The organism is Spongiactinospora sp. TRM90649 (assembly GCF_029382225.1).
In the GTDB taxonomy this organism is placed as follows: Bacteria; Actinomycetota; Actinomycetes; order Streptosporangiales; family Streptosporangiaceae; genus Spongiactinospora.
Genome location: NZ_JARLTC010000039.1, coordinates 1 through 55,627, shown reverse-complemented (window position 1 = coordinate 55,627; position 55,627 = coordinate 1). Strand labels below are relative to the sequence as shown.

Genomic DNA, 55,627 nt, shown 5'->3' with positions numbered 1-55,627 from the left:
CGCCCACGACCTGCCCGTCACCGGGCGGATCCCGGACGCGCTCAACGGCCGCTACCTGCGCAACGGTCCCAACACGATGGGGGTGGAGGATCCGGTCGTGCACGTCTGGGGCATGGGGCAGGGCATGGTCCACGGCGTGCGCCTGCGCGACGGCCACGCCGAGTGGTACCGCAACCGCTTCGTGCGCGTCCCGGGCTTCGCCCCCATGGTGCACGTGATCCGGCACGCGCGGCGCACGATCGCCATGGCCGAGGGCGGCCTGCCGCCCGCCGAGCTGGACGAGGAGCTGAACACGTGGGCGTGTGCCCGCTGGGCGCGACCCCCGAGGGTTTCACGGCGGGGGCGCACGCCAAGCACGACCCGCGCACCGGCGAGCTGCACTCGCTGGCGTACATGCCCGGCCGGAGCTTCGTCCAGCACATCGTGACCGCTCCCGACGGGACCGTGGCGCGGGCGACCGCCGTCCCGATGACGCGGACGCCGTTCATGCACGACTTCGCCCTCACCGAGCGGCACGTGGTGCTGTGGGACACCCCGCTGGGCTTCGACGGCATGGCCTGCCGGTGGCTGCCCGGGCATCCGCCCCGCATCGGGGTCCTGCCGCGCGACGGCGGCGGCGAGGCCCTCTGCGACGCGGTCCCCACCACCCGGGCGATCGTGCGCGAATGGGGCGTGGCGATGGCGACGGCGACCAAGGCGCTGTCGGCGCTGCGGCAGGCCGGGGTGATCGAGACGACGCCGCGTTCCGGCGCGGTGGTGGCGGCCCGCCCGGCGCCCGCGTCCGCGTCGGGCGCGGGCCCGGAGCGGGAGCGGATCCGTGCGGACCGCCACCGAGATCGCCGACGAGGGCGGCCTGGCCGTGCTGTCCATGCGGGCGGTCGCCTCCCGGCTCGGCGTGGCCACCATGACCCTCTACCGGCGCCTGGACGCCAAGGCCGAGCTGTCCCATCTGATGGCCGACGCCGCGTTCGCGCGGATCGTCTACCCGGCGCCGCCGCCCGGGTGGCGCTCGCACCTGCGGGTGGCGGCGGAGCTGCAGTGGGCGCTGTACCACCGGCATCCCTGGCTGCCCCGGGTGGTCTCGGTGGTACGGCCGGCGCTGCTGCCGGGGCTGGTCGCCTACGGCCGGTGGTCGCTGAGCGCGCTGGACGGCCTGGGCCTGGACCTAAACACCCGGCTGCACGTCTACGGCACGATGGTCAACTACGTGCGGGGCACCGCGTTCGGCATCGAGGCCGAGGACGGCGCGGCGCGCGACACCGGGATGACCAGCAAGCAGTGGCTGCGCGCCCAGATGCCGGGCGGGCGGATGCTGGGCCATGCCCCCGAGCCCGGCGTGGAACTCGACCTGGAGTCGCTGTTCGCGTTCGGCCTGGAACGCCTGCTGGACGGCCTGGCCGTCATGATCGCCCCAAGGGGCGAGCGGCCCCGGCGGGCAACCGGGCCCGCCTGACCGTCAGTGGGTCAGCAGGGCAGTGTCGTCAGGGGGCCAGTGCGTCAAGGGAGTCAGCGCGCGGCGGGGATCCGCGCCTCCGGCACGGCGGGCAGCGCGGGAGCGGCGGGCAGCGCCGCCGTGGTGCGACCCGCCCTGGAGCCGAGGGCCAGCGCGGCGGCCTCGTGACGCAGCACCATGATGAGCAGGGTGGCGACCAGCGTCGCGATCAGCAGCCAGCTCACCGCGATGATGACCGTCGACCGCCGTGGCCTGCGCCCCCGGCCGCGCCCGCTCCGGGCGCCGCGCCGGCGTCCGCCGCCGCCCTCCCTGCGGCGGACGCGCTCGTTGAACGAGTCGAGACGAGCGGCCAGCCGAGGATCATCGTCGACGAGGTGCCGCTCGATCTGGGCCAGCATCCGCTCCTCGTCCTGCGACCAGGCCATGCCGCACCTCCCGCACGCAAGGTATGTGCCGACTTTCTGCCCGCCATGAAGATCATTAGCCATTTCAAGAGCGAGTAATTACCGCGTCTTCGCATTTGCGATCTTGCTCGAACTGCTGTTCTAATCATTCGCATGCGCTGGGACAATCTGCGACCGACCGGCGACGGCGGGTCCGGGGCCGCCGCCCCGCTGTTCGCCCGGGGCGCCGTCGCCCGCACCTTCGATACGCCGGGCTTCCGGGGAACGACCTTCTACGAGATCCGCGCCCGGTCGATCATCAACCGCGTCCCCGCCGCGAGCCACGTCCCCTTCGAATGGACCCTCAACCCCTACCGCGGCTGCACCCACGCCTGCGGCTACTGCTTCGCCCGCAACACCCACACCTACCTCGACCTCGACGCCGGACACGACTTCGACTCCAAGATCGTGGTGAAGGTCAACGCGGCCGAGCTGCTGCGCGCCGAGCTGGCCGCGCCCCGCTGGGGCGGCCATCCCATCGCGATGGGCACCAACGTCGACTGCTACCAGCGCGCCGAAGGGCGTTATGAGCTGATGCGCGGCATCCTGGCCGCGCTGCGCGACGCCGCCAACCCCTTCTCGGTGCTCACCAAGGGCTCGCTGATCCTGCGCGACCTCGACCTGCTGACCCAGGCCGCCGAGGTGACCGACGTCTCCACCGCCGTCTCGGTGGGGTTCGTCGGCGACGGCGACGGCGAGGCCGCGGCGCTGTGGCGCTCGATCGAGCCGGGCACGCCCGCCCCGGCCAGGCGGCTGGAGGTCTGCGCCGCGCTCACCGGCGCCGGGCTGCCGTGCGCGGTGCTGATGGCGCCGATCCTGCCGTACCTCACCGACTCCCCGGCGGCGCTGGAGCGCACCGTGCGCCTGATCGCCGAGTCGGGCGCGACCGGCGTGACCCCGATCGTGCTGCACCTGCGCACCGGCGCCCGCGAGTGGTTCCTGTCCTGGCTGGCCCGCGAGCACCCGCGCCTGATCCCCCGCTACCGGGAGATGTACGGCAGGGGCGCCTACGCCCCGAAGTCCTACCAGCGGCGCGTCACCGCCCAGGTCGCCGAGCTGGCCCGCCGGTACGGCGTGGGCCGCTCGGCCCCCGCCCGCCCGCACCGGCAGGCCCGGCGGCCCTCCCCCGCGACCGGCGAACAGCTCTCCCTTATGTAGCACTATGTAGTGAATCGCCTACAGAAGGGTAGTAATCGGCGTGATATCCCATGCCGGGATGTCACGCCGACAAGAGGGGGAATCATGGGAGACACCGCCCAGAAGAAGTCCATCAAGTCATCCGCGAAGGCGAAGAAGGCGGCGATCAAGGCCACCCGCAGCGCCAAGCAGGCCAAGAAGCAGCCCAAACGCCCCGCGGTGGACGAAGCCCCCGAGTAGCCCGGCGCCCTGCGGCGGCCACCGCCGACCTCCGGCCGCAGGGTCCACCGGTGACGTCCCGCCGTGAGCGGCCCTCGCGGGGCGTGACCGGCGTCGGCGCCGCCCCGCGAAGACCGGCGAATGACCCGGAGAAGACCGCGCTGGGCGAGCTCAGCGGTTCCAGACCCAGCCGGGAAGCCCCGGGACCGGCCCCGACGGCGGGCGGGGCGGCGCGGAACGACCCGCGAGTCCCTGGCCCGGCGGCACGGCCGGGCAGCGCGCCCCCTTGGCGGGCACCGTCAGGGAGATCAGGTAGTCCTCCACGGCCCGGTCGGCGCAGGCGCCGCGCCCGTAGACGACGTGCCCCCAGCCCTCATAGGTGAGCAGCCTGGCCTCGCGGCCGATCTGCCGGGCCGTGCTCTGCGCCCACGGATACCCGGTGGCCGGGTCGTGCAGGCCGTTGACCAGCAGCAGCGGGGGCGTCCCGGACACCCGCAGCCGATGCTGCGGGTTGGGGACGGGCACGGGCTGCCCGAGGCAGGCGGCCGTCCCCGAGATCGAGATGGGGCTGAACCGCATGTCCGGGGCGATCGCCGCCAGCCTGCGCAGATGCCGCTGGAACGCCCGCTGGTCGCGCACCGGAAGCCAGTAGTCCTGGCAGATCACCTGGGTGGCGTCGTTGAACGTCTCCTCCCCCGCCGGGCGGGTGACCAGCGGACGCGCGGTGTCCGTCCCGGCGTCCAGGGCGCGCAGGAACGCGGCCAGGGCGGCCCAGTCGGGACCGTAGGTGGCGCTGAAGGTCTGCAGCACCAGCAGGAACGGGGTGAGCCTGCCGTCCGGGGCCTGCGGCAGGCTCAGCTCGCCGCGTTCGGCCCGTGCCATCAGGTCCGCGAACAGCGCCCGCACGTCTCGCCCGTGCAGCTCGCACTCCCGCGCGGCCGCGCACCACTTGACGAACTCGTCGAAGGAGTCCTGGGTGGTCCAGGTGTCGGTGTCGAGCATCCGGGTGGTGTCCAGGTCGTGGTCCATGTTGCCGTCCATGGCCAGCGCGCGCACCCGCCCGGGGTAGCGCTCGGCGTACTGCTGGCCGATCAGCGTGCCGTAGGACGCGCCGTAGTAGGTGAGCCGGTCCTCGCCGAGCGCGGCGCGCAGCGCGTCCACGTCGCGGACCACGCTCAGCGTGTCCACGTGGTCGTACAGCGGGCCGGTGCGGGCGCGGCAGTCGCGGGAGTAGCGGGCGTTGAAGGCCAGCCGGGCCTGGAAGTCGGCCTGCGTGCGCATGATCGGGTCGGGGGTCCGCAGCGCGAGGTCGCGCGAGCACAGCACCGGGTTGCTGCGGCCGACCCCGCGGGGGTCGAAGCCGACCAGGTCGAAGCGGGCCAGCAGGCGCGGGCTGAGCCGCAGGTCGTTGCGCAGGACGGCGTCCACGCCCGATCCGCCGGGGCCGCCGGGGTTGATCACCAGGGTGCCGATCCTGGCGGCGGGGTCGGTGGCGGGCCGCCGGGCCACGGCCATCTGGAACGCCGGGCCGCGCGGGTCGTCCCAGTCGACGGGCAGTGTCAGGCGGGCGCACGCCGCGCCCGGATCCTCGGGGCAGGGCGCCCAGGCCGGGGCCGGCGTCCAGTGCGGGACCGCCGCCCCGGCGGGGGCGAGCGAGGGAAGGAGCGTGGCCGCCAGGACGGCCAGCGAGACGGTCAACGCCGCGACGATTCTTCGCACCGTGGTGTCGTCCAATCGGTAGGGGGGTGACCCCGATCATGACCGGTCCCGCCCGGCCGAACAAATCCCCCCAAACCCACCCCCGCCGCCGGTGGGCGGGCGGCTACCTGGCCAGCGAGAACGGCGCCGCGATCCCCGGGGCCACCGACGTCGCACGGACGACCGCGATCTGCGTGGGCCCCTCCGGCGCGGACGCCGACGACCGGAACCGCCGCCGGTAGTCGCCGGGCGAGATCCGCCAGTGCCGCCGGAACACCCGGTACAGCGTCTCCCCCACGCCCAGCCCGGACCGCCTGGCCACCGTGTCCAGCGGATCGTCCGTCGTCTCCAGCAGCCGCCGGGCCGCCTCCGCCCGGCACCGCTCGACGTACCTGCCGGGCGACAGCCCCGTCTGCGCGGTGAACACCCGCGAGAAGTGCCGCTGGCTCATGCCCGCCCGCCGGGCCAGCGCCGGCACGCTCAGATCCTCCGCCGGATGGGCGTCGATGAACATCTGCAGCTCGCGCAGGTCGCCCCGGCGCGGCGTGGTGGCGATCACCGGCGTGCTGAACTGGCTCTGCCCGCCGGGACGGTGCAGGTACACCACCAGCATGCGGGCGATCTCCCTGGCCAGCTCCGGGCCGTGGTCCTCGGCGACCAGCGCCAGGGCCAGGTCGATGCCGGAGCTGACGCCCGCCGAGGTCCACACCTCGCCGTCCCTGACGTAGATCGCCTCCGGATCGACCCGCACCCCCGGGTAACGCCTGGCCAGCTCCCCCGTGGCCAGCCAGTGCGTCGCGGCCCGCCGCCCCTCCAGCAGGCCCGCCTCGGCCAGGAACATCGCGCCGTTGCAGACCGAGGCCACCCGGCGCGACACCCGCGCCAGCCGTCCGATCTGAGCGATCAGCCCCGGGTCGGACAGCCGTTCGGGCACCGAGAACCCGCCGACCACGAACAGCGTGTCGATCGGGCCGCGCAGGTCCTCAAGGGCCGCGCCCGCGACCATGGTGATGCCCCCGTGCGCCACCACGTGCCCGGCGCGCGCGCCCGCGACCTCCACGACGTAACCGTGTCCCCCGGCCCACAGGTTCGCCGTCGCGAACACCTCCGCCGGCCCGGACATGTCCAGGAGCTGGAAGTCGTCGAACACCACGAACACGATGCGCCGCTGCACTCCATCCATGCTGGTCAACGACCCACCGTGGCGTCAATGACACAAGGTTTGCAATTTATGCCATCGACGCCGCCGCGGGGTCGCCGGCCGGGGGCGTCGAGCCGTCGTGGCTCACGCCCCCGGCCGGCGGGCGCTCACACCACCGCCCCGCTGCCCTCCCGCCGCCGGCGCTCGCGCGGCGCGGCCGGCTCGGGCGGCGGCTTGCCGCCGAGCCGTTCCAGCTCCACCGCCACCGGCCCGGCCACGAACGCCGAGGACGCCGTGCCCGCCACGATCCCGATGATCAGCGCGATGGCGAAGTCGCGCAAGGTGTCGCCGCCGAACACGGCCAGCGCCGCGAGGATGAGCAACGCCCCCAGCCCGGTGTTCACCGTGCGCGGGAGGGTCTGCACGATCGCCGTGTCCACCACGCGCGGGAACGGCGTCCGCCGCCGCTCGCGCCACAGCTCCCGCACCCGGTCGAACACCACCACCTTGTCGTTGATCGAATAGCCGATGATGGTGAGCATCGCGGCCACGAACACCCCGTCCACCGGCTTGCCCAGCCAGGCGAACACGCCCGCGACCGCGGCCACGTCCACGACCAGCGCCGAGACGGCGGCGGCGCCGAACGTCCAGCGGAACCTGACCGCCAGATAGACCATCTGCGCGGCCAGCGCCACGCCCAGCGCGATGAGCGCGTTACGCCGCAGCTCCGCGCCCATGCTGGGCCCGATCAGCTCGTCGCGCTGCTTGCTCACCTGCCCGACGTGCTCGCCCAGCGCCCGCTCGATGCCCGCCACCTCCTCGGCGCCGATCTGCCCCGCGCGCACCGAGACCGTCTGCCCGCCGGCGTGCACCTGCGCCGAGGCGTGCCCGGCCTCGGCGACGGCCCGCCGCGCGGCCTCGGCGTCCACCGGCCGGGTGGCGGCGAACTCCACCAGCCGCCCGCCGGTGAACTCCACGCCGACGTTCAGGCCGTGCAGGACCAGCCCCGCCACCACGACGGCCACCACGACGGCGGCCGCGGCCAGCCAGCGCCTGCCGTACGCCATCGGACGCAGGTCGCGCCCGGCCAGCCAGGTCCGCACCCGGCCCTGCGAGGCCAGCCCGGTGGCCTTCGGCCCCACCAGCCCGAGCAGCACGTGGCTCAGCACCCGGGTGATGAGCATCGCCGACACCAGCGAGGCCAGCACGCCGATCGCCAGGGTCACCCCGAACCCGCGCACCGGCCCCGAGGCCAGCCAGAACAGCAGCGCGGCGGCCAGCAGCGTGGTGATCGCCGAGTCGGCGATGGCGCCCCACGCGTACCGGAACCCCCGCACCAGCGCCGGGCCGACGCCGCGCCGCGCCGCCCGGCCGTACTCCTCGCGGGCCCGTTCGAACACCAGCACGTTGGCGTCGACCGCCATGCCGATGGCCAGCACGAAACCCGCCAGGCCCGGCAGGGTGAGCGTCGCCCCCAGCGCCAGCAGCGCGGCGTAGGAGATCAGCCCGTACGCGGCCAGCGCCACCGTCGCCAGCAGCCCCGACAGCCGGTAGACGGCGATGATGAACGTGCCCGTCAGCGCCACCCCGGCGATCGCCGCCATGGCGCTGGCCTCGATCGCCTGAGCCCCGAGGGTCGGGCCGACGGTGCGCTGCTCGACCATCGTCAGCGGCACCGGCAGCGCGCCGCCCTTGATCAGCACCGCCAGGTCGTTGGCCTCCTGCACGCCGAACGACCCGCTGATCTGCGTGGACCCGCCGGGCATCCCGGCCCGGCAGGCCACGCTCGGATCCACCTGCGGCGAGGAGATCACCTTCTCGTCGAGCACGATCGCCACCCGCCGCCGCGGATCACCCGGCTCGTGACAGGCCGCCTGGCCGGTCAGCCGCTGCCACGCCTCGGCGTCGCGGAAGTCGACGGTGACGAACCAGGCCGGTCCCTGCTGGGGGTCGTTGCGCGCGCCGGCGTCGCCGACGCCGTCACCGCTGATCGCCACGGGCCCGACCCGCAGCCGCCCACCGGCCTCGTCGGCCAGTTCCCGCCCTTCGGCGTCGGTGTCGGCGAGCACCGGATGGAAGGCGAGCTGGGCGGTCCTGCCGATGACCCGGGCGGCCTGGGCCGGGTCGAGCACGCCGGGCAGTTCCACGATGATCCGCCGCTCGCCGGAGCGGACCAGGACGGGATCGACCACACCGAGCGCGTCCGCGCGGCGGCGCAGCACGTCCAGGGCGCGGTCGGTGGCCTCGGAATCGGCCTTGGCGACCGGTGAGTCGCGGCTTTCGAAGACGAGCTGGGTACCGCCGCGCAGGTCCAGGCCGAGGCGCGGCGACATGGTCAGGGTGAGCAATGCCGCGATGGCGACGAGGGCGCACGCCACCACCGCGCGCCACACGGGCGCACGTGACATGAGAAGCCTCCACGAGAGCTGAATGAGGAGAAAAAGGGGGGACTTCAGCTCGTCGTGAAAGGCGGCGCCCTGGCCGGGCCGGTGGCCGCCCGCCATCCGCCCGCCACCGAGGACGCGGCCCGGACCCGCGCGGGCGGCACGGCGGCACCGGGCCGCCACGCACCGGGTAGCACAGCCGCCCACCCCGTCGCGGCCGGGACCCCGCGATCCTGGTAGAGCGCGGGCGGCACCTCGGCGGGCGGCGTCAGCGCGGCGCCGTCACCGGCGGGCCCCGCGATCGGCACGCCCTGCACGGCCTGCGCGAACTGGACGCCCTGCACGATCTGTACGGCGTGCGCGGCCTGCTCATGGAACCGCGGGGACTGCGCCGGCGAGATCGCCAGCACCGACAGCAGCAGGAGCAGGACGGCGGGCAGTCTGCTGCGCACGTCTCCTCCTGACCGGTGCCGCGATTCCAGGGAAACCGGGAAACCCCGGATGGCGGGCTCAGGGCGCCCGCGGCCACCGTACCCCGGCGCGGGCGAGCCGCGCATCAGCCCGCCCACCCGCCCCGGCAAAAGGGACGAGCATACCTTTTTCCCTTTTTCATCTTCTCGGCTATGGTCGGCCCCATGAGGGGACCACTGCGGGCGGCACGCGGGTCCATCGCGCCGGTGAGCGTGGTGGGCCTGACTCTGCTGTGCCTGCTGCTGTCCGCCCTCACCCAGTCCGCCTGGAACGGCGGCGGCGCGGCGGGCCGTACCTGGCCGCCCGTCACCGCGCTGTGGGGCCTGGACGCCACCGACGCCGACCTGGCGTCGCTCCCGCCGCAACCGGCGGGCGTCCGCGAGCACCACGCGCCGCCGATGTGGCCGCTGCCGCGCGCCGCCCGGGCCGGCGCCGCCGACCGCCCGGCCCCGCCGGCGAGGGCGGTCCCCGCCGAGCCGATCCGCGATCCCCAGCAACTCGCCCATCGCGCCGCCGGATCGCGCAGCCCTCCGGCGTCCTAGCCGCCGCGCCCCGCCCACCGGGCCGGGGCCCGTGACCGTGCCCTCACACCGAAGGCCGCCGCCGACGCGCGCGGCCGTTCCGCCGTGCGGCGACGCCCGCACGGCCCCGCCGCACGCGCCCGCCTGAAGGCCCCTCCATGGGCCCGCGCGTACGCGGGCGGCCACCTTCACCTGCGGCGATACGCCATACCCGCGTGCCCGGCCGCCACCGAACGAGAAAAGGGATCACAGACCATGACCGAGACACCCACCGCCTCGCACCTCAGCACCGTGCAGCTCCAGTCGCTGCGCCAGGACCTGGAGGAGCAGCTCGAACGGCGCAGCCGCCACCTGCTCGGCCTGCGCGCCGAGGCCGAGGACAGCGGCGGCGCGGACGGCACCTGGCAGGAGCTGCTGGCCTCCCTGTCCGCGGCCGACCGCGCGATCGCCGAGCTGAACCAGGCCCTCGGCCGCATGGACGAGGGCTCCTTCGGACGGTGCGCGCACTGCCGGACCGGCATCCCGTTCGAACGCCTCAAGATCCGCCCGCTGGCCCGCTACTGCATCGGCTGCCAGCGCCGCGCCGAGGCCGCCTGACCCGCCGCCCCAACCCCGCCCCGGCGTCCCCGCCGGGGCGGAACGCTAGTACGGCAGGCCCGTCCTCAGGTGGGCGAAGGCGCGTTCGGCGGCGGAGACGGCGGCGGGGTGGACGGATTCGGCGGATTCGCCGGCCGACAGGCGGCGCCAGTTGTCACGGGCGAGCACCCGCTGGACGGCGAGTATCTGGGCCGCCGCCAGGCGGGCGCCCAGATCGCCGCCCAGTTCCGCCGCCAGGGCCTCCTCGTCGTCGGCCGTGTACCGCATCACCCGCACCGCCAGGGACGGGGTGCCGAACACCATCGCGTGGTAGGCCAGCACCTCGGGCACGTCGTTGAGCCCGGTGATCGGGTCACGGGCGTCGAGCCCGGCCAGGAAACGCCGCCGCCAGCCGCATCCTCACCACCGAGATCGAACGGCCCCGCGTCGGCCCGATGCGCGACATCGTCGCCACCATCCAGCCCGAACAGGACGAACTCGTCCGTGCCCCGCTCGACGGATCCATCTGCGTCCAAGGCGCCCCCGGCACCGGCCCTGCGCGACACCGCCGAGCAGGTCACGGCGCGGTGAACGCCAGGCAGGCGTTGTGCCCGCCGAACCCGAACGCGTTGGCCACCGCCACCCCCCACCGGCCCGCGCGGGGCCGCCCGGTCACGACGTCCAGCCCCACCTCGGCGTCCTGCTCCGTCAGGTTCCGCGTGGCCGGGACCGTCCCCTCCCGCAACGACAGCACCGCCGCGATCGCGCCCATCGCCCCGGCCGCCCCGCACATGTGCCCCGTCATCGACTTGATCGCGGTCACCACCGGCCCCGGCCCCAGCGCCTGCGAGATCGACCGGTTCTCCGTCAGGTCGCCCGCCGGGGTCGAGGTGGCGTGCGCGCTCACCACCCCCACGTCACCCGGCGCCAGCCCCGCCGCCGACAACGCCAGCCGCATCGCCCGCGCCTGCCCGTCCGCGTCGGCCGCCGTGATGTGCCAGGCGTCGCACGTCATACCGGCCCCGGCCAGGACGGCGTGCGCCCGCGCCCCGCGCGCCGCCGCGAACCCCTCCCGCTCCAGCACCAGCACCGCCGCCCCCTCGCCCATCACGAACCCGTCCCGCCCGGCGTCGAAGGGCCGCGAGGCCCGCAGCGGATCGCCGTTGTTCGTGGAAAGCGCCCTGGCCTGCGCGAAACCGGCCAGCGTCAGCGGATGCACGCACGCCTCCGCGCCCCCGGCGATCACCACGTCGGCCCGCCCTAGCCGGATCAGGTCCAGCCCCATCGCGACCGCCTCCGCCCCCGAGGCGCACGCGCTGACCGGCGTGTGCACGCCGCCGCGCGCCCCCAACTCGATGCCCACCACCGCCGCCGGCCCGTTCGGCATCAGCATCGGCACCGTGTACGGCGAGACCCGCCGCGCCCCCGCCTCCCGCCGCAGCCGGTCCTGGTCCAGCGTGGTCAGCACCCCGCCGACCCCCGTGCCGATCACCACCGCCAGCCGCTCCGGCTCCACCTGCGGGCTCCCCGCGCCCTGCCACGCCTCGCGGGCCGCGACCAGCGCGGCCTGCTGGCAGCGGTCCAGCCTGCGCGCCGTCACCCGGCCCAGCACCCCGGCCGGATCCACCGCCATCCGCGCCGCGATCCGCGACGGCAGCCCCTCGGCCCAGTCCTCCTCGATCAGAGAGACCCCCGACTCGCCCCGCAGCATCGCCGCCCACGTGGACGTCACGTCACCGCCCAGCGGCGTGATCGCGCCCAGCCCGGTGACCGCGACGCCCTCATGCCCCGGCTTCTCCATCGCCGATCCCCTCATCCCACTCGTCCCGTTCGTCCCACGGCCCCGGCGATGCGGGCCGGGGCCGTTCCCCGATCACGCTGCCAGCACGCGGCGGGGCGGGCGGATGGGCACGGCGACGAAAAACCGGCGGGAGATTTGTCGGCCCATCTGCTGAAAGCGGCGCGCCGAGTCGCTACCCCCCGTACCGCAGCACCACCGCGCCCTGCGGCGGCCGCCACTCATAGCCCGCGGCGAGCACCCCGCCGGTCACCCCGCCCGGCAACGCGGCCAGGCCCGACCACTCGAACCCCGGCCGCACCGGCAGCGCACCGCGCGTCACCCCCGCGCCCGTGTACCGCAGCACGTCCGTCGACAGCGTGGTGTAGGCGTAGGGGTCCTGCCCGTCCGGCGTCGCCTTGATCGTCTCCTGACGCGACGCCGCCCACACACCGCCCCGGCCGTCCGGCGACAACGCGCCGACCACGTCCTTCGGCAGCCTCGCCTGCCGCCACCCACCGGCGGTACGGCGCAGCAGCGCCGCCCCCGGCTGCGGCCAGTCGCCCTGCTGGAACCCCACCGCGACCCACACCCCCGAGGCGTCCGCCGCCACCGCGTCCGGCCGGGGCCGCACCCGCCCGTACGCCGGCTCCGGCGCCACGGGCACCGCCAGCGCGGGCAGCGCCACCGCCCGCCAGGAACGCCCGTCGAACCGCAGCACCGACGTCCGCGTCAGCCCCCACACCTCGCGCGCCGAACGCACCGCGATCCGCCGCAGCCCGGCGGGCGCGGGCAGGCCACTCCACCGCCCGGCGTGGAAACGCTTGAAGAACGGCCGGCCCGTACGCGCGTCGGCGCCCACGATCCAGGCGTCACGGCCCACCACCTCAAGGTCGGTGACCGTGGTGCGGCCCGACCCCATCAGCCGCCAGCGCCGACCGTCCCACCGCGACACCGCCGACCGGGTGGAGGAGGCCACATCGCCGCGGCCGGCCGCCACCGCCGTGCCCGCCGTCCACACCTCCGCCCGCGAGGACGCCGCCACCAGCGTCAGCTCACGCAACGGGAACCCGGGCGGGCCCTTCGGGCTCGGCAGCGCCCGCCACCGCCCGCCGTCCCACTGCTTGATCAGCGGGGCCGTGAAGTCGTCGCCCGACCGCGGATCGAACTCCTTGGTCACCCGCGAGCCCGCCGCCCAGGCGTCGCGCCCGCCCGCCGCGGCCAGCGCGGCGAACGCCGACCCGGCCCGCTCCCTGAGCACCACCCGCCAGCCCGGGGCCTGCCCGGCCGCCGCCCTCACCGTGGCTCCCTCGGAAGGGGCCGCCGCCACGACGGCGGCGGATCCGATCCCGGTGCCCCCGGCCAGCACCAACGCCGGCACCAGCGCCAGTGCGATGCGATGTCGGTTCACACCGTCATGATGTCCTTCGCCCCCGCGCCGATCGGCGGTCCGAAGATGAACGCTCGGCGAACTCGGGGCCTCCCGCCATCACCACATTCAGTAGTTCGCGGGAATGCGAGGATAAGTGGGGCGATCACGCGAGCGGAGAGGGATGTATGCCAGCGTACTTGCGGTTTCCGACCATTTATCGTGACGCGGTGGTCTTCGCCGCGGAGGACGACCTGTGGATGGTCCCGGCCACCGGAGGACGGGCCTTCCGCCTGACCGCCGGCGTCGCCGAGGCCGGCTACCCCAGGTTCTCCCCCGACGGCGAACGCCTCGCCTTCGCCGGGCGAGAGGAAGGCCCGGAAGAGGTCTACGTCATGCCCGCCGAAGGCGGCGACGCCACCCGCGTCACCTTTCACGGCAGCCAGTCGACGGTGACCGGCTGGCAGGACGACGCCATCGTCTACGCCAGCAACGCCGGGCAGCCGTTCGGACGCCTGCGCTGGCTGCACGCCGTCACCCCCGGGGCCGAAGGCCCACCCGTACGCCTGCCGTACGGCCCGGCCGGCACCATCACCCGGGGCCCCGGCGGCCAGACCGTACTCGGCCGCAACACCGCCGACCCCGCCCGCTGGAAGCGCTACCGCGGCGGCACCGTCGGCGACCTGTGGATCGACCGCACCGGCGACGGCGAGTTCACCCGGCTCATCACCCTGGCCGGCAACCTCGCCTCCCCCTGCTGGACGGGCGAACGCGTCTACTTCCTGTCCGACCACGAAGGCATCGGCAACGTCTACTCCTGCACTCCCGGCGGCGACGACCTGCGCCGCCACACCGACCACGCCGACTACTACGCGCGCAACCTGTCCGGCGACGGGCGGCGCCTGGTCTACCACGCGGGCGGCGAGCTCTACCTGCTCGACCCGGCGCAAGGGGAGTCACAGCGGGTGGACGTGCGCCTGGGCAGCTCCCGCACCCAGCGCAACCGCAAGTTCGTCGCCGCCGAGAGCTACCTGGACAGCGCCACCCTCAGCCCCGACGGCAGCGCCCTGGCCCTCACCACCCGGGGCAAGGCCTTCTCCATGGCCGACTGGGAGGGCCCGGTACGCCAGCACGGCGAACCCGACGGCGTCCGCTACCGCCTGCTGACCTGGCTCAACGACGACACCCGCCTGATCGCCGCCGCCAGCGACGACGGCGACCGCGAGACGCTCGTGCTGCTCACCGCGGACGGCAGCGCCGAACCGGTCCGCCTCGACGCCCTGGACACCGGCCGCGCCATCGAGCTGGAGGTCTCTCCCAAGCACGACCGGATCGCCGTCACCAACCACCGCAACGAACTGCTGCTGGTCGACCTCACCGGCGACGAACCCGCGCTGACCCTCGTCGAGCGCAGCCGCTTCGACCGGATCGAGGACCCCGCCTGGTCGGCCGACGGCCGCTGGCTGGCCTACTCCTGCCCGGCCACCGCTCAGACCAGCGCGATCAGGCTCTACGACACCGAGCGGGCGCAGGCGTTCACCGCCACCCGGCCGGTGCTGCACGACACCAGCCCGTCCTTCGACCCCGAGGGCCGCTACCTCTACTTCATCGGCTACCGCGTGTTCAACCCGGTGCGCGACTCACTGCACTTCGACATGGGGTTCCCGCTGGGGCGCCGGCCGTACGCGATCGCGCTGCGCGAGGACGTGGGATCGCCGTTCGTACCGGAGCCGCGCCCGCTTGGCAAGAACAGCGACGGCAAGAGCGATAAATCCGATAAGTCGGATAAGGCGGACGAGGCCGGGGACACCACAGAAGGCACCGACGCCGCGGACACGACGGAGACCGCCGAGACCCCCGGCGGCGCCCCCGAGGAGACCTCCGGCGACACGAACGGCGACCCCCCGGGCGACACCTCCGGCGACGCCGAACCGACCCTCACCATCGACACCGACGGCCTGGAACGCCGCATCATCGCCTTCCCCGTGCCCGAAGCCCGCTACGCCCAGATCGCCGGCCTCAAAGGCAAGGCCATCTTCACCTCCTTCCCCGTCGAAGGCCGCAGAGGCGACGAATTCGCCGAATCCACCTCCGGCACCCTCCACGTCTACGACTTCGACAAACAGACCACCGAAACCCTCACCAAGGACATCACCACCTTCCAGCTCGGCCGCGACACCACCACCCTGCTCTACCGCACCGGCCGCCGCCTGCGCGTAGTCAAGGCGGGCGAAGAACCCTCCGGCAGCGACGCCACCACCCGCGCCGCCGGCTGGATCGACCTGTCCCGCGTCAAGGTCTCCATCCGCCCCGCCGCCGAATGGCGGCAGATGTTCCGCGAAGCCTGGCGCCTGCAACGCGAGCACTTCTGGGCCGAGGACATGGCCGGCGTCGACTGGAACGGCGTCTACGACCGCTACCTCCCCCTCGTCGACCGCATCGGCACCCGAGGCGAGTTCTCCGACCTGCTGTGGGAACTCCTCGGCGAACTCGGCACCTCACACGCCTACGAGATGGGCGGCGAATACCGCACCCGCCCCCACTACTGGCAGGGCAAGCTCGGCGTCGACTGGAACTACGCCGACGGCCGCTACACCATCGGCGCCATCGTCGACGGCGACCCCTGGGACGCCGACGCCACCTCACCCCTCAACCGGCCAGGCGTCAACCTGCGCCCCGGCGACACCGTCCTGGCCCTCAACGGCCAGCCCATCGGCCCCACCGCCACCCCCGGCGAACGCCTCGTCAACCAGGCCGGGGAAGAGGTCCAGCTCACCGTCCGGCGCGACGACCAGCCCGTCCGCACCATAACCGTCAAGGCCCTGTCCTACGAACAACCCGGCCGCTACCGCGACTGGGTAGCCGCCAACCGCGCCCGCACCCACGAACTCACCGGCGGACGCATCGGGTACCTGCACATCCCCGACATGGGCCCCGACGGCTACGCCGAGTTCCACCGCGGATTCCTCACCGAATACGACCGCGAAGGACTCATCGTCGACGTCCGCTTCAACGGCGGCGGCAACGTCTCGGCCCTGCTGCTCGAAAAGCTCTCCCGCCGCCGCCTCGGCTACGACTTCCCCCGCTGGGGCGTCCCCGACCCCTACCCCCGCGAATCACCCCGGGGCGTCCTGGTCGCCATCACCAACGAATGGGCCGGATCCGACGGCGACATCTTCAGCCACACCTTCAAACTCCTCGGCCTCGGCCCCCTCATCGGCAAACGCACCTGGGGCGGCGTCATCGGCATCTGGCCCCGCCACCTGCTCGCCGACGGCACCGTCACCACCCAGCCCGAGTTCTCCTTCGCCTTCGACGACGTCGGCTGGCGCGTGGAGAACTACGGCACCGACCCCGACATCGACATCGACATCACCCCCCAGGACTACGCCAGGGGCATCGACACCCAGCTCGACAAGGCCATCGAGACCGCCCTGGAACGCCTGGCCACCAACCCCCCGCACACTCCCGACCCCGCCGACCGCCCCCGCCTCACCGTCCCTCCCCTGCCTCCCAGGAACTAGCCGCCTCCCCGGAACCGGCGGGGCCCGACCCGGCGGCTCCCCCGCATCCGCGACGAGCCGCGCGGCCAGCGCGCGGACCTCCGCCCGCAGCGCCGCCGGCTCCACCACGCGGAACGACCAACCCAGCCCGGCCAGCATCTGCGCCGCACCGGCCAGATGCTCGGCCCGGGCCCGCACCAGCACGCCGTCCTCGACCTCCGACAACGTCGCCACCGACGCCGGGATCCGGCGCCGCGCCAGCTCCAGCGTCGTGTGCAGCACCACCTCCACCCGATGCGCGTACGGCACCCGCGCCAGCCCCGACACCACCCGCTCCACCGGATCGAACCCCTCGGGCTCCTCGAACCGTTCCTCTGTCACCTCCACCGACTCCACCCGGTCCATCCGGAACGTCCGCACCTCACCCCGTGAATGATCGTGCCCGGTGACGTACCAGCGGCCCGAGTGGAACACCAGCCCGTAGGGATCCAGCAACCGCTCCCCCGCCGCCCCGCGAAACGACCGGTAGCCCATCCGCACCCGCCGATGACCGCGCGACGCCTCCGCCAAGGCCAGCAGCGTCCGGGCCCTCGGCGCCGCCGTCCCGCGCCGTGCCCCCGCCCCCAGTTCCAGCGTGCCCGCCACCGCGTCCACCCGCTCGCGCAACGCGGGGGGCAGCACCCGCCGGATCTTCGCCAGCGCGCTCTCCGTCGCCGCGGCCTCCACCGCCAGCCCCGTCCGCCGTCCCGCCAGCAGGCCGAGCACCACCGCCGTCGCCTCGTCGTCGCTGAACATCAGCGGCGGCAGCTTGTACCCGGGCAGCAGCCGATAACCGCCGTACCGGCCGCGCTCGGCCTCCACCGGCACCCCGAGGTCGGCCAGCCGTACGGCGTAGCGGCGCACCGTCCGCTCGTCCACCCCCAGACGCCGGGCCAGCTCGGGACCGGTCAGCCCGGGAGCCGCCTGCAGCAGCTCAAGGAGCGCCAATACCCGGGTGAGCGGGTGGGAATGTGACACGGGTCACCGCCTGGGGGGCCGGAAAACCGGACGGACGTTGTCCGGATAAAGCCATACATTACTCACATGAGCACCTACGTACTGATCCCCGGATACTGGCTCGGCGCATGGGCCTGGGAGCAGGTCACCGGACCGCTCCGCGCCGCAGGACACGACGTCCACCCCGTCACCCTCACCGGCCTGGGCGACCGCGTCCACCTCGCCACCCCGGACACCGACCTGGACACCCACATCCAGGACGTGATCAACGTCGTCACCTACGCCGACCTGCACGACGTGATCCTCGTCGGCCACAGCGGAGGCGCCATGGCCGCCTCCGGCGCCGCCGACCGCATCCCCGGCCGCATCGCCAGGCTCGTCTTCCTCGACGCCGTCCCCCTCCCCGACGGCACCGCCCTCATCGACGCCTACGACCCCGACTTCCGCCAGTACGCAGAAGACCGCATCAAGAACGAAGGCGGCGGAACGAGCTACCCGCTGCCCGACTGGCCCGACCTGGAACGCGGCGGCGCCAGCCTCGAAGGACTCGGCGACACCGAACGCGCCATGATCACCGCACGCGCCGCCGCCCAGCCCGCCGCCAGCGTCACCCAGCCCCTCCACCTGGACCAAGGCGGCTACGCCGGCCTGCCCAAGACCCTGATCACCACCTCGTTCCCGCTCGAACAGATCAAGGCGATGATCGACGCGGGACACCCGCTCGCCGCCTTCCTCAGCGGCCCCGAATGGGATCTCCGAGAGGTGCCGACCGGTCACTGGCCGATGTTCTCCCGCCCAGAAGCAACGGTTTCCGCCCTCTCAAGCGTCTAAAGATCGCGGGGCAGATCGGGGGGAATCCGTTCCTGTCCGGCATTTCGGAGTCTGTACGGCCGGTGGTGACACGTATCTCACCACCGGCTCACGTTTTGGGCCACCGAGTTCCGGAAGAGGAACGCGACGGCCCACGACCAGAGAGGGGTTCCCAAACTTGCGCACCGTTGTCGCTCGGGGGGCGATACGACTGCTGGAAGCGGTCGACAGGCGCAGAGCGCGGAAGGCTCCCCCACCCCAGATCCGCGACATCCACATCCTCCTGCTCCACGCCAACGGCATGGGCGGCACCATCAGAACCGTCCTCAACCTCGCCGGGGAACTCGCCAAGAACCACAACGTCGAGATCGTCAGCGTCATCCGCGAACAGGAACACCCCTTCTTCCCCATCCCCGAAGGGGTCAGCGTCACCTACCTCGACGACCGCCTCGACGGCAGGCGCGGCGGCCCCCTGCGCCGCCTCCTCGTCGGCCGTCCCAGCAGGCTCATCCCCAAAGAGGAGGCCGCCCACCACCGCTTCACCGCCTGGACCGACCTCGCCCTGGTCCGCTACCTGCGCTCCCGCACCACCGGCGTGGTGATCGCCACCCGCCCCGGGCTCAACCTGATCACCGCGCGCTTCGCCCCACCGGGCGTCATCACCATCGGGCAGGAACACGTCGGCCTGACCAGCCACGCCGACCCCATCCAGACCCTGCTCAAACGGCGCTACCCCCGCCTGGACGCCCTGGTCACCCTCACCAAGGCCGACCTCGCCAACTACCGCGCCACCCTGCGCCGCAGACCTCGCAGGCTCACCCGCATCCCCAACGCGCTGCCCCCGCTGTCCGGCGGCCCCTCCGCGCTCACCGGCAAGACCGTCGTCGCCGTCGGCCGCCTCACCCGGGTCAAGGGCTTCCACAAACTGCTGGCCGCCTGGGAACAGGTCACCGCCGCCCACCCCGACTGGACCCTGCGCATCTACGGCGCCGGCTCGCAGGAGGAGAACCTCGCCCAGGACATCCAGGACCGGGGACTCACCGGCAGCGCCTTCCTGATGGGCGCGGTCGCCGACGTCGGCCCCGCCCTGCAGGAGGCGTCCGTGTTCGCGATGACCTCCCGCCACGAGGGCTTCTCGCTGACCCTGCTGGAGGCGATGAGCAAGGGCCTGGCCATCGTCAGCTTCGACTCCCCGCACGGCCCGCGCGAGATGCTCACCAACGGGCACGACGCGCTGCTGGTCAAACCGAGGAACCCCGAGACCATGGCGGAGCGGCTCTGCCAGGTCATCGAGAACGACGAACTCCGCCGGAGCCTGGGCCGCACGGCCCTGTCCACGGTCAGGCAGTACGATCCCTCGGTCATCGGCGAACGGTGGGAGTCCTTGCTTGAGGAGTTGCTGCGTGACCGGCAGACGCCTTTACAAAGCGGATCGAAATCGTCGGCCACGACGCGGCGACCGGAACCTCCGCTGCGCGCCGCGCCGAGCGCCTCGAAGCTGTGACGGGCCTCAGAGCTGCGACAGCGGCCCCAGCTCCACCGGCTCGGCGATCACGTCGACCAGGGCGCCGTTGCGCAGCACGGTGATCGGCATCGGCCGTCCGATCGCCTCGGCGAACATCAGCCGTTGCAGGCTCTGCGCGTCGTCCACCGGCTCGCGCCCCGCGTTCAGCACCAGGTCGCCCACGCGCAGCCCGGCCCTCTCGGCCGGGCTGTCCGGGACGACCTCCATCACCCGCAGTGCCGAACCCTGCCCGGTCCGCCCGTGCAGATGGTCGGGCAGCGGCGCGGGCGAGGTGACCAGCCCCAGGTAGGCGCGGCGGACCCGGCCATCCCGCATCAGCGTCGCGATGATCGAGCGGGTCGTGCCGTTCACCGGCACCGCCAGCCCGACGCCCACCCCGGCCACCGCCGTGTTGACGCCGACCACCCGGCCCTCGGCGTCGGCCAGCGCGCCGCCCGAGTTGCCGGGGTTGAGCGCCGCGTCGGTCTGGATCACGTCCTCGATCAGGCGGACGGCCGACCCGCTGCGCGCGGGAAGCGACCGGCCCAGCGCGGACACCACGCCCGCCGTCACCGATCCGGTCAGGCCGAGCGGATTGCCGACGGCGACCACGAGTTGCCCCACCACCAGCCCGTCGCTGTCGCCGAGCACCGCAGGCTCCGGCGTCGCGCCGTCCGCCCGGATCACCGCCAGGTCCGACAGCGGGTCGGTGCCGACCACCTCGAAGTCTCCCGACGTCCCGTCGGAGAAGGCCACGGTCCCCGACCGCGCCCTGCCGACCACGTGCGCGTTGGTCAGCAGGAAACCGTCCGCCGTGAACACCACGGCCGATCCGCTCCCCCGCCCCGCGCGCACGCTCGCGACCCTGGGCAGTAACTGCGCCGCGACGGAGGAGACGATCTGGGAGTAGGCGTCCATGGCAGCGCCCTCCTCGGGGGGCTCGACGGGCGATGATGCTTACATCATTACCCGTAAGTCCAGAAAGGCACGCCTCATTTCCGGCGGGCGGAGTGCCGGGATCGCAGCAGCTCGTAGACACTGGACACGCTGTCGCCGCCGTGCCCGGCGGCCGACCGCCGGTCGAGCAGCGCCTTCAGCGGCCCGTGCACTCCGGGGCGACACCGCGCGCACGGCTGAGGGCGATCAGGGCGTCCACCGCCGGCCGGTTCAGGTCGACGGTCGAGGTGCCGCTGCCCGCGGCCGAACGCGGCGACGTGGACCGCCTCACGGCCGCCGCCGTCGCCGCCCTGGGCCGGGCGGCGTTCGACGCCGGGTTCGCCGAAGGCGCGGCGGGCCATCAGCCGGACGGCCCGTCAAAACGCGGAATTCCCGCCCGGGCCCGATGCTCCGGACGGGAATTCACCGATAACTCAGCAGGAACCGGCGGTGTCCTTCACGTAGTAACTGGCGAGGGCATAGTTGAGGGTGTGACCGATTTGCGTGTCACTCCGCACGGGCACGCACACCTGCTTGTCGAAGTTCTGGAACGAGTACACGCGGTACCAGATGTTGATCTTCACGGCCGTGTTCGAACAGTTGCCGTAGAAGAACTTGCGCTCGTACTCCTGGCCACCGGGCACCTTCTCAATGTGGTCTCCACAGGTCAGGGAGGCCGCAGACGGCGCCGCCTCCGCCAACGCGGGCGGGGCGAGGAGCAGGGCCCCGGCAACGGCGGTTGCTGCCACGAGAAAACGCATAGCACACTCCCAATTCGTTTATCCGGTCGATATCGCTTTTATAGCACCGGCCGAATGGGAGAAAACGATCTCTCATCACTACTAGGGGGATCGCTAGGGGAAGACGCGCGCCGGAATACCCGATGGAACGTTCGATCAATAGCCGGGCCCATAGTCGCGCCATAGCGCGCCCGCGGCACTCCTGAGAGCATCTGCTCATGTCATTGGAGAGCTGGGAGCTCGACGGAGATCACTACTGCCTGCACGCCACGTACGTGAACTCCGACGCGGCGTGGTTCTTCGAGCTCAGTGAGGCGCGAGGAGGCGGGGTCATGCCCGGGGCCGCCGCCGTCACGGTCGTCGCGCACGACGCGGAGATCGGGCGGCTGCCCTACGTCTTCTTCGACGGGAGCCAGGAGCTTCCGTTCGAGGTGCTGAGCGAGTTCGTCACGCGCGTCACCAGGTCGCTGCGGGACGTCGATGGGTCAGGCCACGGCACGTGAGGTGGCCGCCCGCAGCAGGTGCGGGGCCAGGGCCGCGGCCTGGGCGCGGATCTCCGGGACGGCGGTCGTCTCATACAGCGTTCCCCGGAGCAGCGGGCCCAAGGCGAACAGGCGCTCGCCGGGCCGTCCGGCCGCGTCAAGCACCGCGCCGTCCGGGCTCGCGTCCAGGCCCAGCCGGAACGGGTCGGGGCGGGCCGTCCCCGCGCCGATGAGCCGCGCCAGGAAGGGGTCGGCGGTGACGTCGGCGCCGGGACCGGTGGCGTTGACCAGCCAGCCGACGTTCAGGTCGGTGGCGGCGCCGTCCAGATCGGCGCGAATGCGAAGGCCGTCGCCGGCGGGCGCGGCCTCGATCAGGCCGCCGCGCAGCAGGCGCAGCCGCCCGGTGGCGCGCAGCTCGGCGATGGCGTCGGCGGAGGCGGGCGGGACGCGATGGCGGTGGATCTCCCAGTAGCGCGCCACCCGGCGCAGGAACACGCGCCGTTCGTCCAGGTCCATCGCCTGCCACAGGGCCCGGGCCTGCGGGCGCAGGCCCTCCACGACGCCCTGCCAGTCGCCGCCGCCGCGCCGTACGGCCCGCCGCGCGACGGCCAGCAGGTCCGCGACCCGCACCGGCCCGCCGGGAACGGCCACGGCGACCGGCGCGGCGGGCTCGGCCAGATGGCGCCGCGGCAGCAGGGCGCGCCGGGACAGCGCGTGCACCACGGTGCCCGGATGCGCCCGGGTCACGGTCAGGGCCACGTCCACCATGGTCAGCCCGGTGCCCAGGACCAGCACGGGGGCGCCGTCGCCGATCCTGTCCAGTGCGTCCGCCGCCCAGGGGTCGGCGACGTAGCGGGGGTGCGCGCCCACGCCGGGCATGGGGGCGGGGCTGCGGTTGCCGAGGGCCAGGACGACGGCGTCGGCCTCGACGCTCCGTCCGTCGGCCAGCCGGACGGCGTGCTCGCCGTCCAGGCCGACGGCCTTCGCGGTGACGCGGCGCAGCACACGGACCGGCGGCTCCTGCGCGGCGGCCAGCGTGTCGCGCAGGTATCGGCCGTACAGGCCGCGCGCGAGAAAGCCGGCGGGCCCGATGTCCAGGCCCTCGCCGCGCGCCCAGTCCAGCAGGTGGCGCGGCTCGCCGTCCAGCGCGCTCATCCGGTCGGCGCGCGTGTTGAGCAGATGGTGCGGATCGCTGGTGGAGTACGCCTGGCCGAGGCCGTGGCGGCCGTGCTCGTCGAGCAGGGTGACCGTCACCGATGTGCGGGAGGCGCGGGCGAGCCGCAGCAGGTGGATCGCGGTCAGGGCGCCGCTCGCCCCTCCCCCGACGATGACGACCGATGACGTGAACATAAACCAACTATACCTGTAGGTTATCCAGGATAGATGGAACGCGACGCCCGGCGTGTGGCGCGAATCCAATACCGCCAGGCGGTCAGGGCCAGAGCCGGTGACGCGTCCAGGCGTCCTCGCCGCGCTCGTAGCGCAGGCGGATGTGACGGCGGTCGTGACCGGCCTGCCAGAACTCCACGTCGCCGGCGGTGACGGCGTACAACGTCCAGGACGGGGCGACCAGCCCCGGATCGGCGGCGATCATCGCCTGTGCCCGCGCGGACGCCTCGTCGAGATCGGCCGGGTCGTCCAGGACCTCCGACTGACGGCCGATCAGCGCCTCGGCACGCGAATCGGGATGGCGCGCCAGGAAGTCGGCGGCCGAGGCCGTCTCCCCCGCTGGGGCGACACTTCCCCTGATCCGGATCTGACGCCCCAGCGCGGGCCAGTAGAACGTCAGCGCGGCGCTCGGATTGACGGCCAGGTGACGTCCCTTGAGGCTGTTCGCCGAGGACGCGAAGTACCAGCGGCCGTCGTCACCGACGTCCTTGCAGATGAGCACCCGCGAGGCCGGCCGTCCCTCGGCGTCGGCGGTGGACAGCGTCATGGCATGCGGCCCGAGCACCCCCGTCTCCACCGCCTCCCGCAGCCACCACAAGAACAACACAACCGGCTCGGCCGGAGCCGCCGAGGTATCGAACTCGGGCAACCGCTCAGGAAAGACCGGCAACGCCCTCAGCAACTCGCGCATCCCCTCGGCCGACATGCCGTCCCCCTCACTCAACACCCCGCCGTCCGGCCGAAGCCGGCGAAACGCCGGATCATCAGCCACACAGCCATCATCCCCGGCCACCCACCGCCCATCTCCCCCGGGTCACCCGTTCTGCGGGAGTTCCGGCCAGTACGAGACCGCCTGCCGGGCGGCGGCCGCGATGGCCGCGCCATCGAGTTCGACGATGTTCAAGTCGATACCGCCGATGGGCCACTCCACGGCGAATTCGAAGCTCTCCTCGGGAGGCAAGGGCCAAAGCCATAGCCCCATGGTCTTGACGCCCGCATCCTCGTCACCGCTGCGCATGGACATCCCGGGGAACAGCAAGGAAAGGTGCGGAGCTGGTGGTGGATCCTGCGGGAACCGTGTCCTGTCCAGGCGTTGTCCGACGGTGGTGGCCTTGGCACCGTCGGCGAAGCGCACGCCGAACCGTAGTAGCTGGTCCGGTAACGGCCGATCGGCCCTCACCGCGGCGATCATCTGAGGGAACACGGATAACTGCAGGGCCTGGAAGTCGTCGGGGGACAGCGTCCGCCGCCTCGTGACGAGGTCCACGTTCACCAGGCAGCCGTTACTGAAGGCCTGGATGGTGGGCAACGTTATGGCGACATTCGGAGTGCGGGCCAGCGTCAATCCGCTGACCAGCACCGCGCCCATCTCTTCCGCGGGCGGAGCGGACCATGCCGGCAGTCCCGGCCTGGATGGCTGAGTTGATGCCTCGTGAGCCGTCGGAGGTTCGAAGAACATGTTTTCACCATACGAACGCTCCTCAGGATCGCGTGATTTACGACGAAGAATTGGGAAGGCCGCCGCTGCCGCAGAGGCGATCGCGGCCCTGACGGCGACGCACCAGGTGACCAGCGGGCCACCCGCCAGGTGGGGCCGTCATCAAGGCGAGCCGGTCGTACGCGCCATGGTCAGAGTGATCGCCGCCGGGTTCGCCGCGGAATTCGCCCCTCCCATACCGGCATCACCATCTATCGATGTACTCCCGCAGGGGGGCGGGCTTCAGCCCGGCTGCGGCCGCCGCGTCCAGGACCCTTCGCAGGTCATCCGTCACGGTCCCGTTGAAGTGCAGCAGGATGATGTCGCCGGTCTTCAGGCGAGGAACCGGAACGGGGTCCGATCCCCAGGTGGTGAGATCATACGTCCATGTGACCAGGGCTTCCGCGCCACAGGCACGAGCGGCGGTCCGGGTGGTCTCCGAGTACGTGCCGTAGGGCGGACGCAGCAGACGCGGGCTGTCGCCGAACTTGGCGAGATGCTGGTCGCGTGCCCCGCAGATCTCCGCCCGCTGGCCGGCGGCGTCGAGCGCGGACAGGTCGGGGTGGTTGACGCTGTGGTTCTCGACTCGGACCGGCCCGTGGTTGAGCAGGTTGCGGAAGTAGGCGTCATCGTAGGAGTACGCACCCGGCAGCAGAAACAGCGAGGCGGGCACCCGGCGATCGAGCAGCAGCTTCGCGGCGGCCGGATCGTGGTTCCAGCCGTCGTCGATGGTGACGAACACGACCGGGTCGGTGGTTTGAACGCGGGAGACGACCGGAACGGGCTCGGGCCAGCCGGCCGACGACCGGGAGGCCGACGCGTGCGCAGGACCGGCCGGCGCGCCGATGAGCGTTACCGAGACGAGGACGACGAGCGCATCGCGTAAGGCGCAGCACAGCTTTGATCTTGACATGGTGCCATATTGGCCTCGATCAACCGGCGTGTCCATATATGAACCGGTTCTGTCCAGTGTGATTGCCTCTGGCCTACTTTTCGGCACTAACAGACCGGTGCGACCGCACGACCCGCCCCCATGAACCCCGGTGGGCCTGCCGCCCTCAGGGCGACCGGAAGCGGCTCGACCTCGCCGAACTGGTCTGTGCGACCATCGCCGAGACCGACGCCATCCGGCTGGTCGATGTCCAGAGTCCCCACGATCACCCTGCCGTCCCGCTCGGCCGCGACCCGCTCCAGCTCCGGCCGCAGTGCCCGGCACACCCCGGACCACTCGGCGCAGAAGTTCACCAGCACCGGTTTGGAGGCGTTGAGCACGTCGGCCGGGAAGGAGTCATCGGTGATGTGGATCGTCGGCGCCGCGAGCGTCGACGCGCTCGCGGCCCGGCCCTGGTCGTGGTGAACGGCGGTAGCGGCGGCGGGGACGGCCTGCGCCAGGCAGGCCGCGGTCAGCGCCGCGATGACGGTGAGGGCTTTGCGCATCAAGGTCGCCCCATTGGTCGGGAACCGGCGAGGCCCACAGGAGGCCGAACCTCGATCATGCACGCATTGCGTTGGCATAACTACCATCTGTGACGTCAGGGCGTGCTGACTTCAACCTGCGGGCTCACCGGCCCAGAACGGCCCGGATGTGGTCGGGTGAGATGCCGAGTGCCAGCGCGGCGATCAGCAGGGCGCCAGGGCCAGGACGAACAGGCCGCGGCCCCAGGACTTCGGGACGATGCCGCTTCACGATCCGCGCCACGCCCCGCATCGTATCGCATGACCGGCCGCGAGTCGCACGGTTGTTCGATTCGGCGTATGTGTCCACCCTGCCCCGCTGACGGCCGCACCTCGCTGTCTCGGAATGACCGTTCCAAGACGGCAGGGATCATCGGCGGAGAGCGCGGCGGGCGGCGAAGGCAATGAGCAGGAGTACGGCAAGCGCGAGGGAGATCCAGGCGGGGCCGAGCGTTTCCAGCCAGCCGGTGACGGTGCCTTGCAGCCTCGTGACTGTGCCGATGAGCAGGTCGTCGACGGCAGCGCCGTCGAAGACGCGCAGCTCGTACCAGCCGTAGTAGGCGACGTAGAGTCCGGCCAGGACCAGGAGCGCGCCGCTGATCCGGGGCACGTACGGCAGCACGCGGCGCATCCTGGCCACGGCGGCGCCCCGGGCCAGCGCGACCGCCAGGGACAGCAGGGTGATCACCAGGCCCATGCCGAGAGCGTATGCGACGAAGACCGCCAGGCCGCCGAGGATGCCACCGCCGGTCAGCGAGGCGGAGATGATGGCGAGGAACGGGCCGACGGTGCACGACAGGGAGGCCACGGCGTAGGAGAGGCCATAGCCGTACTGCGACAGGTTCCCGGTGCGCAGGGCAGGCACGCGCAGCAGCAGTTCGCGGCCGGACAGCAGCCAGCCGCCCAGGGCGAGCAGGGCCAGTCCGACGGCGATCGTCACCCAGGGCAGGTAACGGCCCAGCGACAACGCCAGCGGGGTGACCACGAGGCCGAACAGGCCGAAGACGGTGACGAACCCGGCGGTCATCGCGGCCGACAAGGTCAGGGCCCGTAGCGGTCCGCCACGATCGTCGGCCAGGAGCATGCTCAGGTAGGCGGGCAGCAAGGCGAAGCCGCACGGGTTGAACGCGGCCACGCTGCCCGCGGTCATGGCCAGCGCGAGCGGCAGGTCGTTCATCCCGCGCGCAGCTTCTCGACGTGCGCGTTGAGCTCCTGCGCGTCCAGCGGGCCGCTGGCCTTGGTGGTGGTGCCGTCGGGTTTCAGGAACAGGAAGGTGGACTGGGAGGCGATGCCGAGGTCGGCCCAGACCTCGCCCTTCTCATCCGACAGGTGGGTGATGGCGCCGGTGCCGGTCCGCTGGACGAACTCCTTCATGGCCGCTTCGCTGTCCAGGCTCGCGACGCCGACGAACGCCACGTCCCTGTAGGTGGCGGCGGCCGACTTGACATGCGGAGCTTCGGCCCGGCATTTGGGACACCAAGGTGCCCAGAACCAGAACACCACCGGCTTGCCCGCCAGGCTCTCGCCCTGGAACGCCTTGCCGTCCAAGGTCTTGGCGGAGAACTTCAGGGCCGCGGGAACGGACGGCGCGGCCGACGGCACCCGGGGGGTGGCGGATGTCGCCGGTGGCGGGCTGGTGGCGGTGACGGCTGTCTGGGCTGTCTGCGTCGCCTCGGTGCCGCAGGCGGCCAGGAGCAGAGCGGAGGCGGCGCCGGCGATCGTCACTCGTAGTGCGGTCATGGGAGTCAGCGTAGGTTCCGCTCACGGGCCGAATTCTTACGCGGTGATGACAACAGGCCGATCCTGACAGAGGGTCGCCGTCGGCGGAACGGCGCACGGATCTTATGAGCTGATGACATCTATCGCTCGATCGGCGCCGCCGGCCGTACCGTGAGTACGTGAGCAGCCGCATCCTGGTGGTCGACGACGACCTCACGGTCGCCGAGGTCGTGGCCAGATATCTTGAGCGTGATGGGCACCAGGTGGAGCGCGTCGGTGACGGCGCCGAGGCGCTGCGCCGCGCACTGGCGCATCCGCCGGATCTCGTGATCCTGGACCTCATGCTGCCGAAGGTCGACGGCCTGCAGGTGTGCAGGAAGCTGCGGGAACGCTGGCCCGTGCCGGTCATCATGCTCACCGCGCTCGGCGAGGAGATCGACCGGGTGGTCGGGCTGGAGACCGGCGCCGACGACTACGTGACCAAGCCGTTCAGCCCCCGTGAGCTGGCCTTGCGGGTGCAGTCGGTATTGCGGCGAGCCCGTGGCGCGTCCATGCGGGGCGGCTCGGGGGTGATGCGGGACGGCGACCTGGTGGTCGATGTCGGAGCACATGAGGTACGGAGGAGGGGTGAGCTGATCACGCTCACCGCCCGCGAGTTCGAGCTGCTGGCCCATCTCATGCGCAACCCGCGTCAGGCCTTCACCCGGGTGGCCCTGCTCAGCCAGGTGTGGGGCTGGTCGTTCGGCGACACCTCCACCGTCACCGTGCACGTACGGCGGCTGCGCGAGAAGATCGAGCCCGACCCGACCAGCCCTCAGCGGATCGTCACGGTGTGGGGGGTCGGCTACCGATTCGAGCCCTCGCCATGACCATCGCGACGATCGTCGCCATCACCGCCGGACTGGTGGGTCTCGCCGGTATAGCCGTGATGTCGCGGCTGCGGACCCTGCGGGCGATGGTGATGCTGGTCGTGGTCGTGGCCATCCTCGCCACCGTGTCAGGCGTGGTGACCGGCATCCTCACGATGAGCATCGAAGGGCCGGCCAGGGACACCGTCCTGGTCGTGATCGCCGTCGGCGGCATCGTGGGACTGGCCGCCGCCTTCTTCGCCGCACGGCGCGTCGTGGCCGAGAGCAGGCGGCTGGCGGAAGCCGTACAGGCCAGTGACTACACCGCGCCGCGGGGACTGCCGGTCGAGCTGCGGAGAATCGCCACCAGCCTGGAGGAGTCGTACGCGCGAGAACGAGCGCTGGAGGGGGCCCGGCGCGAGCTGGTCGCCTGGGTGAGCCATGATCTGCGTACCCCGCTGGCCGGTCTGCGAGCCATGGTCGAGGCTCTGGAGGACGGGGTGGTCACCGATCCGGTGACCGTCGAGCGCTATCACGCGCAGATCCGGATCCAGGTGGAGCAGCTGACCGGGATGGTGAACGATCTGTTCGAACTGTCCCGGATCCATGCCGGTGCCCTGAGGTTGTCGCGCACCCGGATCGGCCTGGCCGACCTGGTCGCCGACACCGTTGACTCGACCGAGCCACTGGCCCGCGCCAAGGGAATACGGCTGAGCGCCTCGGCCGAGCCGATCCCCGTCGAGGCGGATGCCGGGGCACTCGGCCGGGCTCTGGGCAACCTGGTGGTCAATGCCATCCGCTTCACACCGTCGGACAGCGCTGTCACGCTCCGTGCCTTCGGGCAGGACGACAACGCGATCCTGGTCGTCGACGACGGCTGCGGCGGTATTCCGGAGGCCGACCTGCCCAGGTTGTTCGACGTGGCGTTCCGGGGCGAGTCGGCGCGCACGCCGAGTGATGATGGCGGCGCCGGCCTGGGTCTGGCGATCGCCCAGGGCATCGTCGAGGCACACGACGGGACGATCGGCGTGGTCAACGACGGGGCCGGCTGCCGCTTCGAGATCCGCCTCCCCGTCTGCCGTGACCCCGCGTAGCGAAGACCTCGTGGCAGGCTCTCCTCACCGTCGATCTCGCGTCGCGCGGCAGGTGGCCGACGCCGAACAGGCCCGCGCCCAGGCCGGCCGGGCGGCCGCGGACGCTCAGCCCCGCTTCTAGTCGTGGCGGGGAATGCCGGACACCTCGTGGTCGGCGTGGAAGAGGGCCTCGTGGATCAGGGTCCGCACGTGTACGTCGCGGGCCCGATACAGCACCCGCCGCCCCTCGCGGCGGCTGCGCACCAGCCCGCCCATGCGCAGTCTGGCCAGGTGCTGGGAGACCGAGGGCCGGGCCACGCCGATCGCGGCGGCCAGCGAGGTGACGTCGTACTCCCCGGCCGACAGCAGCCACATCAGGCGCAGCCGGGTGCCGTCGCTGAGCATGCGGAACGCCTCGACAGCCGCCTCCACCTGGGCGCCGGTCGGTTGCTCTTGCGGCCGGCTCGCACCTGATTCGTTGTCGCGTGCATACATGACTACATATGATCCGAGTGAACGGCTCAAAGGCAAGTGAGAGGGACGCGATGAGCGAACTCGACCCCCCACAGCACGGACACGATCACGGGCACGGGCACGGGCACGGGCATGAGCAGGGGGGTAGTGGGCCCAAGCGGTGGCCCGCCAGGCTGGGCCACGCGTTCACCCCGCACAGCCACGACAGCGCCGACAAGACCGACACCGCATTGGAGTCCAGCAGCCGGGGCATGCGGGTGCTGGGCATCTCCTTCGCGGTCCTCATGGCCACCGCGCTCGTCCAGGCGGCCATCGTCGCGGTGTCCGGGTCGGTGGCGCTGCTGGGCGACACCCTGCACAACTTCGCCGACGCGCTCACCGCGGTCCCGCTGGCGATCGCGTTCTCGCTGGGACGGCGGGCCGCCACCCGACGCTTCACCTACGGCTACGGCCGCGCCGAAGACCTGGCCGGCATCGTCATCGTCGCCCTGATCGCCGCCTCCGCGGGCCTGGCCGGATACGAGGCCCTCAAACGCCTCATCGACCCCCAGGACGTGCAGGCGCTGGGATTGGTGGCCGCCGCCGGATTCGTCGGCTTCCTCGGCAACGAATGGGTGGCCCGCTACCGCATCAGGGTCGGCCGCGAGATCGGCTCGGCCGCACTGGTCGCCGACGGCCTGCACGCCCGCACCGACGGATTCACCTCGCTGGCCGTCCTGCTCGGCGCCGGCGGCGCCGCCCTCGGGTTTCCGCTGGCCGACCCGATCGTGGGCCTGCTCATCACCGCCGCCATCTGCTTCGTGCTGCGTGACGCCGCCCGCGAGATCTATCACCGGCTGATGGACGCCGTCGACCCCGCCCTGATCGCCCAGGCCGAGCAGATCCTCACCACCGTGCCCGGCGTGCGCAGCGTTGGCGCGGTCCGGCTGCGCTGGATCGGCCACGCGCTGCGCGCCGAGGTCGACATCGCCGTCCGCCACGACGTGACCCTGATCGAGGCCCACGCGGTCGCCGTCGAGGCCGAGCACCGGCTCATCCACGACCTGCCCCGGCTGTCCGCCGCCACCGTCCACGCCGACCCCGACGGCCCCGACGGAACCGACCACCACGCCCCTCTGCTCACCCACCGGTAGAACCCGCAGCCGTCTGGCACGTCCCCGGGCGCCGCCGGAAACACCGGGAGATCATTCAGCGGGCGTCCAGCGGTAGCGGGGAGACCGGCAGGTCCCAGTTCCGCAGGACGGAGGCGGTCTGGGCGGCGATGACGCGCTGGCCGTCGGCGTTGGGGTGGAAGTAGTCCCATTTGCTGACCTGGGCGAGGGTGAAGGGGTAGGAGAAGACCGCGCCGTCGTCGGTGCGGCAGGCGGGGCCGTAGGCGGTGCAGGCGTCGGACAGGGAGCGGTTGAAGGCGACCACGCGGTCGCGGACACGGTCGCGGCGGGTCTGGTCGGCCTTGGCCGTGGACTGGGGCTTGGCGAGCATGGACTGGCAGATCTTGCCGACCGACCAGAAGGTGCGGGCCAGGGCGTTGTCCTTGCCGACGCGCCACAGGCGTTTGATGTCGGGGATGCTCGCGACGAACACGCGGGCCCGCGGGAGGCCCTCGCGCAGGACGCCCAGGGCGGTGTCGATGTTCCTGCGGAAGGCGGCGACGGAGGTCATCAGGCGCTCCTCGCGCACGCAGGCGTCTTGGGCGCCCACCAGGATCGTGACGTAGGCGGCGTCGCGGCGGACCGCCTCGCGGGCCTGGGCGGCCAGTTCGGCGCTCACCGTGCCGGACGCGGCCAGGTTGACATTGTGACCCGAGATCGCGGCGACGTCACGGCGCAGCCGCAGGTAGTGGCTGTTGACCGTGGCGTTGTCGCCTGTGGACCAGGACCTCGACGGGCAGGCGACGTACCAGCCGCAGGCGTTGAGGCCCGCGCTGATCGAGTCGCCGAGCGCAGCGATGGACTCCGGCCGCCAGGCCGCCGCCCGCGCCGGCAGTGGAACGAGGACGGCCGAGCAGACGATCGCCGCACCGGCGAGCGCCGCCACCGACGTGCGAACCATGGCACCTCCGCATTAGGATCACACTCTCCTACACGGGTGTATCACTCCGGAGTCGCCCGGTCACGTCAAGTGACCGACCTGTTTTGCCGCCTTGACAAGGTGCCGGTCACGTGCCGCTGGGACATTTCGCAACCGTGTGGAAACAGGGTCGCCGTCGAACACGTTCAGTTCACGCCTAAAGTGGGTGGAGTGAGTGTCACGCTCGGGTTGACCCGTCCACTGTTGGTTCGCACCGTCGCCGTCCCTGACCCCGGTGACCTGCTGGCCCGGCTGCGGGGCCCGGCACCCTACGCCTGGGTCCGGCACGGTGAGGGCCTGGTCGCGTGGGGCGAGGCCGCCCGCGTCACGGTCCCGCCGGGCCCCGGGCGGTTCGCCTGGGCCCGCGAATGGCTGGCGCAGGCGCTCGGCGATGCCGACGTGAACGACGAGGTGCGGGTCCCCGGCTCCGGGCCGGTCGCCTTCGGCTCCTTCACCTTCGACCCGGAGTCCCCTGGCTCGGTGCTGGCCGTACCGGCGATGGTGCTGGCCCGGCGCGGCGGGCGGGCGTGGCTCACCACGATCGGCGACCCGCCGCCGCTCGGCGCGCCCGCCGCCCCGCTCACCGGCGGCTCCCCCGGCCCTGTCCGGTACGGCGACGGCAGCCTCACCGCGCCGCAGTGGCAGCACGCCGTCTCCTTGGCCGTGCGCCGGATCCGCGACGGCGAGCTGGAGAAGGTGGTCCTCGCCCGCGACCTCAACGCGGTCGCCGAGCACCCGATCGACCTGCCGCTGCTGCTGTCGCGGCTCGGCCGCCGCTACCCCGCCTGCTACACCTTCTCCTGCGCCGGGCTGGTGGGCGCCACCCCCGAGCTGCTGGTCCGCCACATCGGCGAGGCGGTGGAGTCGCTGGTGCTGGCCGGCACGACCGCCCGGGGCGCCACACCCGCCGAGGACGCCGCGCGCGGCGCGGCGCTGCGGGCCTCGGTGAAGGACCGCCACGAGCACACGTGTGCCGTGGAGTCCGTGCGCGACGCGCTGTCGCCGCTGTGCAAGGACCTCACCGTCCCGCCGGAGCCGGAGCTGCTGGTGCTGTCCAACGTGCAGCACCTGGCCAGCCCGATCAGCGGGCGCCTGTCGGACGGCGCGTCGGTGCTCGACGTGGTCTCCGCGATGCACCCCACCGCCGCCGTCGGCGGCACCCCCACCGGCCGCGCGGTGGAGGTCATCCGGGAACTGGAGGGCATGGACCGCGGCCGCTACGCGGGCCCGGTCGGCTGGATCGACGCGCACGGCGACGGCGAGTGGGGCATCGCGCTGCGCTGCGGCTCGATCGAGGGCTCCCGCGCCCGGCTCTTCGCCGGATGCGGCATCATGGCCGACTCCGATCCGGCCGCCGAGCTGGCCGAGGCGCAGTCGAAACTGCGGGTCATGCAGGACGCCCTGGAGGGCCGCTGAGAGGTCAGGACCGCAGGTAGCTCAGCACGGCGAGCACCCGGCGGTTGTAGCCGGTGGAGGCGCGGATCTCCAGTTTCTCGAAGATGGCGTTGACGTGCTTCTCAACCGCGCTCTGTGAGACGTGCAGCCGCTCGGCGACCGCCGGGTTGGCGTAGCCCTCGGCCATCAGCGACAGCACCTCGCTCTCGCGGGGGGTCAGCCGGGCCAGCGGGTCAACGCGGGTGCTGCGGGCCAGGAGCTGGCGCACCACCTCGGGGTCGAAGGCGGCGCCGCCCGCCGCGACACGGTCGAGCGCGGACAGGAACTCCCCGACCTGCATGACGCGGTCTTTCAGCAGGTAGCCGACCCCGCCGTGTTCGGCCGACAGCAGCTCGGCGGCGTAGCGCCGCTCGACGTACTGCGACAGCACGAGCACCGCCGCGCCCGGCCTGCGGCGGCGGATCTCCAGCGCGGCCCGCAGCCCCTCGTCGGTGTGGGTGGGCGGCATCCGCACGTCGACCACCACGATGTCGGGCGGCTCGCGCTCGACCGCGCCGAGCAGCGCCTCGGCGTCGCCGACGGCGGCGGTGACCTCGTGGCCCTCCTCGGCGAGCAGCCGCACGAGCCCTTCGCGCAGCAGGGTGGAGTCTTCGGCCAGGATCACGCGCACGGCAGCTCCGCGGTTATCAGGGTGGGCCCGCCGAGCGGGCTGTGGACGGCGAACCGGCCGTCGAGCGCGGCCACCCGGCGGGCCAGCCCGGAAAGGCCGCCGCCGTAGGGGTCGGCGCCGCCCGCGCCGTCGTCGTGGACGCGGACCTCGACCAGCGGGCCGGTCGCGGCCAGCCGGACGGCGATGCGCCCCGCGCCGGAGTGCTTGGCGGCGTTGGTCACCGCCTCGCACACCACGAAGTAGACCGCCGTCTCCACGGCCGGGGGCAGCTCGCCGGGCAGGGCGTAGTCGATGGACACCGGTACGGCCGAGCGCTCGGCGACCGCGGCCAGCGCGTCGCGCAGCCCCACCGCGTCGAGCCCGGCCGGGTAGACCCGCCAGGCCACCTCGCGCAGGTCGCGCAGCGCCTCCTGGGACTCCTCGTGGGCCTGGGCGAGCAGTTCGGAGTCGCCCTGCCTGCGTGCCCTGCCCAGCAGCATGCCCAGCGCGACCAGCCGCTGCTGGACGCCGTCGTGGAGGTCACGCTCGATCCGGCGGCGCTCCTGGTCGACCGCCTCGACGATGCCCGCCCGGCTGATCGACAGCTCGGTGATGCGTCGCCGCAGCAGTTCGGTGGTGCTGGGGCCGAGGTAGTGCGCGGCCAGCCGCCGCTCCAGCCCGGCCACCCCGGCGATGCCGGTCAGGTTGAGGTAGAGCAGCAGGACGCCCGGGACCGAGGCGCCCAGGATGGTGGCCAGCGTGACCCCTCCGGCGTCTTCGATCAACGCCCACGGGAACCCGCTCGCCCAGGCCAGCAGCATGGTCACCGCCACCGTCACGCCGAGGCCGAGCAGGAACACCACCCCGTGGCCGAGGATGCCCACCGGGCCGCGCGCCACCAGGTAGCGGACGGCGCGCTCACCGGAGTACTCGCCCGAGATGTCGGCGTCGAGGAAGCGGATCAGCCGGCGGCGCTCGCCTTCGGCCAGCCGTCGGGCGCCCCGGTGGACCCGGGCCCGCACCAGCGCCTGCCCGCGCGGCCAGAACCGCAAGGCGGCCAGCGCCAGCCCGGCCATCGCCAGGAACGCGAGCCCCACGTACGCGGTCGCCCCGCCGATGATGAGGCCCGCCAAGGTGAGCAGCCAGCCCCGCACCAAACCCGCCAACCCTCAGACCCTTTCGCGGTCCTGTTCCCGGTGCCTGCCGGCGCCACGGCCCGGCTCACGCCTGGCGCGCAGCACCCTCGCCACCACCCACCAGACGACCGCCAGCACGCAGATGCCCAGCACGGCCTTGGACACCACGCCCATGTACCGCTCGACGACCCCCCAGTTCTCGCCCAGCAGGTAACCCGCGAACACGAACGCGGTGTTCCATATCAGGCTACCCAGCGTGGTGAAGATCAAGAACCTGGTCAGCCGCATCCGCTCGACCCCGGCGGGCACCGAGATGAGGCTGCGGAAGATGGGGATCATCCTTCCGAAGAACACCGTCTTCACACCGTGCCGGGCGAACCACGCCTCGGCCTTCTCGATGTCGGTGATCTTCACCAGCGGCAGCCTGGTCGCCAGCCGGACGAGCCGGTCGCGGCCGAGGAGCGCGCCGAGCCCGTAGAGGGCCAGCGCGCCCACCACCGAGCCGATCGTGGTCCACACGATCGCCCCGATGAGGCTGAGGTCGCCGCGGCTGGCCGCGAATCCCGCCAGCGGGAGGATCACCTCGCTGGGCAGCGGGGGGAACAGGTTCTCCAACGCGATGGCGATGCCCGCTCCGGGCTCGCCGAGTGTTTCCATCAGTTCGATCGCCCAACCGGCGATGCCGTCCAACTGTGCGGGATTCATGAATCAAGACGCTATTCGGCTAGAGGGACAGGGAACATGAGGCCCACCCCACGGCCTGCGGGTGACCGCCTCAGCGACTCCAGTGGCGGCTACCCCAGGAAGGGGGTGTGGAAAACCTCAGTTCCGGATCAACGCCCGGCGCAGGAGCAAAGTGCCCGCGACGAAGAACACGGCGGCGTATCCACACAGGATCGTGACCTGCGGCAGCACGTCGGCGAACCCGGCGCCGTGCCGTACCAGCGCGGCGAAGCCTTCGTAGCCCCACGCGTGCGGGGTCAGGTAGGCCAGGCGGCGCGCGGTGTCGCCGAGCGCCTCCAGCGGGGCCATGGAACCGCCCGCCGCGGCCAGGCCCAGCCCCAGGATCAGCCCGGCCGACGTCACCGCCCCCTGGGTGCGGAACACCGAGCCCAGCAGCATGGCCGCGCCCCCGCCGACCAGGGAGAACGCCACCAGCAGGGCCGCCGCGCCGAGCGGGTCGCCCCAGGCCACGCCGAACAGCAGCGCCGACCCGAGCATGATGATCAGCCCCTGGGCCAGGGCGACGGCGATCCTGCCCGCCGCCTCCCCCGCCAGCAGCGCCCACACGGGGGTCGGGGTCGAGTACATGCGGGCGCTCAGCCCGGAGACGCGGGTCGCCACCAGCCCGGCGGCGGCGGTCAGCGACGTCAGGAAGGTGTAGAGCAGCAGCAACGGCGGCGCCGACAGGGCGAAACCGGCCATCCCCTCGGGGAACACGGTCTCACCCACCGTCGTGGCCCGCACCGTGATCCCCGGCGCGCGCGCCGCGTCGGCCGCGTCCAGGTTCGCCGCGAACGACCCGTCGCCGTGCGCCGCGCCGAACGCGGCCGCGCCCACGCTCCCCGCTTCCCGCAGCACGGCCGAGCGCACCAGCGCGGCCAGTTCCATCCCCTGCGGGTCGGACGGCCGGGACAGATACCGCACCTCCGCTGTTGCGCCCCCGCCCACGGCGGCGGCGTACCCGGCGGGGATCAGCAGGCCGCCGCCGACCTCGCCGCGTTCCACCGCCTCGCGCAGCGCCGCCTCGCCGTCCAGGCGGACCACCTCCACGCGCCCGCCCTCGGCCAGGGCCGCCGCCAGCCGCTTCGGCAGCGGGCCGTCGCCGCCCGCGACGCCCACCGACAGCCGCTGCCCGCCGCCGAACATCAGCCCCATCATGAAGACCATCAGGAAGGGCATCACCGCCATGAAGAAGACGCTGGTGCGGTCCTTGACGGCCATGCGCAGGCCCACGCCCGCGATCGCGAGGACCTTCACGCCGCCACCACCCTTCCCGACCTCGCCACCGCCACGGCCAGGCCCACCGCCGCGAACCCGAGCAGCACCGCCAGATGGACGAGCACCCGCTCGACCGAGCCGCCGCCCGCCAGCTCGGCCAGGCCGGTCATGAACCAGTGGTGCGGAGTGAACCCGCTCAGCACCGCGAACCCCTCAAGCCGCCCCACGGGGAACAGCGCCCCGCCGAACAGTCCCAGCACCATGACCAGCCCCGACTGCCAGTTCGACGCCTGTTCGGCGGTGCGGGCCACGGTGGCGACCATGGCCATCAGGCCCGTCGCCGCCAGCGCCCCGGCCACCACCAGCGCCCCGACGCCCAGCGGATCGCCCCAGCGGGCGCCCATCAGCGCCGATGACGCCACCACCAGCACGGCCATGCCGAACACCGCCGCCAGCACGCCCGCGAGCAGCTTGCCCGACAGCACCGCCGCCCGGGGGATCGGCGCGGCCAGCATCCGGGCCATCGTGCCCGAGCCGCGTTCCTCGAAAATCCCGCCGATACTGATCATCACCCCGTAGAACAGGAAGAACACCCCCATCCCCGCCGCGTAGTAGGTGGCCGACCCGAGCTGCCGGGTCGCCGCCGAGTCGTCCTCGGTCAGGCGTATCGCGGGTGGCGCCCCTGCCGCCGCCCGCGCCAGTTCCCCGGCACGCTCCTCGCCCAGCGCGCGCCCGCCCGCCGCGACCCGCACCGCGAGCCGCACCGAGCCGACCCGCGCGGCGTACGCGCGGGCCGCCTCGCGGGCCACGCCGACGGCCACCCCGGAGTTCGCGTCGCCGACCAGGTCCATCGTGGCCGCCCGGCCCTGCGCCACCGCGGCGGAGAACCCCGCCGGGATGACGAACACCGCGTCGGCCTCTCCCCGCTCGACCAGCGCCCGGCCCTCCGCCTCGGTGCCCGCCGGGCGGACGGTGACCTTCCCGCCGCGTTCCATCGGGCGCAGCACCTCATCGGCGAAGGCGGCGGCGGCCGGTCCGCGATCAAGGTCGGCCACCGCGTAGGAGGCGGTGAACGCACGCTCCCCGCCGGTCAGGGTGTTCAGCAGCAGGGCCAGGCCGAGCGGCAGCACCACCGCGGACATCAGCAGCGCGCCGTCCAGCAGCCTCAGGCGCAGATCCTTGACCAGGATGGCCGTCATCGCGCGCATGTCAGTCCCTCGTGCCGCGGCCGGTCAAGTGCAGGAACACCGACTCCAGGCCGGGTTCGCGCACCTCCACCGACCGCACCTGCGCCCCCGCGCTCCCCAGGGCCGCCAGGACGGCGGGCAGGCACGCGCGGGCGTCGCGCACGAGCAGTTCCAGATGGTCCTCCCCCGCCGTCGCGCGCTCCACGAAGGGCAGCGCGGTCAGCTCCGGCACCGCCCCCGCCAGGTCGCCCTCGGCACTGAGGCGCAGCGTGTCGCTCTGGCCGACCATGCCGACCAGCTCGCGCCGGGTGCCCTCGGCGATCATCTCGCCATGGTCGATGATCCCCACCCGATCGCACACCCGCTCGGCCTCCTCCATGTAGTGGGTCGTGTAGAGCACCGCGACGCCGCGCGCGGCCAGGTCGCGCACGCCGTCCAGGATGGCGTTGCGGCTCTGGGGGTCCACGCCGGCCGTCGGCTCGTCCAGGACGAGCAGGCGGGGCCGGTGCAGCAGGCCGATCGCGATGTTCAACCGGCGGGCCATCCCGCCGGAGAACCCGCTCACCGGCTCGTCCGCGCGGTCGGCCAGCCCGGTCAGCTCCAGCGCGTCCTGGACGGCACGCCCGGCCGTGGCGCGCGGGATGCCCTGCAGCCGCCCGAAGAACCGCAGGTTACGGCGGGCGCTGAGCTCCTGGTAGAGGGCCAGGTTCTGCGGGACGTACCCGATCATCGCCTTGGTCCCCCGCGTGGACGTGCCGTGGGGACGGCCGTCCACGCGGATCTCGCCCGCGTCACGGGCCAGAATGCCCACGATCATGGATATCGCGGTCGTCTTGCCCGCCCCGTTCGGGCCGAGCAGCCCGTAGGTCTCGCCCGCCGCGACGGTCAGCCCGACTCCGTTCACCGCCACCCGCGCGCCGTACGACTTGCGCAGGCCGCTGACCTCCAAAAGCGCTCCCACCGTCGCCTCACCTGGGGTTGCGGATCGGGATGTCACGGACGAACGCCCAGGTCAGCCCAATGGCGATCAGGAAGCCGGCGAGACCCACCCCGACCGCCACGGGGACGGTGGCGGGAAGGCCGAGCACGGGCAGCCGCCCGATCACCGGCAGCGCGTGGACGAGGTCGGTGGCGGCGTGCACCGAGAAGATCAGCGCGGCGCCCACCGGGATCAGCAGGATCCCGCCCGCGTACAGGCGGTAGAACGCCGCGCCGGCCATCGCCCCGACGGCCACCCACACCAGGTACTGCGACCAGTACTCGGCGAACACCAGCGGCACCTGGCCGAGGTCGCCGAACAGGTGCCGGTCGCTCAGTTCCCTGGGCCAGCCGCCGAGCCCGTACAGACCCGTCTCCATCAGATAGCCGAGCATGATCAGAACCGTGGCGACGGGCGCGAACGCGAACAGGAACACCGCCGCGTGCACGAAGAACTCCCGGCGCGTCCGGCCGTTGGCCACGTAGACCGGCAGGTACGTGCGCACCACCACGGTGCCGATGACCAGCACGAACCACCGGGACGCCTGGATGGCCTGCTCCCAGACGCTGGCGCCCAGATCGCCGAACAGGCCGATCGCCACCGCGATGATCGCGGCCACGACGACGAGGGCGACGTACGCCATCAGAGTGAAAAGGACATTGGCCGCGAACAGCCGGGCCGGGAAGACGGCGGACAGGCCTCTCATTCCGGCCCTCCCTCGAGTGCGCCGCCGACGGCCGCCCCCCGCTGCCCGGTCAGATGGATGAACAGGTCCTGCAAGGCGATCGGGCCGATGTCCAGACCGGCCCGCACGGCCGCCTCCCGCCGCCCGTCGTCCAGCTCGCCGTACACCATCGCCGAGCGCGTACGGCCCAGCCGCTTGTCGCCCAGCACCGTCAGCCCCGCGACGAACCGCTCCACCTCATCCTCAGGACCGGTGACCGACGCGCCCCTGGCGCGCAGCGCGTCGCTCTCCTCGTGCAGCAGCAACCGCCCGCCCTCGATGATCAGGACCTCCTCGAACAGCGAGCTCACCTCCTCGATCAGATGGGTGGACATGATCACCGTGCGCGGGTTCGCGATGAAGTCCCGCAGCAGCTCGTCGTAGAACGCGTACCGGGAGGGCGCGTCCATGCCCAGGTAGGACTCGTCGAACATGGTCAGCGGCGCCCGGGAGGCCAGCCCGATCGTCACCCCGAGCGCCGACCTCTTGCCCAGCGACAGTTCGCTGACGTTCTTGCGCTTGGGCAGCTCGAACATCTCCACCAGCCGCTCGGCGTACGCCGCGTCCCAGCCCGGCCGCAACGCCTCGGCGAAGTAGAAGGCGTCCTCCACCGTGCCGATCGCCGACGCCTCCCCCGCCTCCCTGACCAGGCAGATCCGCCTGGTCGCCGAAGGGTTCTCCCACACCTGCTCGCCGCCGACCCGCACGACGCCCCCACCGGCCTTGCGGAACGCGGCCAGCACCGACAGCAGGCTCGTCTTGCCCGCGCCGTTGCGGCCGAGCAGCCCGTAGATCTTGCCGCCCGTCAGCCCGAAGCTCAGCCCGTCCAGCGCGACGGCGTCGCCGTAGGCGAGCCGCAGGCCGGACACCTCGATGTCCGGCGTCATGCCTGCCCCTCCGCGGGGAGGGCGCGCATCCGCTCGACGATCTCCTCCACCGGGACGCCGATGGCGCGGGCCTCGCGCATCATCGGATCGACCACGTCGGTGAAGAAGCGCCTGCGCCGCTGCTCGCGCAGGGAGTCGCGGGCGGTGGGACTGACGAACATGCCGATACCTCGCTTCTTGTACAGGACGCCTTCGTCGACAAGCTGCTGGAACGCCTTGGCGGCCGTGGCCGGGTTGATCCGGTAGAAGGCGGCGTACTGGTTGGTCGACATGATCTGCTCGTCGCCGTCCAGCGCCCCGCTCAGGACGTCCGTTTTGATCTTGTCGGCGATCTGCCGGTAGATCGGACTCCGATCGTCGAACACTGGCTTCGCCCCTACCTCATTGGTTCATTACTTCAGTAATGAACCATAGCTGTGATGAACCCATGCCGCAAGACCCGCGAGAACGCGACGGAAGGATTCAGCGGGCGGCGGTGAAGACCACAGGTCCCCGGCTCAGCCGCGCCCCGCCCGCCGTGGCCGAGGCGACCCACTCGGCGAACCCCTCGACCTCAGGCTCGCCCACCGCCGCCTCGATGGCGACGTCCGCCCCGTAACGGACCCCCAGCACCTCGTACGGCGAAGCGCGCAGGTCGTTCTCCAGACGCCCGGCGTGCGCGTGCCCGATCGACACCGACACCACCACGGCCGGGACCATCCGCACCGGCGACACGGCGTCAAGGGTCTCCCCGACCGCCCTGCCGTACGCCCGCACCAGACCGCCCGCCCCCAGCAGCACACCGCCGAAATACCGCGTCACCACCGCCACCGTGTCGCTGAACCCGCGCCGCACCAGCGTGTCCAGCATCGGCGCGCCCGCCGTGCCGCCCGGCTCGCCGTCATCGTCGCCCCGCGCCGGCGACCGGTCACCGCCGATCGCGAACGCCGAGCAGGTATGGGCCGCCCCCGGATGCGCCCGCCTGCGCTCCTCCACGAACGCCCGGGCCCCGGCCTCGTCGCGCACCCGCGCCACCGCGCACAGGAACCGCGACCCGCGCGCCTCCGTCTCATGCTCGGCGATCTCACTGACGGTCAGGTACGGCTCGGCCACCGGGCCAGGCTACCGGCCCGGGGGCGCGGCCTCGGGCATAGGTATACCGAGCCGGGAACGGGCTGGGCATGCGCCGTAATTGGGTGTGCGGGTTCGGCACCGCAGGTCGTGCGCCCGCCGGACCCCGCCGTGACAATGAGACCACCGGCCGCCCACACCGGGCGCCGGGAGGGTTCTCCGGAGCCGCCCGAGGTCGCCGATCGGCGGGAGCCGCAACCGCGATCATCCCGCTTGTAGGGGGAAGCGCCCCGGGCGGCCTCCGGAAGCCCGCGTTCCCGCGCCCGGCCCTGTCCCCGCCGAGCGCCGGACCGTCCTCCGCGAGCGCGGCCCCACGACCACCAGGCGCGGAACGGCCGCGGGGCCGCTCGCCTCCCCCATCATCACTCCGCCGGGGCCCGATCCGGGGCCGGCTCGGGAGCAAGGTCGGAGGCAAGACCGGAGGCGAGGCCGGGGGCCAGCGCCGCCACCTGGGTGCGGGAGGAGACTCCGAGCTTGCTCAGGATGTGCTCCACGTGAGCGTCGGCGGTGCGCTTGGAGATGACCAGTTTGGCGGCGATCTCGCGGTTGGTCAGGCCCTCGGCCACCAGTGCCGCCACCTGCCGCTCCCGCCGTGACAGCAGTTCCCACGACGGACGCTCGGCGTCTCCGGCCTCCTCCTCGCCCAGGGCCCACGACACCGCCTCGGACACCTCCGCCGCCGACCCCCGCGCACGGGCCTGCGCGTACTCCTCTTCCCCCAGCGCCGTACGGCACGCCTCGACGGCCTCGCCGAGGAACTCCTGAAGCAGCACGCTCCCGAACCTCGGCTCCGTCGCCGCCTTGCGCCACAACCGGTCCGCCGCGCCGAGCAGGACCGCCGAACGCTCGTGCCGGCCGCCCGCCGCCGCCCCCCACGCGATCACCTCCAGGCAGTGCGCGATCCCGATCAGGTCGTTCAGCCGCTGCTTCAGCACGATCGCCGCCCGCGCGCACTCCACCGCCGCCCGCCGGTCGCCCCGCCCCCACAGCGCGATGCCCTTCACCCACAGCGACCACGACCGCATCCAGCACTCGTCGGGAGCCTCGATCCGGCGCAGCGCGTCGTCGCACGCCTCGATCGCCGCCTCCGCGTCACCGGCCAGGAAGTGCATGAACGCCATCTGGAAACCGGTGATGACCATCGCCGTCTCATCGCCGAGCAGCGCCAGCCGCCGCCGCGCCTCGGTGAACCCCGCGATACCCGTGCGCGGATCGCCACGGAAGAAGCTGGTGTGTGAGGAGAAGGCGACACACCACGCCATGCCGTACTCGTCACCGATGTCGCGGGCCGTCCGGGCCGCCTCCTCGACCAGCGGGCGGGTGTCGCCCGGCTCGCCCTGCAGGTCCATGAACCACACCGTCAGCAACAGCCCCAGCACCCGCGCCGGCGACGGCTCAGGCGCCGCCGCCAGCACCCGCCGCAGCCAGTAGCGCCCCTCGGTGAGCAGCCCGCTGCAGTGCCAGAACCCCCACAGCTTCACCGCCAGCTCCAGGCCCGCCGCGGCGCCGTCGGGGTCGGCCAGGCACGTCTCCAACGCCAGCCGCACGTTGGCCTGCTCCCCGATCAGCCCCCGCACCGCGAGAAGCTGCCGCCGGCCCGTCCACGCGGCCTCGAACTCACGGACCTTGCCCAGATAGTGGTCACGGTGCCGACCCCGGTACCGCTCGGCCTCGCCCGAGGCAGCCAGCCGCTCGGCGCCGTACTCACGGATGGTGTCGAGCATCCGGTAACGAGCCCCGCCCGGCGTCTCGCCGTCGACGCGCAGCACCACCGACTGGTCGACCAGGCTGATCAGCGCGTCCATGATCCGCTCGGCGGGCAGGTCGCCGCCCGCGCAGACCTCCTCCACCGCGTCGAGGCCGAACTCCCCGGCGAACACCGCCAACCGCGCCCACAGGACCCGCTCGTCGGGCCCGCACAGCTCGTGGCTCCAGTCGATCGTCGTCTTCAGCGTCTGATGCCGGGGCAGCGTCGTACGGCCGCCGCCGAGCAGCAGGAACCGGGTGTCGAGCCGGGAGAGGATCTCCTCCACGGTCAGCGCGCGCAGCCGCGCCACCGCCAGCTCGATCGCCAGCGGGATTCCGTCGAGCCGCCGGCACAGCGCCGCGACCTGCGCCCGGTTGGCGTCGGTGAGCGCGAAGCCCGGCGCCGCCGCGGCCGCCCGGTCGGCGAACAGGGCCGTGGCGTCGCGCGCCGCCCCGGCCTCGCCGTCCGCGCCCTCGGCGTGCACCGGCAGCGGCGCGATGGGCAGCGCGTGCTCGCCCGGCACGTCGAGCGGGCGGCGGCTGGTGGCCAGCACCCGCAGATCGGACACGGCCCGCAACAGCGTGTCGGCGAGCGTGGCGCAGTCCTCGATCAGGTGCTCGCAGGTGTCGAGGATGAGCAGCAGCCGCTTGCCCGACAGGTGGCCGGCCAGCAGGTCGATGGCGGGACGCCCGGACTGCTCCGGCAGCCCGAACGCGCCCGCCACCGTGTTGGGCAGCAGCGCGGGGTCGCGCAGCGCCGACAGCGGCACCAGGCACACGCCGTCGGGGAAGCTCTCGTGCACCTCCCTCGCCGCCCTGACCGCCACGCGGGTCTTGCCCACGCCGCCCACGCCGGTCAGGGTGACCAGCCGCGCCCGCTTGAGCCTGTTCTTGACCGCCGCCAGCTCAGCGGCCCGGCCCACGAAGCTCGTCGTCTCGGCGGGCAGCGTTCCCGTCGCCCACCGGCCGGCATTCTCGCTCACCGTTACCTCGCTCACACTCGCCGCGTCCGTCACAGAAAGTATGGTCATGGTTTCACGGTGTCTTGTCCTGGGTTCGACCAAGCGGGTGACTTTACAAAGTAGATCAGCCGCTGATCTGCGCCGGCCGCAGCCGCGCCACCTCCGGCAGCGCCGAGCCAGCCAGGTCGAATCCGCCGACGTGCGCCAGGTAGCCGCCCACCCGGAACACCGAGCCCCCGAGCGGGATGTAGACCCCGCCCGCCCGACGCACCAGCAGCGAACCCGCCGCCACGTCCCACGGGCTCGCGCCCATGCCGAAGGCGACATCGGACCACCCGGCGGCCACGTGCGCCAGCTTCAGCGCGGCGCTGCCCGGACGGCGCACCGCCGCGAACGAGGTGACCAGCCGCCCGAACCTGCCGAGCGCCGCCTCCCCCTCCACCGCCAGGTCGCGCGAGCTCGGATAGCTGGTCAGCAGCATCGCCTCGCGGTCGCTCGCCGCCCCCGCGCTGCGCAGGCGCCGCCCGCCGAGGAAGGCCCCGTCGGGCCCGGCGGTGAACTCCTCCTCGCGCATCGGGTCGTACACCACGCCCGCCACGACCTCGTCGCCGGCCGCCGCGGCCACCGAGACGCAGAAGAACGGCACTCCGGCGGCGAAGTTGGCGGTCCCGTCGATCGGATCGACGTACCAGCGCACCCGGCCGTCGACCGCGCCCTCCTCGGCGGCGTCGGCCTCGCCGCCGTCGGCTCGCCGTACGCCGCCCTCCTCTCCCACGATCACGCTGTCGGGGCACTCGGCGGCGATGACCGCGCGGATGATGTCCTCGGCCGCCCTGTCGTGCTCGGTCACCGGATCGTGGAAGTCGCGCTTGGTGCGCACGGCCGGCCGGGAGCGGAACGCCTCCCGCAGCCGATCCCCTACCGACCGGGCGGCCAGTGCCGCGATTCCGGCCAGTTCGCGCGAAGCGCTCTGATCCATGTCTCCTCCAGCGGGTGTCGAGCGGCGGGGGTCTCCCGCGTTCCGGAACATCTCCCATCCTCGCCGCAAACCCCCCACGCCCCCTCACCCGACCCGTGCCCGGTGTGCCCCGAACAACGAAGGCGTGTGAAGTTCCGCCCACAGGGGGAAGCCTTCACGCCCTGCTCGCGTGCATACTGCGCACGACCCCACGAGTGCAGGAGCCGCGGATGCCGCCGGACACGCTCCACATGCCGCGGGCCATCCGCCGGGCGCTTCCCGAGAGCGTGCCCGCCCGCCGTCGCGGGCGGGTCACCCTGGCGGACGCGGCCGTGGCCGCCGTGGTCACCTGCGCCACGGCCGTGCCCGCGCTGGCGACCGGCCCGCCGCCGTGGTGGGCGGCACTGCTCCTGCTGGCGTCCTCGGCGCCGATCCTGTTGCGGCGTGCGGCGCCGCTGCCCGTCGGGCTGGTGCTCGGCGGGGCGACGGCCGTACTCGCCCTGGCCTGGCACGACCTGCAAGGGGCCGCGCCCATGCCGGTGCCGGCCGGCGCTCTGGTGTGGACCTGCGCCTTCGCCGCCACGGCGGTGCCGCCGGTGACCCGCGCCGTCGGCATCGCCGCCCAGGGCGCGGGCGTGGTCGCCGCGCTCACCCTCCACGGACATGACACCCACCTGCTCACGGCGTACGCCGCCGCGTACGCCGTGGGAGCGGCCACCCGCGCCCGGCGGGCCCAGCGCGCCACCGAGCGGGAGCGCGCCGGACGCCTGGCCGGGGAACGCGCGGCGGCGGTGGCGGTCGAGCGGGCCAGGATCGCCCGCGACGTGCACGACATCGTGGCGCGGTCCGTCGGGCTGATGGTGGTGCAGGCCGAGGCCGGGCCGCTGGTGGTGCGCGACGATCCGGAAAGGGCCGAGGCGGTGTTCGAGACGATCTCCGCCACCGGGCGCGAGGCCGCCGGGCAGCTCCGCGCGGCCGTCCCGCGCGGGCACACCCCGCGTGAGCCGCCGCCGGGCATCGACGCGCTGCCCGCCCTGATCGACCGGGCCGGTCGCGCCGGGCTCTCGGCCGTGCTCGTCGAGCGGGGCGAGCGGCGCGGGCTGCCGACCGCCACCGGGGTCGCCGTCTACCGCATCGTGCAGGAGTCGCTGACCAGCACGCTGCGCCACGCCGCCGAGCCGTCCGCCCGCGTCAGCCTGGAATGGACCGACGCGGCGCTGATCGTGCGCACGGCCGACGACGGCGGCGGAGTGCGCGCCCTGCGCGAGGGCCACGGCATCATCGGGATGCGCGAACGCGCGGGCGCGTGCGGCGGCACGCTCACCGTCGATCCCCCTGGCCTCACCGTCACCGCCACCCTCCCGATCGGATAGCCGATGCCGCGCGTGCTGCTCGCCGACGACCAGGCCCTGTTCCGGGACGGCCTGCGGATGATCCTCGGCGCGCACGACGGCATCGCCGTCGTCGGCGAGGCGGCCGACGGCGAGCAGGCCGTCGGCGAGGCCCTGCGGCTGCGCCCCGACCTGGTCGTGACCGACGTGCGGCTGCCCGCGCCGGACGGCGTCGAGGCCGTCGCGGAGATCTGCCGCCGCACCTCGGCCCGCGTGCTCGTGCTCACCATGTACGACCCGGACGAACGCGTCTACGACGCGCTGCGCGCCGGCGCGAGCGGCTTCCTGCTCAAGGACGCCCGCCGCGACGACCTGGTGCGCGCCGTGCGCCTGGTCCACGCGGGGGAGGCGCTGCTCGCCCCGTCGGTGACCCGGCGGCTGATCGCGGCGGTGGCCGGTCGCGGCGCGCCGGGCACGGCCCGCGGGTCACGGCTGCGGCGGCGGCTGGCCGAGCTGACCGAGCGGGAGGTGGACGCTTTGCGGCTGGTCGCCCGCGGCCTGTCCAACGCCGAGATCGCCGCCGAGCTGCTGCTCGGCGAGCACACCGTCAAGCGCCGCGTGAACGGCCTGCTGGCCGCGCTGGGCCTGCGCGACCGCGCCCAGGCCGTGGTGTTCGCCCACGAGTGCGGGCTGGTGACCGCCGGTCCGGACTAGCCCGCGGCTCAGGTCTCGAAGGTGACGATGATCTCCCCGGCCCTGGCGTCCACGACGATGACCGAGCCGTCCGGAATGTCGCCCGCCAGGAGCGCCCGCCCGATCCTGGTCTCCACCTCGCGGGAGATGAACCGGCGCAGCGGCCGGGCCCCGTAGACCGGGTCGTAGCCCTCGGTGGCGATCAGGTGGCGGGCCTCCTCGGTGACGCGCAGGGTGAGCCGCCGGTCGGCGAGCCTGCTCGCGACGTCGTCGAACATCAGGTCCACGATGCGCTCGATCTCGGGCTCGGTCAGCGGCCGGAACAGCACGATCTCATCGACCCGGTTCAGGAACTCGGGGCGGAAGGCGGCGCGCAGCTCGGCCATGACGCGACCGCGGCCCTCCGGCTTGAGCTCCCCGTGGGCGGTCACGCTCTCCAGCAGGTACTGCGAGCCGATGTTGGAGGTCATGATCACGACGGTGTTGCGGAAGTCCACCGTACGGCCCTGGGCGTCGGTCAGCCGCCCGTCGTCCAGGACCTGCAGCAGGGTGTTGAACACGTCCGGGTGCGCCTTCTCGATCTCGTCGAACAGCACCACCGAGTACGGCTTGCGGCGCACCGCCTCGGTGAGCTGCCCGCCTTCCTCGTACCCCACGTATCCGGGCGGCGCCCCGACCAGGCGGCTGACCGTGTGCCGCTCCTGGTACTCGCTCATGTCGATGCGGATCATGTTGTCCTCGGTGTCGAACAGCGCCGCCGCCAGCGCCTTGGCCAGCTCGGTCTTGCCGACGCCCGTCGGGCCGAGGAAGATGAACGACCCGATCGGCCGCCGGGGGTCCTTGATCCCGGCGCGGGCGCGGATGACGGCGTCGGCGACCAGCCGGACCGCCTCGTCCTGCCCGACGACGCGCTCGTGCAGGATCTCGTCCAGACGCAGCAGCTTCTCCCGCTCGGCCTCCTGGAGGCGGGCCACCGGGATGCCGGTCCACCGCGAGACGATTCCGGCGATCTCGTTGTCGGTGACCACCTCGCGCAGCAGCCCGCTGGGGCCCTGCCGCGAGCCGAGCCGCTCCTCCTCGGCGGCCAGCCGCCGCTCCACCTCGGGCAGGCGGCCGTGGCGCAGCTCGGCCGCGCGGTTCAGGTCGTAGTCGCGCTCGGCCTGCTCGGCCTCGCGGCGCACCGTCTCCAGCTCCTGGCGCAGGCCCTGGACCCGGCGCAGCGCGGCGCGCTCGGCCTCCCACTGGGCGCGCATCGCGTCGGCCTCGGTGCGCAGCCCGGTCAGCTCGCCGCGCAGTTCCGAAAGGCGCGCGGCGGACTCCGGCGGGCCGCCTTCTTCGGCCTCCTTGGCCAGGGCGGCCTCCTCGATCTCCAGGCGCGTCACCCGGCGGGTCAGTTCGTCGAGTTCGGCGGGCATGGAGTCGATCTCGGTGCGGACCACCGCGCACGCCTCGTCGACCAGGTCGATCGCCTTGTCGGGCAGGAACCGGTCGGAGATGTAGCGGTGGCTCAGGTTGACGGCCGCGACGATCGCGTTGTCGGTGATCTTCACGCCGTGGAAGATCTCCAGCCGTTCGCGCAGGCCGCGCAGGATGGAGATGGCGTCCTCCACGGAGGGCTCGTCCACGAGCACCGGCTGGAACCTGCGTTCCAGGGCGGCGTCCTTCTCGATGTGCTTGCGGTACTCCTGCACCGTGGTCGCGCCGATCATGTGCAGCTCGCCCCTGGCCAGCATGGGCTTGAGCATGTCGCCCGCGTCCATCGCGCCCTCGGTGGCGCCCGCGCCGACGACGGTGTGCAGCTCGTCCACGAACAGCAGGATCCGGCCCTCCGCCGCCTTGACCTCGTTCAGCACGGCCTTCAGCCGCTCCTCGAACTCGCCCCGGTACTTCGCGCCCGCCACCAGCGAGCCCAGGTCGAGGCTGAAGATGGTCTTGTCGCGCAGCCCCTCCGGCACGTCGCCCCGGTCGATCCGCTGGGCCAGTCCCTCCACGATGGCGGTCTTGCCGACCCCGGGGTCGCCGATCAGCACCGGGTTGTTCTTGGTCTTCCGCGACAGGATCTGCATCACCCGGCGGATCTCGCCGTCGCGGCCGATCACCGGGTCGAGCCGGTCGGCCCTGGCCTCGGCGACCAGGTCGCGGCCGTACTTCTCCAGCGCCTCGTAGGCGGACTCGGGCGTCGCCGAGGTCACCCGCTGGTTGCCGCGGATCGCGGTGAGCGCCCGAAGCACCCGGTCCCTGGTGAGCCCGGCGTTGTGCAGCAGCCGCCCGGCCGCCGTCTGCGTGCCCTCGTCGACCAGCGCCAGCAGCAGGTGCTCGACCGACACGTAATCGTCCTTGAGGCGGTTCGCCTCCCGCTCGGCGGCGTCGAGCACCTCCGACAGCCGCCGGGTGACGTAGACCTGCCCGGGGGCGGCGCCGGGGCCGCTGACCTTCGGCCGCCGCTCCAGCTCGTCCTCCAGGTCGGCGCGCAGCCGCCGGGGGTCGGCCCCGGCGTCGGCGACCAGCCGGGGCACCAGCCCGTCCGGCTGGTCGAGCAGGGCCAGCAGCAGGTGCTCGCCGTCCACCTCGGTGTGCCCGAAGCGCAGCGCCTTGGTCTGCGCGTCGTTCAACGCCTCCTGCGACTTCTGGGTCAGCCGGTTCGGGTCCACGTCATGCCCTCCTGGTGTCGTGAGACGTCACGCAGTTCCGCCTCCAGGCGCTCGACCCGGTCGAGCAGGTCCATCACCAGGCCGATGGCGGCGTAGCTGAGCGGCAGCCCGGCGTGCAGCCGCTGGACGCGGGCCGCGGCGGCCACCTGCGCGGGCGCGAAGCACAGGTCTCCCCTGGCGTCGGTGTCCGGTTCCAGCACGCCGAGCGCGACCAGCCGCCTGACCACCTCCGGGTGCAGGCCGGTGGCGCGCGCGAAGGACTCCAGGTCGAGCCGGACGGGCCGGACCAAGGCGTACGTCACGCGGGCGGCCGAACCGGCCGAACGGGTCGCGCGGGTCGGACGGGTCATCGTCGCCCCCTGGGGTCGAAGCCGGAGACCGAGGCGAGCCGTTCGAACAGCTCTCGCTCCTGGTCGGAGAGCGTGCCGGGGACCATCACCCTGGCCTCGGCCAGGAAGTCGCCGTCCTTGCCGCGCGGATTGGGCAGCCCGCGCCCGCGCAGCCGCAGGCGCCGCCCGCTGGACGTGCCGGGCGGGACCTTCAGTTTGGTGTCCCCGCCGGGGGTGTCCACGGCCACGGTCGCGCCCAGCGCGGCCTCCCACGGGCTGAGCGGCAGTCGCACGTGCACGTCGCGGCCGTCCAGGCGGTAACGCGGGTGCGGGGCCATCCGGACGACCAGGTACAGGTCCCCCGGCGGCGCGCCGTCCTGCCCGTGACCGCCCTGGCCCGCGAGCCGGATCCGCTGCCCCGAGGTGACTCCCGGCGGGATGGCGACATCCAGCCGCCGCCCGCCGCCGGGGCCGGGCAGCGTGATCGTCCGCTTCCCGCCCCGGTACGCCTCCTCCAGGGTCACCTCCAGCTCGGCCTCCTGGTCGGCGCCGGGGATCGGCCCCCAGCCGCCGCGTCCCCGGCCGCCGAACATCTCGCCGAACAGGTCCTCGAAGTCGACGTCCACTCCCGGCCCGGCGGTACGCCGTCCACCGGGCGCCCCCGCTCCCGCTCCGGCCCGAGCCCTGCGGTAGGCGGAGGGGTCGACGTCCGGCGGGACCTGACGGAAGTCGTGCCCGAACGCGTCGTAGCGGCGGCGCGTCTCCGGGTCGGACAGCACCGAGTACGCCTCGGAGATGTCCTTGAACCGGTCCTCCGCCGCGGGGTCCTTGTTGACGTCGGGATGGTAGGTGCGGACCAGCTTGCGGTACGCCCGCTGGATCTCGTCCTGGTCGGCGTTCCTGCCCACCCCGAGGATGTCGTAGAAGTCGCGTCTGCCGGCCATCACTCCGCCTTCGCGGCCACCACGACCACCGCGGGCCGCAACTGCCGCTCGCCCTCCCCGTAACCCGGTCGCATCACCTCCAGCACGGTGCCGGGCTCGGCGCCCTCGCCGGGGGCGGTGGCCACCGCCTCGTGCAGCGCCGGATCGAAGCGCACCCCGGTCTCGTCGTGACGCTCATAGCCCAGCCGGGCCAGCACGCCGACGGCCTGGTCGCGGACCGCGCGCACCCCTTCCAGCACCGCGTCCTTCTCCCCGTCGCCGTGTTTGAGCGCGAGTTCGAGGTTGTCCACGACCGGAAGCCACGCGACGGCCACCGCGCGCCGCTCCTCGGCGCGGGCCCGCTCGCCGTCCCGGACGGCACGCTTGCGCGTGTTGTCCAGATCGGCGACCGCCCGCAGCCACCGGTCCTCCAGTTCCGCGAGCCTGTCGTCCGCGGACCGTTCGGCTTCGCCCGCCTCGTCGCCGCGTGCCGGGGGCTCCTCGTTCACGCCCTCCGGCTCGCGGGCCTCTTCCCGGCCGTTCACGCCGTCCGCCGCGTCACTCGGGCTCGGAGGTGGTGAAGTCGGCGTCGATGACGTCCTCGTCACCGGCCTTCTCGCCCGGCCGCTGCTGCGGGGGCACGCCTCCCGCCGCGCCGGCGGCGGCTCCCGCCGCGGCGCCCAGGCCGTGGTAGACCTGCTGCAACTCGCCGGCCAGCGAGCGCAGCCGGTCCAGCGGCGTCTCCTCCTTCAGGGAGTCCCTGGCGTCCATGACCAGGTGCCCGGCGCGGGCCTTCTCGTGCTCGGGCACCGCGTCGCCGAGTTCCTCCGACCGGCGTTCCACCTGGTAGGCGATCGAGTCCAGCTCGTTGCGTGCGTCCACGGTCTCGCGCAGCCTGGCGTCCTCGCCCCGGTGCCGCTCGGCGTCGGCGATCATGCGGTCGATCTCGGAGGACTCCAGGTTGGAGCTCTCGCTGATGGTGATGCGCTGCTCGGCGCCGGTGTCCTTGTCCTTGGCCGAGACGTTGAGGATCCCATTGGCGTCCACGTCGAAGGTGACCTCGATCTGCGGGGTCCCGCGCGGGGCCGGGCGGATGTTCTCCAGGCGGAACCGCCCGAGCACCCGGTTGTCGGCGGCGCGTTCCCGCTCGCCCTGCAGCACCACGACGTCCACGGCGCTCTGCTCGTCCTCAGCCGTGCTGAACGTCTCGGTACGGCGAGCCGGGATCGTGGTGTTGCGCTCGATGACCTTGGTCAGCAGGCCGCCCAGCGTCTCCACGCCCAGCGACAGCGGGATCACGTCCAGCAGCAGGACGTCCTTGACCTCGCCCTTGATGATCGCCGCCTGGGTCGCCGCCCCGATCGCCACCACCTCGTCGGGGTTGACCGTCATGTTGGGGTCCTTGCCCCCGGTCAGCCTGCGCACCAGCGCCTGCACGGCGGGCATCCGCGTCGAACCGCCGACCAGGATGACCTCGTCGATGTCGTCGGCGGTGACCTTGGCGTCGGCCATCGCCAGCTTGACCGGCTCCACGCAGCGTTCCACCAGGTCGGCGGTGATCTGCTCGAACGTGGACCGCATCAGCGTGGTGTTCAGGTGCTTGGGGCCGTTGGCGTCGGCCGTCACGAACGGCAGGCTGATCGTGGTCTGGGTCACCGCCGACAGCTCCGCCTTCGCCTTCTCGGCGGCCTCGAAGAGCCGCTGCAGCGCCTGCGGGTCGCGGCGCAGGTCGATGCCCTCCTGCCGCTGGAACTCGTCGGCCAGGTAGTCCACGATCCGCCGGTCGAAGTCGTCGCCGCCCAGGTGGGTGTCGCCGTGGCTGGAGCGGACCTCCACCACGCCCTCGCCGATGTCCAGCAGGCTGACGTCGAAGGTACCGCCGCCCAGGTCGAACACCAGGACGGTCTCGTTGGTCTTCTTGTCCAGCCCGTACGCCAGCGCCGCCGCCGTCGGCTCGTTGATGATCCGCAGCACCTCCAGGCCGGCGATCTTGCCCGCGTCCTTGGTCGCCTGCCGCTGGGCGTCGTTGAAGTAGGCGGGGACGGTGATGACGGCCTCGGTGACCTTCTCGCCCAGGAACTTGGCGGCGTCGGCGACGAGTTTGCGCAGGATCAGCGCCGAGACCTCCTCCGGCGCGTACAGCTTGCCGCCGACCTTGAACCGCACGGCCCCGTCCGGGCCCTCCACCACGTCGAAGGAGACGGCGTTCAGCTCACTGGACACCTCGTCGTACCGGCGGCCGATGAACCGTTTGGCGGAGTACACGGTCCCCTTGGGATTGAGGATCGCCTGGCGGCGGGCCATCTGCCCGACCAGGCGCTCGCCGTCGTCCGTGAAGGCCACCACGGACGGCGTGGTCCGCGACCCCTCGGCGTTGGGTATGACCGTCGGCTGGCCGTTCTCGGTCGCCGCGATCACGGAGTTGGTGGTGCCGAGATCGATGCCGACTGCTCTGGCCATCGGTGGTCTCCCCCTGCTAGCGCGTACGTTCCCGCTGGTTCCGGTTTTCGGGCTCCAAATCGAGCCTCCCCGTGATCTCGCGCCGGCCACATCCCCGACCCGTGCAGCAATCGCGCGCGGCGCGGCCGGTGCACCCGTCAAGGTGGGGGATGAGGGACGCCTTCGCGTTTTCGAGGGGTGAACGCGGGTCAGGCGCCGCTCTCGCGCCGCCGGGCGGCGAGCCCGGCCAGCTCCACCCGCGAGGCGATGCCGAGCTTGCGGTAGACGTGCCGCAGGTGGAAGGCCACCGTGTGCACGCTGATGAACATCTGCTCGGCGACCTGCCGGTTCGTCTCGCCCTGGGCCACCAGGAGGGAGATCTTCCTTTCCGTCTCGGTGAGGCTGTCCCAGCCGGTGACCGGGCGTTCGGCGTAACGCCAGTGGCGGTGCCGCACGCCGATCTCCCGCAGCCTGCGGCGGACGCGCGCCGCGTCGCGGGCGGCCCCGGCGTCCTGGTAGGCGGCCATCGCCCGGTCCAGCGCCCCGGCCGCCTCGGCGCGCTGCCCGGCGGCGAGCAGGACCACGCCCAGGTCCTCGGCGGCCGAGGCCCGCGCCCAGGTCCCGTCCGCCCTTTCCGCCGCGTCCGCCAGGGCCCCGCTGTCACGGGCGAGGACGCCGAGGGCGTGCGCCGCCGACACGCCGAGCCCCGGATATCCCGGGTTGGCCGCGGCCAGGCCGCCCATGGCCTCGGCTGCGGCCCGCGCGGCCTCCCGCCGGCCGGCGGCCAGCGCCGTACGCGTCAGCCATCCGGCCGCGGCGGGGTCGGCCAGCAGCAGGGCGGGGTGCCGGGCGAGGGCGTCCGGCAGGTCGCCCAGGGCGTCGCCGAACAGGTCCAGCGCCGCCCCTGGCCCCTCGCGGGCCT

The 55,627-nt window shown here is 73.0% G+C and carries 55 protein-coding genes and 2 pseudogenes (1 of these 57 cut by a window edge); 17 read left to right on the top strand and 40 right to left on the bottom strand.

What is annotated here, in order from left to right; genetic code table 11:
• From P3X83_RS35975 to P3X83_RS35965, 3 genes and pseudogenes are all read left to right on the top strand, one after another.
• Positions 1 to 427, top strand: partial view of a carotenoid oxygenase family protein gene (locus P3X83_RS35975; protein WP_277309829.1) — the 3' portion only. It extends 47 nt beyond the left edge of the window; the window shows 427 of its 474 coding nt (coding positions 48–474); its start codon lies beyond the left edge, outside the window; the stop codon is at positions 425 to 427.
• Positions 310 to 558: pseudogene (locus P3X83_RS35970) on the top strand (carotenoid oxygenase family protein); the annotation flags it as partial. The gene P3X83_RS35975 and the pseudogene P3X83_RS35970, both read left to right, overlap by 118 nt.
• Positions 559 to 817: 259 nt before the next feature.
• Positions 818 to 1,453, top strand: a complete 636-nt coding sequence (locus P3X83_RS35965) for a TetR/AcrR family transcriptional regulator C-terminal domain-containing protein (protein ID WP_277309828.1) — start codon at positions 818 to 820, stop codon at positions 1,451 to 1,453.
• Positions 1,454 to 1,506: 53 nt separating this feature from the next.
• Here the strand turns inward: P3X83_RS35965 and P3X83_RS35960 are convergent, their stop codons facing one another.
• The gene (locus P3X83_RS35960) at positions 1,507 to 1,878 is read right to left on the bottom strand and encodes a DUF3040 domain-containing protein (protein WP_277309827.1); all 372 of its coding nucleotides are present in this window, start codon (positions 1,876 to 1,878) and stop codon (positions 1,507 to 1,509) included.
• 132 nt (positions 1,879 to 2,010) lie between these two features.
• On the opposite strand from P3X83_RS35960, the gene P3X83_RS35955 reads away from it, so the two are divergent.
• Positions 2,011 to 3,054, top strand: coding sequence for an Rv2578c family radical SAM protein (locus P3X83_RS35955; RefSeq protein ID WP_277309826.1), 1,044 nt, complete (start codon positions 2,011 to 2,013; stop codon positions 3,052 to 3,054).
• Positions 3,055 to 3,138: 84 nt separating this feature from the next.
• Entirely contained in the window at positions 3,139 to 3,273 is a 135-nt protein-coding gene (locus P3X83_RS35950) for a hypothetical protein (protein WP_277309825.1), read from the top strand.
• Positions 3,274 to 3,423: 150 nt separating this feature from the next.
• Here P3X83_RS35950 and P3X83_RS35945 read toward each other — a convergent pair whose 3' ends face one another.
• The 4 genes from P3X83_RS35945 to P3X83_RS35930 all read right to left on the bottom strand — a co-directional run bounded on the left by P3X83_RS35945 (position 3,424) and on the right by P3X83_RS35930 (position 8,927).
• Positions 3,424 to 4,971: an alpha/beta hydrolase gene (locus tag P3X83_RS35945; protein ID WP_277309824.1), complete on the bottom strand. Its 1,548-nt coding sequence runs from the start codon at positions 4,969 to 4,971 to the stop codon at positions 3,424 to 3,426.
• A 103-nt stretch (positions 4,972 to 5,074) separates the two neighbouring features.
• Positions 5,075 to 6,133, bottom strand: coding sequence for a GlxA family transcriptional regulator (locus tag P3X83_RS35940; RefSeq protein ID WP_277309866.1), 1,059 nt, complete (start codon positions 6,131 to 6,133; stop codon positions 5,075 to 5,077).
• Between the two features lie 125 nt (positions 6,134 to 6,258).
• On the bottom strand, positions 6,259 to 8,499 hold the full coding sequence (gene secD, locus P3X83_RS35935) for a protein translocase subunit SecD (protein ID WP_277309823.1): 2,241 nt from the start codon (positions 8,497 to 8,499) through the stop codon (positions 6,259 to 6,261).
• A 44-nt stretch (positions 8,500 to 8,543) separates the two neighbouring features.
• On the bottom strand, positions 8,544 to 8,927 hold the full coding sequence (locus P3X83_RS35930; RefSeq protein ID WP_277309822.1) for a hypothetical protein: 384 nt from the start codon (positions 8,925 to 8,927) through the stop codon (positions 8,544 to 8,546).
• A 183-nt stretch (positions 8,928 to 9,110) separates the two neighbouring features.
• On the opposite strand from P3X83_RS35930, the gene P3X83_RS35925 reads away from it, so the two are divergent.
• Positions 9,111 to 9,488 carry a hypothetical protein gene (locus P3X83_RS35925; protein WP_277309821.1) on the top strand — a complete coding sequence of 126 codons (378 nt, stop codon included), beginning with the start codon at positions 9,111 to 9,113 and terminating at the stop codon, positions 9,486 to 9,488.
• Positions 9,489 to 9,722: 234 nt separating this feature from the next.
• Positions 9,723 to 10,064: a TraR/DksA C4-type zinc finger protein gene (locus P3X83_RS35920; RefSeq protein ID WP_277309820.1), complete on the top strand. Its 342-nt coding sequence runs from the start codon at positions 9,723 to 9,725 to the stop codon at positions 10,062 to 10,064.
• Positions 10,065 to 10,109: 45 nt separating this feature from the next.
• Here P3X83_RS35920 and P3X83_RS35915 read toward each other — a convergent pair whose 3' ends face one another.
• From P3X83_RS35915 to P3X83_RS35905, 3 genes are all read right to left on the bottom strand, one after another.
• Positions 10,110 to 10,394: a hypothetical protein gene (locus P3X83_RS35915; protein ID WP_277309819.1), complete on the bottom strand. Its 285-nt coding sequence runs from the start codon at positions 10,392 to 10,394 to the stop codon at positions 10,110 to 10,112.
• A gap of 226 nt (positions 10,395 to 10,620) precedes the next feature.
• A complete protein-coding gene (locus P3X83_RS35910) occupies positions 10,621 to 11,844 on the bottom strand; it encodes a beta-ketoacyl-[acyl-carrier-protein] synthase family protein (RefSeq protein ID WP_277309818.1) in 1,224 nt (407 codons plus the stop codon).
• Between the two features lie 172 nt (positions 11,845 to 12,016).
• Positions 12,017 to 13,231, bottom strand: coding sequence for a hypothetical protein (locus tag P3X83_RS35905; protein ID WP_277309817.1), 1,215 nt, complete (start codon positions 13,229 to 13,231; stop codon positions 12,017 to 12,019).
• 188 nt (positions 13,232 to 13,419) lie between these two features.
• On the opposite strand from P3X83_RS35905, the gene P3X83_RS35900 reads away from it, so the two are divergent.
• Positions 13,420 to 16,713 carry a S41 family peptidase gene (locus tag P3X83_RS35900; protein WP_277309816.1) on the top strand — a complete coding sequence of 1,098 codons (3,294 nt, stop codon included), beginning with the start codon at positions 13,420 to 13,422 and terminating at the stop codon, positions 16,711 to 16,713.
• A 66-nt stretch (positions 16,714 to 16,779) separates the two neighbouring features.
• On the opposite strand, the pseudogene P3X83_RS35895 reads toward P3X83_RS35900, so the two are convergent.
• Positions 16,780 to 17,709 (bottom strand): annotated as a pseudogene (locus tag P3X83_RS35895) (YafY family protein); the annotation flags it as partial.
• 66 nt (positions 17,710 to 17,775) lie between these two features.
• Between P3X83_RS35895 and P3X83_RS35890 the strand changes: the two are divergent.
• Positions 17,776 to 18,519 (top strand): alpha/beta hydrolase, encoded by a 744-nt coding sequence (locus tag P3X83_RS35890; protein WP_277309815.1) that lies wholly within the window; start codon positions 17,776 to 17,778, stop codon positions 18,517 to 18,519.
• A 157-nt stretch (positions 18,520 to 18,676) separates the two neighbouring features.
• Complete coding sequence (locus P3X83_RS35885) at positions 18,677 to 20,002, top strand: glycosyltransferase family 4 protein (RefSeq protein ID WP_277309814.1); 1,326 nt, start codon at positions 18,677 to 18,679, stop codon at positions 20,000 to 20,002.
• A gap of 6 nt (positions 20,003 to 20,008) precedes the next feature.
• Here P3X83_RS35885 and P3X83_RS35880 read toward each other — a convergent pair whose 3' ends face one another.
• The 3 genes from P3X83_RS35880 to P3X83_RS35870 all read right to left on the bottom strand — a co-directional run bounded on the left by P3X83_RS35880 (position 20,009) and on the right by P3X83_RS35870 (position 21,699).
• Complete coding sequence (locus P3X83_RS35880; RefSeq protein ID WP_277309813.1) at positions 20,009 to 20,920, bottom strand: trypsin-like peptidase domain-containing protein; 912 nt, start codon at positions 20,918 to 20,920, stop codon at positions 20,009 to 20,011.
• 74 nt (positions 20,921 to 20,994) lie between these two features.
• Positions 20,995 to 21,300 (bottom strand): hypothetical protein, encoded by a 306-nt coding sequence (locus P3X83_RS35875; protein ID WP_277309812.1) that lies wholly within the window; start codon positions 21,298 to 21,300, stop codon positions 20,995 to 20,997.
• Between the two features lie 72 nt (positions 21,301 to 21,372).
• Entirely contained in the window at positions 21,373 to 21,699 is a 327-nt protein-coding gene (locus tag P3X83_RS35870) for a hypothetical protein (protein ID WP_277309811.1), read from the bottom strand.
• Between the two features lie 197 nt (positions 21,700 to 21,896).
• Between P3X83_RS35870 and P3X83_RS35865 the strand changes: the two genes are divergently transcribed.
• Positions 21,897 to 22,181 (top strand): hypothetical protein, encoded by a 285-nt coding sequence (locus P3X83_RS35865; protein ID WP_277309810.1) that lies wholly within the window; start codon positions 21,897 to 21,899, stop codon positions 22,179 to 22,181.
• On the opposite strand, the gene P3X83_RS35860 is transcribed toward P3X83_RS35865, so the two are convergent.
• From P3X83_RS35860 to P3X83_RS35825, 8 genes are all read right to left on the bottom strand, one after another.
• A complete protein-coding gene (locus P3X83_RS35860; protein WP_277309809.1) occupies positions 22,164 to 23,510 on the bottom strand; it encodes an FAD/NAD(P)-binding protein in 1,347 nt (448 codons plus the stop codon). The genes P3X83_RS35865 and P3X83_RS35860 overlap by 18 nt on opposite strands.
• Before the next feature lie 82 nt (positions 23,511 to 23,592).
• Positions 23,593 to 24,273 (bottom strand): pyridoxal 5'-phosphate synthase, encoded by a 681-nt coding sequence (locus P3X83_RS35855; protein ID WP_277309808.1) that lies wholly within the window; start codon positions 24,271 to 24,273, stop codon positions 23,593 to 23,595.
• A gap of 90 nt (positions 24,274 to 24,363) precedes the next feature.
• Positions 24,364 to 24,918, bottom strand: a complete 555-nt coding sequence (locus P3X83_RS35850) for a hypothetical protein (protein ID WP_277309807.1) — start codon at positions 24,916 to 24,918, stop codon at positions 24,364 to 24,366.
• A 313-nt stretch (positions 24,919 to 25,231) separates the two neighbouring features.
• Complete coding sequence (locus P3X83_RS35845) at positions 25,232 to 25,975, bottom strand: polysaccharide deacetylase family protein (protein WP_277309806.1); 744 nt, start codon at positions 25,973 to 25,975, stop codon at positions 25,232 to 25,234.
• Positions 25,976 to 26,025: 50 nt separating this feature from the next.
• Positions 26,026 to 26,463 (bottom strand): thioredoxin domain-containing protein, encoded by a 438-nt coding sequence (locus tag P3X83_RS35840; RefSeq protein WP_277309805.1) that lies wholly within the window; start codon positions 26,461 to 26,463, stop codon positions 26,026 to 26,028.
• Positions 26,464 to 26,587: 124 nt separating this feature from the next.
• On the bottom strand, positions 26,588 to 26,725 hold the full coding sequence (locus P3X83_RS35835) for a hypothetical protein (RefSeq protein ID WP_277309804.1): 138 nt from the start codon (positions 26,723 to 26,725) through the stop codon (positions 26,588 to 26,590).
• Between the two features lie 126 nt (positions 26,726 to 26,851).
• Positions 26,852 to 27,658, bottom strand: coding sequence for a cytochrome c biogenesis CcdA family protein (locus P3X83_RS35830; protein ID WP_277309803.1), 807 nt, complete (start codon positions 27,656 to 27,658; stop codon positions 26,852 to 26,854).
• On the bottom strand, positions 27,655 to 28,221 hold the full coding sequence (locus tag P3X83_RS35825) for a redoxin domain-containing protein (protein ID WP_277309802.1): 567 nt from the start codon (positions 28,219 to 28,221) through the stop codon (positions 27,655 to 27,657). The genes P3X83_RS35830 and P3X83_RS35825 overlap by 4 nt, the downstream gene beginning before the upstream one ends.
• Before the next feature lie 158 nt (positions 28,222 to 28,379).
• Between P3X83_RS35825 and P3X83_RS35820 the strand changes: the two genes are divergently transcribed.
• Both P3X83_RS35820 and P3X83_RS35815 read left to right on the top strand, forming a co-directional pair.
• Entirely contained in the window at positions 28,380 to 29,069 is a 690-nt protein-coding gene (locus P3X83_RS35820) for a response regulator transcription factor (protein WP_277309801.1), read from the top strand.
• Complete coding sequence (locus P3X83_RS35815) at positions 29,066 to 30,142, top strand: ATP-binding protein (protein WP_277309800.1); 1,077 nt, start codon at positions 29,066 to 29,068, stop codon at positions 30,140 to 30,142. Before P3X83_RS35820 ends, P3X83_RS35815 begins: the two co-directional genes overlap by 4 nt.
• A gap of 117 nt (positions 30,143 to 30,259) precedes the next feature.
• On the opposite strand, the gene P3X83_RS35810 is transcribed toward P3X83_RS35815, so the two are convergent.
• On the bottom strand, positions 30,260 to 30,553 hold the full coding sequence (locus P3X83_RS35810; protein WP_277309799.1) for a metalloregulator ArsR/SmtB family transcription factor: 294 nt from the start codon (positions 30,551 to 30,553) through the stop codon (positions 30,260 to 30,262).
• Positions 30,554 to 30,666: 113 nt separating this feature from the next.
• Here P3X83_RS35810 and P3X83_RS35805 point away from each other — a divergent pair, with 113 nt between their 5' ends.
• Complete coding sequence (locus P3X83_RS35805; protein ID WP_277309798.1) at positions 30,667 to 31,728, top strand: cation diffusion facilitator family transporter; 1,062 nt, start codon at positions 30,667 to 30,669, stop codon at positions 31,726 to 31,728.
• 55 nt (positions 31,729 to 31,783) lie between these two features.
• Here P3X83_RS35805 and P3X83_RS35800 read toward each other — a convergent pair whose 3' ends face one another.
• Positions 31,784 to 32,647: an SGNH/GDSL hydrolase family protein gene (locus tag P3X83_RS35800; RefSeq protein WP_277309797.1), complete on the bottom strand. Its 864-nt coding sequence runs from the start codon at positions 32,645 to 32,647 to the stop codon at positions 31,784 to 31,786.
• Positions 32,648 to 32,836: 189 nt separating this feature from the next.
• Here P3X83_RS35800 and P3X83_RS35795 point away from each other — a divergent pair, with 189 nt between their 5' ends.
• Complete coding sequence (locus P3X83_RS35795; RefSeq protein WP_277309796.1) at positions 32,837 to 34,081, top strand: isochorismate synthase; 1,245 nt, start codon at positions 32,837 to 32,839, stop codon at positions 34,079 to 34,081.
• A gap of 4 nt (positions 34,082 to 34,085) precedes the next feature.
• Here P3X83_RS35795 and P3X83_RS35790 read toward each other — a convergent pair whose 3' ends face one another.
• The 12 genes from P3X83_RS35790 to P3X83_RS35735 form a co-directional block, all read right to left on the bottom strand.
• Complete coding sequence (locus tag P3X83_RS35790) at positions 34,086 to 34,730, bottom strand: response regulator transcription factor (RefSeq protein ID WP_277309794.1); 645 nt, start codon at positions 34,728 to 34,730, stop codon at positions 34,086 to 34,088.
• The gene (locus P3X83_RS35785) at positions 34,721 to 35,875 is read right to left on the bottom strand and encodes a histidine kinase (RefSeq protein WP_277309793.1); all 1,155 of its coding nucleotides are present in this window, start codon (positions 35,873 to 35,875) and stop codon (positions 34,721 to 34,723) included. The genes P3X83_RS35790 and P3X83_RS35785 overlap by 10 nt, the downstream gene beginning before the upstream one ends.
• 3 nt (positions 35,876 to 35,878) lie before the next feature.
• Entirely contained in the window at positions 35,879 to 36,550 is a 672-nt protein-coding gene (locus P3X83_RS35780) for a DedA family protein (protein ID WP_277309792.1), read from the bottom strand.
• Positions 36,551 to 36,667: 117 nt separating this feature from the next.
• Positions 36,668 to 37,825 carry an ABC transporter permease gene (locus P3X83_RS35775; protein ID WP_277309791.1) on the bottom strand — a complete coding sequence of 386 codons (1,158 nt, stop codon included), beginning with the start codon at positions 37,823 to 37,825 and terminating at the stop codon, positions 36,668 to 36,670.
• Positions 37,822 to 38,994: an ABC transporter permease gene (locus P3X83_RS35770; protein WP_277309790.1), complete on the bottom strand. Its 1,173-nt coding sequence runs from the start codon at positions 38,992 to 38,994 to the stop codon at positions 37,822 to 37,824. The genes P3X83_RS35775 and P3X83_RS35770 overlap by 4 nt, the downstream gene beginning before the upstream one ends.
• A 1-nt stretch (position 38,995) precedes the next feature.
• Positions 38,996 to 39,934: an ABC transporter ATP-binding protein gene (locus P3X83_RS35765; RefSeq protein ID WP_277309789.1), complete on the bottom strand. Its 939-nt coding sequence runs from the start codon at positions 39,932 to 39,934 to the stop codon at positions 38,996 to 38,998.
• A gap of 7 nt (positions 39,935 to 39,941) precedes the next feature.
• A complete protein-coding gene (locus P3X83_RS35760) occupies positions 39,942 to 40,658 on the bottom strand; it encodes a hypothetical protein (RefSeq protein WP_277309788.1) in 717 nt (238 codons plus the stop codon).
• Positions 40,655 to 41,563, bottom strand: coding sequence for an ABC transporter ATP-binding protein (locus tag P3X83_RS35755; protein WP_277309787.1), 909 nt, complete (start codon positions 41,561 to 41,563; stop codon positions 40,655 to 40,657). Before P3X83_RS35755 ends, P3X83_RS35760 begins: the two co-directional genes overlap by 4 nt.
• The gene (locus P3X83_RS35750) at positions 41,560 to 41,928 is read right to left on the bottom strand and encodes a GntR family transcriptional regulator (RefSeq protein WP_277309786.1); all 369 of its coding nucleotides are present in this window, start codon (positions 41,926 to 41,928) and stop codon (positions 41,560 to 41,562) included. Before P3X83_RS35750 ends, P3X83_RS35755 begins: the two co-directional genes overlap by 4 nt.
• Positions 41,929 to 42,025: 97 nt before the next feature.
• Positions 42,026 to 42,655 carry a YigZ family protein gene (locus tag P3X83_RS35745; RefSeq protein WP_277309785.1) on the bottom strand — a complete coding sequence of 210 codons (630 nt, stop codon included), beginning with the start codon at positions 42,653 to 42,655 and terminating at the stop codon, positions 42,026 to 42,028.
• Between the two features lie 380 nt (positions 42,656 to 43,035).
• Positions 43,036 to 45,402, bottom strand: coding sequence for a LuxR C-terminal-related transcriptional regulator (locus P3X83_RS35740; RefSeq protein ID WP_277309784.1), 2,367 nt, complete (start codon positions 45,400 to 45,402; stop codon positions 43,036 to 43,038).
• Positions 45,403 to 45,505: 103 nt separating this feature from the next.
• Positions 45,506 to 46,360, bottom strand: coding sequence for an inositol monophosphatase family protein (locus tag P3X83_RS35735; RefSeq protein WP_277309783.1), 855 nt, complete (start codon positions 46,358 to 46,360; stop codon positions 45,506 to 45,508).
• A gap of 209 nt (positions 46,361 to 46,569) precedes the next feature.
• Here P3X83_RS35735 and P3X83_RS35730 point away from each other — a divergent pair, with 209 nt between their 5' ends.
• Both P3X83_RS35730 and P3X83_RS35725 read left to right on the top strand, forming a co-directional pair.
• Positions 46,570 to 47,712, top strand: coding sequence for a histidine kinase (locus P3X83_RS35730; protein WP_277309782.1), 1,143 nt, complete (start codon positions 46,570 to 46,572; stop codon positions 47,710 to 47,712).
• Positions 47,713 to 47,715: 3 nt separating this feature from the next.
• Complete coding sequence (locus P3X83_RS35725; RefSeq protein ID WP_277309781.1) at positions 47,716 to 48,384, top strand: response regulator transcription factor; 669 nt, start codon at positions 47,716 to 47,718, stop codon at positions 48,382 to 48,384.
• Between the two features lie 8 nt (positions 48,385 to 48,392).
• On the opposite strand, the gene clpB is transcribed toward P3X83_RS35725, so the two are convergent.
• The 6 genes from clpB to P3X83_RS35695 all read right to left on the bottom strand — a co-directional run.
• Positions 48,393 to 51,014 (bottom strand): ATP-dependent chaperone ClpB, encoded by a 2,622-nt coding sequence (gene clpB, locus P3X83_RS35720; protein ID WP_277309780.1) that lies wholly within the window; start codon positions 51,012 to 51,014, stop codon positions 48,393 to 48,395.
• The gene (locus P3X83_RS35715; protein WP_277309779.1) at positions 50,996 to 51,364 is read right to left on the bottom strand and encodes a chaperone modulator CbpM; all 369 of its coding nucleotides are present in this window, start codon (positions 51,362 to 51,364) and stop codon (positions 50,996 to 50,998) included. The genes clpB and P3X83_RS35715 overlap by 19 nt, the downstream gene beginning before the upstream one ends.
• Positions 51,361 to 52,287 carry a DnaJ C-terminal domain-containing protein gene (locus P3X83_RS35710; protein WP_277309778.1) on the bottom strand — a complete coding sequence of 309 codons (927 nt, stop codon included), beginning with the start codon at positions 52,285 to 52,287 and terminating at the stop codon, positions 51,361 to 51,363. Before P3X83_RS35710 ends, P3X83_RS35715 begins: the two co-directional genes overlap by 4 nt.
• A complete protein-coding gene (locus P3X83_RS35705; RefSeq protein ID WP_277309777.1) occupies positions 52,287 to 52,811 on the bottom strand; it encodes a nucleotide exchange factor GrpE in 525 nt (174 codons plus the stop codon). The genes P3X83_RS35710 and P3X83_RS35705 overlap by 1 nt, the downstream gene beginning before the upstream one ends.
• Before the next feature lie 13 nt (positions 52,812 to 52,824).
• The gene (gene dnaK, locus P3X83_RS35700) at positions 52,825 to 54,726 is read right to left on the bottom strand and encodes a molecular chaperone DnaK (RefSeq protein ID WP_277309776.1); all 1,902 of its coding nucleotides are present in this window, start codon (positions 54,724 to 54,726) and stop codon (positions 52,825 to 52,827) included.
• Positions 54,727 to 54,914: 188 nt separating this feature from the next.
• On the bottom strand, positions 54,915 to 55,627 hold a 713-nt coding region (locus tag P3X83_RS35695), incomplete at its 5' end, for a LuxR family transcriptional regulator (RefSeq protein ID WP_277309775.1).

What these genes read in the sequence shown, in the direction of transcription:
- P3X83_RS35960 (WP_277309827.1), bottom strand. Translation starts at nt 1,878, where the DNA reads ATGGCCTGGTCGCAGGACGAGGAGCGGATGCTGGCCCAGATCGAGCGG.
- P3X83_RS35955 (WP_277309826.1), top strand. Translation starts at nt 2,011, where the DNA reads ATGCGCTGGGACAATCTGCGACCGACCGGCGACGGCGGGTCCGGGGCC.
- P3X83_RS35950 (WP_277309825.1), top strand. Translation starts at nt 3,139, where the DNA reads ATGGGAGACACCGCCCAGAAGAAGTCCATCAAGTCATCCGCGAAGGCG.
- P3X83_RS35940 (WP_277309866.1), bottom strand. Translation starts at nt 6,133, where the DNA reads ATGGATGGAGTGCAGCGGCGCATCGTGTTCGTGGTGTTCGACGACTTC.
- secD (WP_277309823.1), bottom strand. Translation starts at nt 8,499, where the DNA reads ATGTCACGTGCGCCCGTGTGGCGCGCGGTGGTGGCGTGCGCCCTCGTC.
- P3X83_RS35925 (WP_277309821.1), top strand. Translation starts at nt 9,111, where the DNA reads ATGAGGGGACCACTGCGGGCGGCACGCGGGTCCATCGCGCCGGTGAGC.
- P3X83_RS35920 (WP_277309820.1), top strand. Translation starts at nt 9,723, where the DNA reads ATGACCGAGACACCCACCGCCTCGCACCTCAGCACCGTGCAGCTCCAG.
- P3X83_RS35910 (WP_277309818.1), bottom strand. Translation starts at nt 11,844, where the DNA reads ATGGAGAAGCCGGGGCATGAGGGCGTCGCGGTCACCGGGCTGGGCGCG.
- P3X83_RS35890 (WP_277309815.1), top strand. Translation starts at nt 17,776, where the DNA reads ATGAGCACCTACGTACTGATCCCCGGATACTGGCTCGGCGCATGGGCC.
- P3X83_RS35880 (WP_277309813.1), bottom strand. Translation starts at nt 20,920, where the DNA reads ATGGACGCCTACTCCCAGATCGTCTCCTCCGTCGCGGCGCAGTTACTG.
- P3X83_RS35875 (WP_277309812.1), bottom strand. Translation starts at nt 21,300, where the DNA reads ATGGCCCGCCGCGCCTTCGGCGAACCCGGCGTCGAACGCCGCCCGGCC.
- P3X83_RS35870 (WP_277309811.1), bottom strand. Translation starts at nt 21,699, where the DNA reads ATGCGTTTTCTCGTGGCAGCAACCGCCGTTGCCGGGGCCCTGCTCCTC.
- P3X83_RS35865 (WP_277309810.1), top strand. Translation starts at nt 21,897, where the DNA reads ATGTCATTGGAGAGCTGGGAGCTCGACGGAGATCACTACTGCCTGCAC.
- P3X83_RS35860 (WP_277309809.1), bottom strand. Translation starts at nt 23,510, where the DNA reads ATGTTCACGTCATCGGTCGTCATCGTCGGGGGAGGGGCGAGCGGCGCC.
- P3X83_RS35850 (WP_277309807.1), bottom strand. Translation starts at nt 24,918, where the DNA reads ATGGGCGCGGTGCTGGTCAGCGGATTGACGCTGGCCCGCACTCCGAAT.
- P3X83_RS35845 (WP_277309806.1), bottom strand. Translation starts at nt 25,975, where the DNA reads ATGGACACGCCGGTTGATCGAGGCCAATATGGCACCATGTCAAGATCA.
- P3X83_RS35840 (WP_277309805.1), bottom strand. Translation starts at nt 26,463, where the DNA reads ATGCGCAAAGCCCTCACCGTCATCGCGGCGCTGACCGCGGCCTGCCTG.
- P3X83_RS35830 (WP_277309803.1), bottom strand. Translation starts at nt 27,658, where the DNA reads ATGAACGACCTGCCGCTCGCGCTGGCCATGACCGCGGGCAGCGTGGCC.
- P3X83_RS35825 (WP_277309802.1), bottom strand. Translation starts at nt 28,221, where the DNA reads ATGACCGCACTACGAGTGACGATCGCCGGCGCCGCCTCCGCTCTGCTC.
- P3X83_RS35815 (WP_277309800.1), top strand. Translation starts at nt 29,066, where the DNA reads ATGACCATCGCGACGATCGTCGCCATCACCGCCGGACTGGTGGGTCTC.
- P3X83_RS35805 (WP_277309798.1), top strand. Translation starts at nt 30,667, where the DNA reads ATGAGCGAACTCGACCCCCCACAGCACGGACACGATCACGGGCACGGG.
- P3X83_RS35800 (WP_277309797.1), bottom strand. Translation starts at nt 32,647, where the DNA reads ATGGTTCGCACGTCGGTGGCGGCGCTCGCCGGTGCGGCGATCGTCTGC.
- P3X83_RS35780 (WP_277309792.1), bottom strand. Translation starts at nt 36,550, where the DNA reads ATGAATCCCGCACAGTTGGACGGCATCGCCGGTTGGGCGATCGAACTG.
- P3X83_RS35770 (WP_277309790.1), bottom strand. Translation starts at nt 38,994, where the DNA reads ATGCGCGCGATGACGGCCATCCTGGTCAAGGATCTGCGCCTGAGGCTG.
- P3X83_RS35760 (WP_277309788.1), bottom strand. Translation starts at nt 40,658, where the DNA reads ATGAGAGGCCTGTCCGCCGTCTTCCCGGCCCGGCTGTTCGCGGCCAAT.
- P3X83_RS35755 (WP_277309787.1), bottom strand. Translation starts at nt 41,563, where the DNA reads ATGACGCCGGACATCGAGGTGTCCGGCCTGCGGCTCGCCTACGGCGAC.
- P3X83_RS35735 (WP_277309783.1), bottom strand. Translation starts at nt 46,360, where the DNA reads ATGGATCAGAGCGCTTCGCGCGAACTGGCCGGAATCGCGGCACTGGCC.
- P3X83_RS35730 (WP_277309782.1), top strand. Translation starts at nt 46,570, where the DNA reads ATGCCGCCGGACACGCTCCACATGCCGCGGGCCATCCGCCGGGCGCTT.
- P3X83_RS35725 (WP_277309781.1), top strand. Translation starts at nt 47,716, where the DNA reads ATGCCGCGCGTGCTGCTCGCCGACGACCAGGCCCTGTTCCGGGACGGC.
- P3X83_RS35715 (WP_277309779.1), bottom strand. Translation starts at nt 51,364, where the DNA reads ATGACCCGTCCGACCCGCGCGACCCGTTCGGCCGGTTCGGCCGCCCGC.
- P3X83_RS35710 (WP_277309778.1), bottom strand. Translation starts at nt 52,287, where the DNA reads ATGGCCGGCAGACGCGACTTCTACGACATCCTCGGGGTGGGCAGGAAC.
- dnaK (WP_277309776.1), bottom strand. Translation starts at nt 54,726, where the DNA reads ATGGCCAGAGCAGTCGGCATCGATCTCGGCACCACCAACTCCGTGATC.